Origin of the sequence: Pseudoduganella dura (assembly GCF_009727155.1) — a bacterium.
Lineage (GTDB): Bacteria > Pseudomonadota > Gammaproteobacteria > Burkholderiales > Burkholderiaceae_D > Rugamonas > Rugamonas dura.
Window position 1 is genome coordinate 690,141 of sequence record NZ_WNWM01000002.1, and the last position, 57,671, is coordinate 747,811.

Genomic DNA, 57,671 nt, shown 5'->3' on the forward strand with positions numbered 1-57,671 from the left:
GAGCGTGCCGAACAGATGCTGCGCCGCGAGGGTCTCAGCGAGACCGTCATCACCAGGGTACTGGCACCTCACGGCGAAGGACGACGCAGCGCGTGAGCTGCACCCCGGTCGAGGCAATCGGAGGAAATACCCACTTCAGCAATACCGATATGCCAGGTCACGCGGCCTTTTAAACGGATATGCAAGCGCTCGAAGGCATGTGTGCTAAAGCGATCATGTTGGCCACAATTCGATGTACTGCATGTGCTTTGCATACAACGAACAGGAATTGAACCGCTAAAAGAAAACCCATCTATTGCCGCAGGGATTCACGACAACCATAATTTCCGCTCGTCAATTTAATTAAGATCAAACCATGACAACTGCGCGCGGCATGCGGATCGGACATAAGCTGGCACTGGGCTTCGGAACACTCGTTGCGCTGATGATCGTGCTGGCGACATTTTCCCTGTTGCGCCTCAACGCCCTGGAGCGGGCGGTCACCGCACAGAACCAGGTGATGGATCGCAAGCTTCGGCCGCTCTACGATGCGCGCGAAGCACTTGCGCAAACCGGCCTTGCGGCGCGCAACGCCTATATCTTCACGGCGCAGGCCGATGCCATGCGCGAGCTGGACATTCTCGATCGCGAAAAGAACCTGTATCTCGAAGCGTTGACGCTGATGACACCGTCATTCGGCAGCGACGAGCGCTTCGTCAAGGTGCGCGCCGGCCTGCTTGCCATGGCCGACGAACTCAAGCGGCCACGCCAGTACCGCGCCGGCGGACAGATGGCGGAATACGGCCAGTTCCTCGTGAACGAATGCAGTCCGCTACGCCGGCGCATCGTCGCCGACATCGATGTGCTCGTGAAAGCGGTGCAAGCGGAATCCGACAATGCCAGCGCCGCCGCGTCGAGCGTCTATCGCAGCGCATTCATCAACATCGTTCTGCAGGCGGCGTTCACCCTGGCCGTATGCGTGGCCATCGCGGTCTTCATCACGCGCAGCCTGCTGCGCCAGCTGGGCGGCGAACCCGGCTACGCCGTGGTCGTGGCCGGCCGCATTGCCAGCGGCCAGCTGGCGGTGGACGTAAAGACGCGCGGGCCGGACGGCAGCCTGCTGCATGCCATCAGGGCGATGCGTGACAGCCTTGCAGGCATTGTCAGCAAGGTGCGCGCGGGAACCGACCATATCGCCAGTGCTTCGGTCCAGATCGCCATCGGCAACAGCGAGTTGTCCGAACGCACCGAGCGTCAGTCCGCATCCTTGCGAAAGGTAGCGGCAGCCATGGACGATCTGACCGAAGCGGTGCGCCATAACGCGGACAACGCGCAGCGCGCCGATGCACTCGCCCTGGAGGCCACAGAGGTATCGGAACAGGGTGGCCAGGTGGTCGCGCGGGTGGTGCAGACGATGGATACGATCCGTGCATCCTCGGCCAAGATCACGGACATCATTGGCGTCATCGACGGCATCGCCTTCCAGACCAATATTCTGGCGCTGAACGCCGCGGTGGAAGCGGCGCGCGCGGGCGAACAGGGCCGCGGCTTCGCTGTCGTCGCATCGGAAGTGCGCACGCTGGCGCAGCGCAGCGCATCGGCGGCAAAAGAGATCAAGGCACTGATCGACACATCGTCGGGCACGGTCGAAGCCGGCGCCGCGCTGGTCGGGGAAGCAGGGCATACGATGCAGCAGGTAATCGCCAGCGTCAATCGCGTCCAGCAGATCATGACGGAAATCAGTACGGCCAGTGGCGCGCAGCGCGCCGGTATCGAGGAAGTGAACCGGTCCATCGTCGACATCGACAACACCACGCAGCAAAACACCGCCCTGGTCGAGGAAGCAGCCGCCGCTGCCCAGGCACTGCAGGACGAGGCTGCGGCCCTTGCCGCCGTGGTCAGCATCTTCGGGCTGGCTTCGACTGACCGGCGGTAACGGCCCGCCACGCGCAAAATCGGCAAGGCAAGTCCTGCTCCACCCGGATCGCGTTGCGTGCCGGGCGGAAGATCACCAACGGACAGCCGGCATCACGTGCGCGGCCGCACGAGATGCCGGGCTTTCAGTGAGCAGGCATGGTATCCGGAAGACCACGTGTCCAGCCTCCGTGAAAGGATCGACTCGGACTTCAATTATTCAGCGGCATGCATCGACCGCGGCGCCTGGCGTTTTTCTACACATGCTGAACGACACCCGCCAGTGGCTGGCGGGACTTGCGCGGCCAGTGAGTCACATGAATCACTGCATCTTCATGCAGCGGCGGCCGGGACTGTCGCTTGAAACGCTGCGCATCAATGCATTGCCGATGCCGGCGCCGATTGCCCTGTTTGTCGTATCGGCGGTCATGTCTACAGCCATACCACTAAACCCTGCTAAATACCGCGTCACATCTGCCCCGACATTGCCACGTATCACGCTTCCTCGTACATTGGGTCGTGCCGCATTTTCCAACACCATGCAAAGCGTTCTGGCAACCGTCCGGGCACTGTCCCCGGAGTACTGGGGTGATACATGATATTTCGTACCGCACTGCGCACCCGATGCTTCGCATTGGCAGTATTGGCGATATCGTCGCCGACGGCATCTGCCGGCACTCCGCCAGGCGCCGGCGCCATGCCACAGTCCTGCACCGTAAATGGCAAGGCGTGGCCAATATGCGCCCATGCCGATAGCTGGGGTTTCGAGCAGGGTCGATACTGCATCGCGCGCAGTTTCTGCCCGGCCAGCCGGAGCGGCCTGCCCACCGGCGCCGGACGTGCCGCGCCGGTCGATGCGCAGGCCGACCGCGCCACCCGCGCCACTTTCAGCTACCTGCGCAGCATCTGGGGCATTGCCATCCTCGCCGGACAATCCGACCTGACGTGGAAGGACGCGATCGACATGACGGAACGGGTGCATGCCGATACAGGCAAGTATCCGGCACTGATGGGCTACGATTTCATGAACTACGGGATGACCGGCAACGATGCCGACGGTTTGCGCCAGACCGACGAGGCGATCGCCTGGGCCAGGCGGGGCGGCCTGGTCGAATTCAGCTGGCACTGGCGCGATCCTGCTCTGCTCCGCACGCCACTGGTCAACAAGGCGAACTTCTACGCGCGCGAGGCCGACGCGCGCAAAAACACCCCTTTCACGATCCCAGTCTCCCAAGGGACGCTCGATAGAACGAGCCCGGCATTCCGGCAGCTCGACGACGGAATCGACCTGGTCGCGGGGGAGCTGAAAAAACTTGCCGCCGCTGGGGTGACCGTCCTGTGGCGACCATTGCACGAAGCATCCGGTAACCATGGCGACGGCTGGTTCTGGTGGGGCCGCACCCGCGCCGACGGCGTGCCCCAGGCGTACGCGAACATCATGCTGTGGCGCCACATGTTCGACCGGCTGGTCAACATGCATGGCATCCACAACCTGATCTGGGTGTGGAACGGGCAGGATCCAGCCTGGTATCCTGGCGACGACGTCGTCGACATCATCAGCTACGACATCTACGACACCAGCGACGACAAGACGTACGGATCGCAGGTGAAGACGTACCTGAAAGCGCGTGTGACCACGGCCGATCACAAGCCCGTAGCGCTCAGCGAAAACAGCTACATTCCCGATCCCGACAGGATCGCGGCCGACGGCGCATGGTGGCTGTGGTTCATGACATGGAACGACCGCGACACGCCCGCCGGTGTCACCGCCCCGGAAAATTTCTGGACCGGCGAGTACTACAACACAGCTGCGCACAAGCGAAAGGTCTACCACCATCCTCGGGTAATCACGCTGGATCGCGTGCCGCGACTGAACGCGCCCCGTTGAGCGGGGCCGTCCCCCGACACGGTGAGCGTCGCGCCAGCGCATGCTTGAATGGATCGCGAATGATTGCGAACAGGCCCGTTTCGAAGGCGCTGGCACGGCTGGGGCAAGATCAGGTCACGCCCGTTAAACAGTCAGAATCTTGAGTAAGATTATCGAGGATGAGCAGCATAATCCTTTTAATGCAACACTCTTCACATTGGCAAACACGGCGACCACAGGGCACTTCATCGCGGAACAGAAGCGATGCCTTGTCGATGGTTCCCATCCCACACCGCATCAAAAATCGAATCCGACCAGACCACATATGAACCGCAGTTCAGCGATCCTCGTTGCGGCCGTTTTTTCCCTCAGCGCATGCGGCCCTGTCAAGACCTCACCGACGCAACCTGCGCACGGGCAGTTCACCCCTTCCGCAATCACGGAAACCATGCGCAAGGTCGCCGATTGGCAGATTGGCAGCTGGTCGACCAATGGCTTCGCGAAACCGAAGTACAACTGGACCTACTGCGCAGCCTATACGGGCATCTTCCAGGCCGGCCTGGCGACGGGAGACGGCAAGTACCACGACTTCCTGCGCAAGGTTGGCGCCGATCTGCAATGGCGCACCGGCAAACGTCGCTACTTTGCGGACGACTACTGCGTCGGCCAGGTGTTCTCGCAGCTCTACGCGCAGGACCGCCAGCCTGAGATGATCGCACCCTGGCGCACACTCGCCGATGAAATCGTCGGCAAGCCAAACAACGAGTCGCTGTCGCTGGCCACGCACGACATCATTGAGCGCGAATGGGCCTGGTGCGATGCGCTGTTCATGGGGCCTACCTCGCTCGCTTACCTGAGTACGGTTACCGGCGATCGAAAATACCTCGACACGGCGCTCAAGCTATGGTGGAAGACCAGCGATTTCCTGTACAGCCCCGAGGAACGACTGTACTTTCGCGACGAAAGCTACTTTGACAAACGAGAGAAAAACGGCAAGAAGGTATTCTGGTCGCGCGGGAATGGCTGGGTCATGGCCGGCATGGTACGGGTACTGTCCAATATGCCCCCCGATCATCCCGACCGTGCACGGCTCCTGGCGCAATACCGCGCCATGGCGGCGCGTATTGCCGGCCTGCAGACGGCGGACGGCACATGGCACGCTTCGCTGCTCGATCCGGGCAGCTTCCCGACCAGGGAAACCAGCGGCACGGCGTTCTACACCTATGCAATCCTGTGGGGATTGAACAGCGGCATGCTGGACCGCGCCACATACTGGCCTGTCGTCGAGAGAGCCTGGCCAGCGCTGGCAAGCGCAGTGCAGCCGGACGGCAAGCTGGGCTACGTGCAGCCAGTGGGCGCCGCACCGGACAAGGTCGATGCGAACAGCACGGAAACCTATGGGCCAGGTGCATTCCTGCTGGCGGGCTCCGAGCTGCTCGAATACATCAAACGGTAAAAGTCGGTGCCGCCGACAACACCGTTGCGGCAAGTCGCACGCGGCACGCGAACGTGGCAGTGGTCGTCTCATCGACGTCCACTGCCCTGGCGTCCGCGATCGGTATTGCCTTTCTCGACCCATATCCGGGATTGCGCCTCACCTGCGCCCACTGACGGCCACGCACTGGCGTTCCGCTTGACCGGGAAGTGAGTTTCAGGTCGCCCCCTTCGTCCCCGCATTTGACACCGCTACCACGACAGGCTACCTTGTTTGCGCTAACAAAAAATGTTTGCCAATGGTAGCGAACATCAAGCGTTGAGGAGACTCCGTGATCACATGGCCAAGCCCGAAAATTAAAACTGTTGCGACCGCTTCCGAGGCGAAACGACCGCGGATCTTCAACCTTTCGCGGCTCATCCAGTGGCTTGCGGCGATCGCATGCCTCCTGACTGCGGCATCGGCCCATGCGCTGGGCACCGGGCGGTTCGTCCAACTGGAAGGGAGCGATGGCGTTGTCGTTGCGGCGGCTGGCCGCGCGGCGCCATTGCTGGTTTCGCCCGGCGATTTCCCCGGCGTGCTGCGAGCGGCACGCGATTTGCAGCGCGATATCGGCAAGGTCAGCGGCGCCACGCCGGCATGGCGCACGGATGCCGTCTCCATGGCCGGCGACGTCATCATCGCCGGCACCCTGGGCCGGCACCCGGTAATCGACCGCCTGGCCAAGGAAGGAAAAATCGATACGGCAAACCTCGCAGGGCAATGGGAAGGCTTCCTGATCCAGGCTGTGCCGGATCCGATGCCTGGTGTGAAGCGCGCGCTGGTCATCGCGGGCAGCGACAAACGCGGCACGATCTATGGGCTGTACACGCTGTCCGAGCAGATCGGCGTCTCGCCATGGCACTGGTGGGCCGACGTGCCGATTCCCCGCCACCGTTCGCTGACAGTTCCCCTCGCCACGCGCGTGACGGAAAAACCCGTCGTGCAGTACCGCGGCATTTTCCTGAACGACGAGGCACCCGCGCTTACCAACTGGGCGAAGGAACGCTTCGGCGGCTTCAACCGGCAGTTCTACGAGAAACTGTTCGAGCTGATGCTGCGCATGCGGGCGAATTACCTCTGGCCCGCGATGTGGTATTCATCGTTCAATGACGACGACAAGGGCAACGGCGAACTGGCGGACATGATGGGCATCGTCATGGGCACGTCGCACCACGAGCCGATGATGCGCGCACAGCAGGAGTGGCACCGTTATGGCAAAGGCCCCTGGGACTACCAGCGCAATGGCGATACGCTGCGCGAATTCTGGGCCGGCGGCCTGCGCAATACGCGCAACTACGAAAGCGTCATTACGATGGCCATGCGCGGCGACGGCGACGAACCGATGTCCGAAAGCGCGAACGTGGGACTGCTCGAACGCATCGTCTCGGACCAGCGCGACCTGATCCGGAAAGAATGGCAGCGCGAGCCGGAAACGGTACCCCAACTGTGGGCGCTGTACAAGGAAGTACAGGACTATTACGAGAAAGGCATGCGCGTCCCCGACGACATGCTGCTGCTCTGGTGCGACGACAACTGGGGCAATATCCGCCGGCTGCCGACGGCCGAGGAGCGCAAGCGCCGCGGCGGCGCCGGCGTCTACTATCACTTCGACTACGTCGGCGTGCCCCGTTCCTACAAGTGGCTGAACGTGACGCAAATCGGCAAGGTGTGGGAGCAGATGAACCTGGCCAACGAATATGGCGCCAACCGGATGTGGATCGTCAACGTGGGCGACCTGAAGCCGATGGAAGTGCCGACCGAGTTCTTCCTTGCCTACGCATGGGATCCGGCGTCCTGGCCTGCCGAACGCCTTCCCGACTACCTCCGACAGTGGGCCGCCCGCGAATTCGGCGAACGCCACGCACACGAAATAGCCGCCATCGTCGACAAATACACCCGCTACAACGCCCGCCGCCGGCCTGAACAGCTGGCGCCGGATACCTACAGCCTGGTCAACTACGACGAGGCCGAACGCGTGGTTGCCGACTACACCGCGCTGGCAGACGAAGCGCAGCGCATCGGAATGACACTGCCCAAGGCCATGCGCGACGCCTATTTCCAGCTCGTCGAGTATCCGGTGCGGGCCTCGGCCAATGCCGTGGACCTGTACGTATCCGCCGGCCGCAACCAGCTCTACGCGCGCCAGGGACGGGTCAGCACGAACGACATGGCGGCGCGGGTACGCCGGCTGTTCGGGCACGATGCCGAACTGGCACGCCAGTACCATGGCATCAGCAACGGCAAGTGGAATCATATGATGTCGCAGACGCGTTTCGGCTACACGAACTGGGACCAGCCCTACCGCGACGTGATGCCGGCGGTGTCCGAGCTGCGCATTCCCGGGCCGGGCCAGCTGGCCGCGCCAAACGGCATCCACCCCTCAGACCGGATGGGTGTCGCGGTCGACGGCAACCCGGTCGCATGGCCCGTCTTCCCGATCCGCCAGCTGATCCTGCCGGCGCTAGACCGGTACGAACGCAAGCCCCGCCACATCGACCTGTTCAACCGGAGCAGCGCGCCGTTCGACTACACGATCACCGCCAGCCAGCCGTGGCTGAAGATCAGTCACTCGGCCGGCCGGGTGGCCAGGGACCGGCGCGTTGCCATCGATGTGGACTGGAACGCGGTGCCGGTCGGCATAACGGAGACCGAGCTTACGGTACACGGCCCGGACAAGGCCAAAGTCGTCGTCAAGGTGCCGGTGCATGCGCGTACGGATACCGTGGAGGGGCACGTCGAAACCGGCGGCGTGATCGCCATCGAGGCCGAGCACTATACCCGCGCCCTGGCACCGGCCGGCAGACGGTGGCAGACGATCCCCGGCTACGGCCGGACGCTGTCCGGCGTCACGACGATGCCCGGCGCGGCACCGGCCCTCACTGTGCAGGATGGCATGCGGCTCGAGTACGACGTGCACCTGTTCAGCGCAGGCGAGGTGAAACTGCATGCGGTCCTGTCGCCGACGCTGAAGTTCCAGCCCGGTAGCGGGTTCCGTTACGCGGTGTCGATCGACGACGGTCCGCCACAGGAAGTGAACGTGCATGCCGACGGGTCGGAAGACTACTGGCGCCGCATCGTTTCGGACGGCGTGGCGAAGTTCGTCACGACGCACAGGATCGACCAGCCCGGCAAGCACACGCTGAAGTTCTGGGCGCTCGATCCCGGCCTGGTATTGCAGCGGCTCGTCGTCGACGCAGGAGGAATGCAGCCGAGTTACCTGGGGCCGCCGGAAAGTCCGCGGATCGTTCGCCGCCCGGAATGATGTCGGCACTGGTGACGCCCGGCGCTGCGGAGTGGCTATCGCGCCCAGCCCTGGTCCTGATGAAGAATACCCATCAATGAATCTCGTGAAGATCGGACCGGACGTCCCGCGTCACGTGGCGGCATCCACCAGGCCTGCTTCGCCCGTCGTCGTGCCCGGCCGCCCCCATGCGCTGGCGAAGTCATGGCGTTGCCCGCCGCAGCGTGACCGGCCCGAGCAATCCGGAGGGCAGCAGCGTATCCCCGGCACTGTACGGATTGAACGTTGCCCATGACACGCGTTCCTCCGGCGCGAGCCCGGCATCGGCGATCAGCCGATTCGCCCACAGGTTCGTGACGCGGATTTCCAGCCGATTGGTGCCGCGCTGCAGATGGCGGGCAACGTCGCAGGCGTAGGGAGGACGCCACAGCGTGGCGGCAAGCGTGCCGTTGACGAGCACCGTTGCCGCCACTTCGACCTGGCCCAGGTCGAGCCATACCGGGCCCTCCGGCAACCGCGGCAGCGTGATCTGCTTGTGGTAGCTTGCCGTGCCCGAATAATGCCGTGCACCATGCGATGCCAGCGCGGTCCAGGAGACAAGGGCAGGCAGGAGCAGTCGTGCGGGGCCGCCCCATGCCGGGTCGAAGCGCAGTTGCCACGGCCCGGCAAGCGTGCGCCATATGCCGAGGTCGCTGACCAGGGGCATTGGCCCGCCCGCCGCGGTGGGACTCGCGCCGAAGACGACGAATGCGGAACCATGCCGCTCCAGCCGCAGGGCTACCAGCGTGCCGGGTCCTGCAGGCCGTGCGTCCGGCAGCGTCCACCGGCGTCCCGTGTCGGGATCCCAGACCTGTGCCACCGATCCGCCATGCCGGAACAGCGCGTCGAAGGCGAGCGGCCGGTCGAGGTGGTTGGCGACGAAGTAGATATGCATGTCGCCCGCATGGCGGTGAATGTGCAGCACATCGCGCCGCTCCAGGCCGACGGCTTCGAAATCCTTGCCGATGCCGAATGCCGCCAGGATGGCGTCCGGTTGATCGCCCCATGCCACCACGCCCGCGCCCACGCTGCGCATACCGTGCCTGGACTGTGGGCCGGGTCCCCACAGTTCATCGGCGATCGCGGCCAGATCGGCCTGCAACGGGTGCTCCGCGAAACCGGGCGTTCGCCGCCACCGGACCGGTGCAATGATGCGGACGCCCTGCCGCACCAGGCCCAGCACGTGCCGCGCCACGGCCAGCGTTACCGCATCGCCACCAGCGAGCACCAGGACCGGATAGCGCATTCCACCCGGCGTGGCCAGTTCGCCACGGTCGGCGCGGGCGCGCAGCAACTCCTCGTCGCCGCACACGTCATAGTCGTAGCCGGACGGCGGAGCCGGCCGCATGCGCGCGGTGGCGATCTTCAGTGGCGTATCGCTGCCCAGGTGGTACAGCAGGTCGACGACGGGACGGCCCTGGCGCAGCATGAACGACGCGCGGCCCAGCATGTGCCAGAATCCCGCGCCCTGTTCCCACCAGGTGTTGTGGCGCTGGTACGGCAGGAAGAACTTGTCTTCCGTAACACCCGGCTTGCGGCGGTCGTCGTAGGGCTGGTGATTCCCTGCCAGGACCACGATGCGGTTCACGCCGTTGACGAAGGCCGCATCGGCGAAGGGCTTCAGCATCGCGGGATGGACGTGCGCCGGGCTGCCCGTGAAAGCTTCGGCGGCGACGATGTTCCTGCCATACAGGTGCGCTGCGCTGGCCGCCTCGCGGCAATCCATCGTGCCTTCGGGCTGGCCTTCGCCGCCGAACCGGTTGACCCAGAACTCGCCCATCGGCACGTCGACCCGCCCCTTGGCCTGGATGTTATCGCTTGGCATGCAGGTGGCGATGCCGGGCGCCTGCGCCGTCACCGCCATGCCGTTGGCATTGGCAAGCGCCGTGAAGGCGCCGAAATGTTCGTCGCTCAGCAGGTCGGCGATCGTACGCCGGATGTCGAACAATACCCGGTCGCTCAGGTCGGCGCTGCCGATCGGAATGCCGGCCATCAGCGGCAGCCAGCACCGCAGGTCGTAGCCTCGCCGCTTCGCGAACTGGGCGAGGAAATCCGGCGTCCAGTTCTGCGAGCCGTATTCCGCGCTGTCGATGCCGATGCCCTCGACGCGTGCCCCCGGGACCTGGCGAACTGCGGCCAGGATCGGTGCCACATAATGATCGAACTGCACCCGTGCCGCCTGCGCGCTCAATTTGTCGCATTCGAGTCCCGCCGGGCCGGGCGCGGCGTGCTTGACGCGCACGCCCGTGGGTGTGTGCCCCAGCCGCAGGATGATCCACCGGCCGGGCGGCGGCGTCCACGCCAGCGAGCGATCGGTGCCAAGCCGCCCCGTCAGGTCGACAATCGCGCCTGGGTCCACGACCTCGCCCGGGCCATAGGGCGGCGTGCGATCGGGATCGGCAAAATCGGCGAAGTTGCCCGACTTGCTTTCCCAGCGGTCGATCCGCGCCGATCCGCGCAAGGTCACGCTGCCAATCAACAGGTCGCCGTCGCTGCCGGCGAGCGCACGCGGCCACCCGTGGAGCGTCAGGCGGAAATACCGCGCAGTTACGGCCGCGAACGACACGGTGAGCGTGTCCCAGCGGTCGTGCTGGTATCCCATGGCCCGCAGTTCGACCACGTCGCGCCAGTCGGCACCGTCGTCGCTGGCCTGCAGAGTGCCGAGGGACGGGAGCGGGCGCATGCCTTGCCCCAGCGCGTCCGGCCCCCATCGGCCCGGCACCTGCGTCGCGATCACCGGGGCCTTCAGCACCTTGCGCTGTGCATAGCTCAGGCTGCGCACCGTGACCTGTGTGCCATAGTCGAGCTCGACGAGCACGGGGGCGTTGTCCGGCTGCGGCGCGATGCGCACCTTGCGACGGCCCGCATCCTGCGCGAACAGCAGGTCGAGGTCGATGCCGGGGCTGTTGGACGTGCGGATGGGAATCGGCAACGGGTCGGTTCCGGCCGGGGCCGGGTAAGCCAGGCAGGCCACATCACGGTAGTAATCGAGCACCGTCTCCGGCTGCGCCAGCCGGTGCGACGTGCCGCTCGTCACCAACGTTTCGGAGAACACCAGCCGCTGCATGCCGAGATCGGGCGTGATCCACGGACCGCCGGCGACGTAGCCATTGCCGACATTGATTTCCAGCGCGAGTCCGAGGCGGGCGCATTCGGCGGCCGCATGGCGCACCCGTGCCAGCCATTGCGGCGTCAGGCTCGCCAGTGAGTCGGCAGCAGCCCTGAACACTTGCTCGTAGAGGACGACGCCACCAAAGCCGACGCGGCGATATGATTCGAGATCGCGGGTGATGCCCTCATCCGTCGTGGTTGATTCGCCCCAGAACCACCAAATGCGTGGACGGGCGTCCATCGGCGCTTCGGCAAAACCTGGCGAAATGGTGTCATGGGAATGGTCCGCCTGGCGGCCCGATGGACGCGGTCCAACGGCGCATGCCGGTACGAAGGCGAGTGCCACGGAGGCGCCGCTACCGGCAAGGAAGTCACGGCGTGTCACTAATCTGCGCAAGTCCATACGCACCATCTCCTCGTTCGTCAGGCACTGAACCGCTCAATATACCCGGCGAGCTCGACAGCGATCCGACCACGATACAGATTCTCAGTGCTTTGATTGTCTCATCAGCTGAATTGAGTTGCTCCAGCTCTCAAGGGGACCCAAGTAGCGTGAGCCAGCCGAACTGGCTTGACTGCCCTTGGTTGATAGCAGGAATCATCATATAAGGATCATGTCGATTTGATCCGACAGTACGGCCGTCAATATGCAGCTGGGCACCGCGACTGGGTGGCAGGAACCTGTTGCAAGATTCAGCGGCGGGTAACGGCAGTATTGGTTGGCAAAATGCCGAAGACGTTGGTATCGTTTTTATCTCGATATTGATCGTTCATGCAAGCGGGAAATCCTACCCGCCTTTCTACCCACCTTTCATGCGTGAGTAATGGCGGAGTCAGCCGGACAATGCTGGACAGTGGATCGAGCCTTTTCCGTAGGACAGACGAAAAAAAGCCCACACTGTGGGACCTTTCTTCTGCATGCTTGGCGGAGGCAACGCTGGCGCTGACGCGTCAGCAAACGGGCGATTCGGAGAGTTCCCGCGCCTGCAGGCGCGTTGGCTTCGAATCCCACCGCCGATTCGTCCAGACAAAAAAAAATGACATCCCGCTGGGGAAGTCATTTTCTCTTGTTCTGGCGGAGGCGGCGTCTGCTCATCCAGGATCTACCGAAAGCTCTGAGCGTCTCCGAACGGTGCGGTCTCCTATGAAAACGCCGATTGATTGTAGATGAGGCGTCTCCGGACGAATCCGGAAATACACTAGAAGCTCGCATGCATTGGGGGGCAAATTGGGGGCGAGAAATGGACAGGCAGCGCAGGCTGGCCTTAACAGCGTTGAGCATCAACGCCGAGAAAATTCCTGGCTATTATGCCGACGGCGACGGGCTCTATTTGCGCGTAGCACCGGGTGGCAGCAAGTCCTGGGCGTTTTTCTTCAGGATGCACGGGCGATCACGTGAAATGGGGCTTGGTTCAGTGCTGGACAGGCCACTTGCGCTGGCACGTGAAGAGACGCGCCGGTGTCGCCAGCTGCTCCTCCATGGCATCGATCCGATCGTACACCGGGATGCGCAACGTCTGCAGGCTGCGGATGCTGTTCGCAAGACCCGCACCTTCCGCGAGTGCGCCATTGAATACCACGCGACGCATAGCACGGGATGGCGCAATCCGAAGCATGGAAAACAGTGGATTGATTCTCTGACGGCGCATGCCTTTCCGGTGCTCGGCGACATGGACGTCAACGATGTCGACAAGGCCGATATCCTGGCGGTTCTGGAACCAATCTGGCTCATCCGCCACGAGACTGCTTCCCGGATTCGCCAACGCATCAAGGCGATCCCCGACTGGGCGTCCGCGCGGGATGTTCGCACCACTCAGGATCCCCACCTGTGGAACCAGATTACGCTTTCCCTGCCTCGCACCAAGGATGTGTGAAAGCCGAAGCGTTTTGCACCGTGCCCATATGAGCAGGTCGGCACGGTCATTCAAACCATCCGGGCGTGCGGCGCGTCAAGCTGCGTCAAGCTGGCCATGGAATTTACAATCCTGACTGCGTCAAGAACCGGCATGGTCCGGAGAACGATCTGGCAGGAATTTGACCTGGAAAAAGGCAGGTGGACAATTCCGGCGTCACGCATGAAGGCCAAGGTGGAACATCGGATTCCCCTTTCAGTTCGGGCACTGGAGATTCTGCGCGAGCGCGCAGCAAACCGCTTGCAAAAAGATGCTCGACCAACCAATCTGGTATTCCCTACCCCATCCGCGAAAGCGCACAGCGATATGGTTTTTACGATGCAACTGCGGCGGCTCGGCATGGAATTCACGATGCATGGCTTCCGTTCCACATTTCGGGATTGGGCTGCCGAGCAGACAAGCTTTCCGGCAGAGGTATGCGAGGCAGCATTGGCACATCTGCTCAAAGATGCGATCGAAGTGGCATATTTTCGCAGTGATCTTTTTGATAAACGCCGTGAGCTGATGTTCGCATGGGCTGAGTACTGCCAATTGTGAACATTGAGCTCGGGATGAATTCGGATACTAAAGGAGTTTGACAGCATCCGTATGCATATCGGCGCGTGGCTCGACAGCCAGACGTTAAGGCGGCGCAGGTTACAGGGGCCCAGCTAGCAGTGCTGGAACTGCATTGGGTGCGCCAGTTGTCTGTCAAAACCCGTACGGCTAAGCGCAACGAACAGGCGGCCTGCTGGCCGAATACGGTGAGATGTTTCGAGTGGGACGCACCGCTTTCAACTCAGGCATTGGAACGATTGCCTGAGCGCTTCGACATACCCGTCAAACGTGTCCTTGCCAACAAGGTAGGGGGCATCGAGCGGATGTACATCGTGTCGATCGCCAAGCCCAGCATGATGATCACGACGTCTTTGGTAATTGCGAACGCAACGATCACGCCATCGAACGAGAACGAGGCACCCAGCACCACCAAGTACATGAAGTCGTTGATGCAGCCGCGCTTGAAAATATCGCCCATCTTGCCACCGGATTCCGCCGCTCCCATTTATAGGGCATTTTCCTCGCGCCGGACACTCATTCTGACGCCCGGACAACCTCGAATTGGTTCAATAGGCCATCGTATCAGGAGGAGCGTCTGCGTCCTGAGGGCCCGCAGAAATCACCCTAGCTTCGAACTCGCTGCCTTGGCTTTGCGACCACGCATGGATGGCTTTTCCGGCACGCTTTGGCCGTATTCGCTCCACCAGGCAGTGAGCGCCTCCATCGTCGGCCCAAGCCCACGGGCCTTCTGTGTGATTTCGTATTCGACTCGCGGTGGCACTTCCGCGAAGACCGTACGCAATACCAGACCATCAGCCTCCAGTTCCCGAAGCTGAGCCGTCAACATATGCTGGGTGATTCCTGGAATCTCTTTGCGTAGCTCCCCGAACCGGTATAGACGCTGGTTAAGCAGCCACATGATCTCAAGTTTCCATTTACCTGAGAGCAGGGAAAAAGCCCGGCGCATCTCCTCATGCATATTGACCTGAACTTCCGCATTAGTCTTCTTTTCCATACTAAGCCCCATTTTTTCATCCTACTTGTAAGTATTCATGTTAGTCGATAACCTCGCTGCATATCGAACCAAAACACTTGACTGGAAAAATTTTATGGTCGCCACATACACGTATTGGATCAGTACCATGCTGCTGTCGCTGCTCTACTTGGCATCGGCCTTTATGTACATTACCAAGCGCGCATTTGTCCGAAAAGTGCAAGCGGAGTTGGGCTACTCCGCCTCCAACCTTGTGCCCTTCATGATCGTAGTAAAGATCCTTGGTCCTGCGGCGATTCTGTTGCATTTCAATGTGGCGCTCAGTGATCTCGCATATGCCGGCATGTTCTATCACCTGATCCTGTCAGGGCTAGCGCACCTAGGTGTTCGCAAGGCTGAAGGCGCGACTCCAGCAGCTATTGGACTCTTCCTGTTGGTCCTCTCATTCGCAACGCAAAACGTGGCTCGCGAACTCCCGTCGCCCTATGCATCGGGCCTGACAAACATCCAAGCATCCCTTAACTGAAGGAAGAATTTATGACACGACTTAATGGAAAAGTAGCAATCGTCGTCGGCGCCGGCCGCGGTATCGGCCGCGCAACAGCGAAGCTTTTCGCCACCGAAGGAGCGAAGGTAGCGGTACTTTCGTTGACGCAGGTGAATATCGATGCGGTCGTGGCCGACATTGAGGCAGCTGGCGGGACGGCCATCGGCGTGCGCTGCAACATAGGCGATGCAGACCAAATAAAAAGCGCTGTGGACAGGGTGGCGAATACCTGGGGTCACATCGATATTCTCGTAAACAATGCTTTCGATCCGTCCGCTGTCTCGTCGTCGATTCTCGATCTATCGGTCGAGCAACTGCAACGCAATTTTGAGATGGGCCCGATTGCTTACCTAAGGACGATGCAGGCTTGCTACCCCCACCTCAAGGCCAGCGGCGAAGGCCGCGTCATTAACTTTGCCTCGCTGGCGGGAATTCTTGGCATGGTTGACTATGGCCCATACAACATGGCGAAAGAAGCTGTGCGTGCACTGACCCGGTCTGCAGCGCGCGAGTGGGGGCCAGACAAGATCACCGTGAACAACGTTCTACCGGTTGCCGACACATGGGGCGCAGCGGGCATGCCTCCGCCGGCCAACGCACTTTCCCGCTATGGATCGCCGGAGGAGGATGTAGCACCAGTCGTCCTGTTCCTCGCGACCAAGGATGCTCAGTTCATCACGGGCTACAGCCTCACACCCGATGGTGGAATGGTCATTGACGCCGCGCGCTGAGCAAGGGCCACAGATACCGCTAAGTAATGGAAAAAATATGATACACAATGCAACCAGCTCATCCGAGCGCCCTTTCGCCACCAAGAAATATCTCGATATTCATGCTCACAAAATGGCATATATCGATGAGGGAGAAGGCCAAACAATCCTGTTCCAGCATGGTAACCCAACCTCGTCCTATCTTTGGCGCAACGTCATGCCACATCTCAAAGGACCCAACCAGACCGAAGTAACAGTCGAGGGCGGCCATTACATCCAGGAGACAGCGCCCGATGAGGTCGGCGCTGCTATCGCTGATTTCGTTCGACGTCTTCGCAGCTGAGCCTGTCGCCTGATAATCGCGAAGGGCCACTGGCGCGTCACCACATCAGCGGAATCTTCGAACCGGCAGACCCACTGTGGGCCTCGGTCCGTGCCATAGGCAAAGGGCAGTTGCCAGCATGGCGAACAGTTCGATAACGCGCCATCCGCAGTGGCCCAGTTGCGGTTCCCAACCATTACCGATACCCACGCGATTAAAGCTTTCCTGCTTATCGTTCGGAGACAGGCACCAACTCGGCAGTCCCGACGCTGTTTGTGTTCAGCATGTAGCCGACCATGGCACCACTCGATTCGCTATTTATCGGTACTCGTTCGACCTTGAGGGCCCAGACTTTAAAATGATAGTGATGAGTTTTATCGCCAGCCGGCGGACATGGCCCCCCGTAGCCCGGTCTGCCAAAATCGGTACGCCCCTGTAGTGCGCCCGAGGGGACGTTCGCGCCGCTCTTGTTGCCGGCATCTCGTGCCAGGCTGTGAACATTCCGAGGTATATTGACAACTGTCCAGTGCCACCAGCCGCTACCTGTTGGCGCATCCGAATCGAACATGGTGACAGCAAAGCTCTTTGTTGACTCTGGCTCTCCAGACCATGAAAGCTTCGGTGACACATCCTTTCCTGAGCAGCCGGATCCATTCAAAACATAAGCATCCTTCACCTGCTTACCATGTTGTATATCGGCGCTGTTCAGTCGGAATTCTTGCGCATGGGTGGACAAGGAGAAAACCGACAAGGCAAAGCTAAAAATCAATCTCGTCATAAGATTTGGCTCGCTGAAAGTAAAAATGCACGGCTATGAATTGTGGACAAGTTTGTGGTGACCACACGACAATGCGGTCTCTCGTCCTATGCTGAGACTGAATGCGACTCCGTCAGCGTTGACATGTCGATCACGAAACGGTAACGCACGTCCGAACGCTCTAGCCGCTCAAAGGCTTCGTTAATTTGGTCGATCCGAATCATCTCGACCTCCGGCAGAACATTCATACGGGCGCAAAAATCCAGCATCTCCTGTGTCTGCGCAATGCCCGCGATAGCCGAGCCGGCGATCCGGCGGCGTCCCAACAAAAGTGGCAGGCTATTAAGCTCGTCTAATGGACCGATCTGCCCGACCACGCACAAGGTTCCATCCACATCGAGTAGTGGCAGATAGGGCGTGAGATCGTGCTTGGTCGGCACCGTATCGATGATGAGATCAAACGAGGAGGCGGCTTTCTCCATAGCGGGAACATCCCCCGAGATAAGGAAATGATCAGCGCCAAGTTCACTGGCATCGCTTTGCTTACTGGCCGACCGGCTCAGTACGGTGACACGCGCGCCCAGCGCAACTGCGAGCTTGATGGCCATGTGACCAAGGCCTCCCATGCCAATGACACCCACGCGGCTGCCGGGACCGACGTTCCAGGTCCGCATTGGCGAATAGGTGGTCGCGCCCGCACATAGCAGCGGACCCGCTTTGGCGAGATCGAGTCCGGCTGGCACATGTAGCACGAATTCTTCGCGTACCACGATGTGCTTCGCGTACCCCCCCATCGTCGGCTCGCCAGTGATCCGGTCAGCGCCGGCAAAGGTCTGGGTATTGCCGTCACGACAAAGCTGTTCTTCACCCTTGTGGCATTGATCGCAGTGTTGGCAACTATCGACCATGGTTCCCACGGCGACATGGTCGCCGACCTTGTGGCGCGTGACGTCAGGTCCCACCGAGATCACCTTGCCGACGATTTCGTGCCCGACTACGATCGGGTAGTTAGTCCATGACCAGTCGTTGCGGGCAGTATGCAAGTCCGAGTGACAAACACCGCAGTATAGGATTTCGATCGCCACGTCGTTGCCGCGTAATGAGCGGCGCTCGAAAGAGAACGGTGTCAGTGGTTTGTCAGCCGCAGTTGCGGCATACGCGTAAGTTTCCATGATGATCCTTGAAAATTGGTCCCGCTATGGTTAGCGGGGCGGACGGCAATTACTTCAGATTAGTCTTGAAGAACTCAGTTAGCTTACCGAACGGAATCAGGTTCACGCGATCATAGAGATCGACGTGGCCCGCACCTGGCACGATGAATAATTCTTTAGGTTGCCCGGCCCGCTTATAAGCATCTTCGCTAAACTCGCGGGAATGCGCTTCCGACCCAGTGATAAACAACATCGGGCGCGGCGAGATCGTTTCGATGTCGTCGAATGGGTAGAAGTTCACAAACTTCGCTTCGCTTGAGATTGGACGGTTCTGCGTCAGCTCCAGGGTGCGGCCTTCAGGAATCGCCTGACCACGTGGTGTGCGGTAGTAATCGTAAAACTCACGGCGAATTGCGTCTGCATCGGCCGGCAACTGTAGCGGCAGGTAGTTGACCCACCTGGTAGCGCCGCCGCTGAACTCCACGTAACGCTGTTCGGCCGCTGCGGCCAGCATGGCTTTGCGCTGCTCAAGCGATTGCCCCTTGCCCAGACCGCTGCGGGTAACCGTGCCCATGTCATACATACTGACCGTAGCGATGGCCTTCAGCCGCGGATCTACCTTGGCGGCGCTGATGGCGAAGCTACCGCTGCCGCAGATGCCCAGCACACCGATTCGCCCGCGGTCAACGAATGAACGTGTGCCCAGAAAATCGACTGCCGCATTGAAGGATTCCGTGTACATTTCAGGTGCAACGGCATTGCGCGGCAGGCCTTCGCTCTCGCCCCAAAACGATAGATCGATCGCTAGTGTCACAAAGCCCTGCTCGGCAAGCTTCTGTGCATAAAGGTTAGCACTCTGCTCCTTCACTGCCCCCATTGGGTGACCAACGATGATCGCTGGGTTCCTTGCTTTGGTATCAACGTTTTGGGGAACAAAGAGGTTGCCCACGACATTCATTTGATATTGGTTCTTGAAGGTGACCTTTTGAGTAGTTACCTTGTCGCTCGTGTAAAAATTATCTGCGCCGTTTGACATATTGGCTCCTGTGGCAGTGAGTGATGCAATCAAAAGCCCGAAGGCCAGCATTAGTTTTTTCATCAGAAAATCCTTTGGAGAGAACGAATAACAGGTGAATTTTCCCGCCTTCCCATGCTTTAATGTGCAGCATTTCGCTGCCTTTCTTGCCTAATCCGATGAATATGCTCCAGCGCTGTAGTCAAGCGCCTCGCAGGAGATTAGAGTCATGATCGGAAAGGCAAAGATAAATATGACTGTACTTACTCCTCTTGAAATTGATGGAGCTGCGACTCTCTTGGCGAGGTTAGCAAGAGTGATCGACACCCACACTGACGGACCGGGCGATTTCGCCACCGCGATAGACGGGCTCACATTCTTTCGACGCGAAGCGCCCGCATCTCCGACGATTTGCATGGTTGAGCCCAGCATTGTGCTGGTAGCACAAGGCGCCAAGCAGCTATGGCTTGGTGGACAGGCTTATCTCTATGACACGTCACGGTTTCTCATCACCTCGTTGGAGCTACCGGCGGATTCGGAAGTCGTCATGGCCAGCGCTAAGGCGCCATGCGTCGGACTCACGCTCAAGCTAGACCTGCGAATTGTGACTGACCTGATTTCGCAAGGAAATTACCTACCCCGGCGTGATCGCGCTTCGGGTGCAAGCATTGGCATCGGCGACGCGACGCCAACCATCCTGCGGCCGTTCGATAGGCTGCTATCACTGCTCGACGAGCCAGAGGCAATTTCAACGCTTGCACCACTTATTCAGCGAGAAATCCATTATCGGGTTCTGACCAGCGACCAGGCGCCCAAGCTGCATCAAATCGCATCCGTCGGTGGGCAAGGCTATCGCATCGCAAAGGCAATTGACTGGCTCAAGCTGAACTACGCTTTGCCACTTCGTGTCGAGGAACTTGCTACCCACGTGCAAATGAGCATGCCGACTTTCAACCAGCACTTTCGACAACTAACAGCGATGAGTCCCTTGCAGTATCAGAAGTGGCTACGGCTAACCCAGGCGAGACGTTTGATGCTGAATGAGCACTTGGACGTGTCGCGGGCGGCGTTCAAAGTTGGCTATGAAAGCCCATCGCAGTTCAGCCGAGAATACAACCGTTTATTTGGCATACCACCCAAACGGGACATTGCAGCGCTTAGGGGTATGCACGAACAGAGTGAAAAGAAATGATATCCCGGCGCAATGCAATTTTGATTAGATGAAGCAAGAAGCTTGCTGAACGCGTGATGACGAGCCATTACGCTGCTGGCCGAACTAGGTCTGGAGCTGGGATATCAAGTGATGTACGTCCAGCCAGCGTAGCTCGCCCGCACGGACATGCAACGCGGTCAAGCACGTTGGCAGCACAGCGTGCCGCTGCAAGGGGCGTCGCGTAAGCCAAACTACTCAACTGGATCAGTGGATCGCTTACCGTTATCGAAGTTCTCCCAGAGCTTGTCTAGCATTGGCTTGCGATGATTGATGGCACGGAACAAACGGATTTCCAGCCGCATGGTCCACTGCTCGCCACCGGAGCGAACCAGCTTGCCTTCTCCTAGCTCGCTGGCAATGCAACTCTCAGGCAGCCAGGCCAAGCCGCGTCCTGCCAATGCCATGGTTTTTAATAGTTCTGCAAGATCGCTTTCATAGCAAGTTTCAAGGCAGGCAGGTTGCGCCGCGCGAGATTGAATTCGCTGGACGACGCGACCGAAAAACGACGTTGCTGTGTACGTTAGATGCGGTATGGGCCTCGCTTTGCTACCTGGCAGAGCGAACGTAGGCGACCCTGCCCGGTTTGGCACAGTGACGGGCATTACGGTTTCCACACCCAATACAAGGTACTCAAAGCGTTTTGCATCGAGTTCAACTGGTAGCTCTGCATGGTGATAACACAACAGCAAGTCACAGTTGCCTTCCACCAGAGACAGCACTGAATCGTGAACGTTGGTCGGAAGGATGCGCGCGCGCAGAGGCCCGTACCAAGACTGCACTGAACCTAGCCAGTCGGGGAAAAAGTTGAGCGACAGAGCATGGCCGGCTGACACCCGTAAGATATGATCGTCCGTCTCCTGCCCCCGTAACATCGCTCGTGTGTCGTTTAGCAGGCGCATTGCTTCACTTGCTGAAGCACTAAATAGCTTGCCCGCGGGCGTCAAGGCCAACGGATACGTGCTGCGATCGACAAGATCAGCGCCTACCCAAGCCTCTAGAGCCTGAATGCGGCGACTCAGTGCAGATTGGGTAACACTGCGCTCCTGTGCTGAGCGCGAAAAATTTCGTGTTTGTACCAGACTCAGGAAGTCTTCCAGCCATTTGATGTCCATTGCTCAGCCCTCGTTACGTCCTTAAGTATAAGGCGTTCGACTAAAGCCAGTATTCCCAAAAGGCATACTGCCATCGCTGAAATGCATAACTCTTGGCTTAAGATGGATTATCTTGTGTTGAACGAAAAATGATTTGAAGCGCCATGACACAGAATACTTATCCACGCCACCTTGCCGTCATCGGTGGGCTTGGCCGACTCGCTAGTGCGGATCTCTACAACAAGCTTGTCAAAGCCCTCGCGATCCGAGGAGAGACCGACCGGTATCGCCTTACGCTGGAGCAGCAACAGTTTGTTCGGCCCCTGGGAAGCAATCTTGAGCCAGCCGATGCCGGCCAGCGGGCATTGTATCTTTACGATACGATTAATCTTCTTGCCCAGTGTCAGGCCGAAGCAGTAATGCTTCCATGCTATATCAGTCACACTTTCATGGACGAGTTGCAGGCTGAGATGCGGGTTCCTATCTTGAACATGATGACAGCTTTGGTGCAGCATGTTGAAAGGATCGGCAATCCGCAACGTCTCGGCATCCTTTGCACGAGCTATGTTCGTGAAAAGGCTCTGTTTGAGCGCTATTTTCCAGGCAAGACGCTGCACTTCGTCCCGAGGAAAACCCATCAAGACTGGGTTGTCCCGGCAATTTACGGAACGCACGGCCTGCTGACAGAACAGAACAACGACGCCATAGGCCAACTCCACCTGGCCTGCAATGAACTCATTGAGCACGGAGCACAGGTCATCATTCCGGGCATTAGTGAGATTGCGGCCGTTGCGTCTACGTTGGCAGAGCGTGGACTACCGATCATCGACGCGCACCAAGTCTACGTCGATTTTTCATTGGCCCATCGGAACCTCTACCGGGCGCCAAAATTCAAGCTCGGCATCGTGGGTGGCATTGGCCCGGCCGCTACTGTTGACTTCATGAAAAAAATCGTGCGCAGTACTTGCGCCGAGCGAGACCAGGATCATCTTTGTCTTATCGTCGATCATAATCCACAAATACCCGACCGCACAGCTAATCTCATTGGCGACGGCGCAGACCCGACCTTGGCGTTATATTCTGCATGCAAGCGACTCGAGGCAAATGGTGCAAGTGCAGTTGCAATGCCCTGTAATACTGCCCATGCGTATATTGCGCGCATACAACCCAGCCTGTCGATCCCTATTGTTAACATGTTGTCGGAAACCGTTCGCCATATTTCCAATCATTATGCGGGGCATAAGAAAATAGGTTTGTTGGCGACATCGGGTACTATAACAAGCGGTGTATACCACGACGCTGCGCATGGAAGCGCGTTTGAGCTCATTGTGCCAGACAGCGAGCATCAAGCAATGGTAATGGAAGCGATCTATGCGATTGATGGTGTCAAGGCTGGGTGCACCGAAGGAAGGTGTAGGCAGTTATTAGTCAATGCGCTTGAGTATCTTGTTGAGCGGGGCGCCACCGTGGTTATCCTCGGATGCACAGAACTGCCCTTAATCCTGCCGGAACAACTGAATTTTGAGGTTGCTGGCAAGCCGGTAGTCCTAATGGACCCAACAGCGATTCTGGCAAAGCACTGTGTTGCTCTCGGCTCACAAGGAGTAGATCAGCAGAGCGGGCCAGTGAGCCTGTCAGATTTTCTGTGTGAAACGGGGTCATGAAATAATGCCGAAAGAACTATTCCATGACCGAAGTGATGACCACCAAAAAGCCGAAGAAACAGAAAGCAGCATATCCATTCCCCGTCGAGTTGATCGGCCAGTTGCTTGCTCAGGTTGAGAACAAGGACGCTGAGTCGATCCTTGGCGAAAACGGCTTGGCCGGGCAGCTCAAGAAGATGCTGGCCGAGCGCATGCTGTCTGCCGAGTTGAGCCATCATCTGGCAAGCAAGGTCGAAAGCAGCAAAAACCACCGAAACGGCAGTAGCCCGAAAAAGGTGCTTACGCCCGGCGGCGAGCTCAATCTGGACATCCCGCGCGATCGCCTGTCGAGCTTCGAGCCAAAGCTGGTGGCCAAGCATCAGCGCCGCATGCCGGGCTTTGACGATCACGTCATCAGCATGTAAGCGCGCGGCATGAGCGTGCGGGAGATCCAGGCACATCTACTCGAGTTGTACGGCACCGAGGTTTCTCACGATCTGATTTCTACCATCACCGACGAAGTGCTTGAGGAGGCCACGCAGTGGCAGCAGCGGCCGCTCGAAGCGATGTACCCAATTGTCTACTTCGACGCCTTGCGTTTGAAAATTCGTGACGAAGGCACGGTAAAGAACAAAGCCGTGTATCTGGCACTGGGCATTTGCGCCGACGGCCGCAAGGAAGTTTTGGGCCTGTGGATCGAGCAAACCGAAGGTGCCAAGTTCTGGCTGAAGGTCTTTAACGAATTGAAAAATCGTTGCCTGAAAGACATCCTGATCGCCGTCGTCGACGGCTTGCGCGGCTTTCCCGAGGCCATCGAGGCCGTGTATCCGCAAGCGCAGATTCAGACATGCATCGTGCATCTGATCCGCAACTCGACGACCCTTGCCAGCTGGAAGGGCCGCAAAGAGCTTGCAGCGTCTCTTAAGCCTGTCTACCAGGCAGTCAACGCCGAGGCGGCCGAAGCTGCGCTGGACGCGTTTGCGGCCGGTCCATGGGGCATCAAATTCCCCACTGTGGCAGCTATGTGGCGACGCCAGTGGCAGCAGGTGATCCCGTTCTTCGCATACCCGCCAGAGGTGCGCAAAATCATCTACGCCACAAATGTCATTGAGAGCCTACATATGCGCCTTCGGAAGATCGTCAAGAACCGCGGTCATTTTCCGAGCGATGACGCTGCAACCAAACTGCTATTCCTGGCCTTGCGCAATATTGAGAAAGACTGAAGATGGCGCCGCGTACCTGGAAGCTCGCTGCCAATCAGTTCGCCATCATGTTCGGCGAGCGATTCACCAACGCGATTACCTAACTACGAAATCTGGCACCGCACACATAATTCCTGACAGGTCCTCCAATGCGGACTAAACCGTTGCCTCAATGAGGCATGTGGCCATATTCATTAAACAATCACAACTTTGAGTATCATGGCCGACGGCGGGCCGCATAATCCATCCATGCACGGATCTTCCTGCATCAAGCGAACGCGATGCTCTTCGGCGGCATCTGCTCCATGACAAACCGATCCCTCATTCCAAGACTTGCACCTGACACGCTGATCGACATCAATCCGACCTACAGACAACCCATGAACCGACGTTTCGCGCTTCTTGCCGTCACAGTCTCCATCCTCAGTGCTTGCGGTCCCGTCGCAACCGTACCGACGCCACTCGTACAAGGCCAGTTCACGCCAGCCGCGATCACGGGCACCATGCGCCAGGTCGCGGATTGGCAGATCAATAGCTGGTCGACCAATGGTTTTGCCAAACCGAAGTACAACTGGACCTACTGCGCGGCCTATACGGGCATCTTCCAGGCCGGGCTGGCGACGGGAGACGGCAAGTACCACGATTTCCTGCGCAAGGTCAGCGACGACCTGCAATGGCGCACCGGCACTCGCCGCTACTTCGCTGACGACTACTGCGTTGGCCAGGTGTTCTCGCAGCTGTATGCCCAGGACCGCCAGCCGAAAATGATCGGGCCATGGCGCGCACTGGCCGATGAAATCGTCAACAAGCCGAACAACGAATCGCTTTCGCTGGCAACGCGCGACATCATGGAGCGCGAATGGGCGTGGTGCGACGCACTGTTCATGGGCCCCACTTCCCTGGCTTACCTGAGCAAGGCAACGGGCGAGCGGACATACCTCGATACGGCCCTCAAGCTGTGGTGGAAGACCAGCGACTTCCTGTACAGCCCCGAGGAACGGCTGTACTTCCGCGACGAAAGCTATTTCGACAAGCGCGAAAAAAAACGGCAGGAAGGTGTTCTGGTCGCGCGGGAATGGCTGGGTCATGGCGGGCATGGTTCGGGTACTGTCCAACATGCCATCGGACCATCCCGACCGCGCGCGGCTCCTTGCGCAGTACCGCGACATGGCAGCCCGGATCGCCAGCCTGCAGACGGCGGACGGCACGTGGCATGCTTCGCTGCTTGATCCCGAGAGCTTCCCAGTCAAGGAAACCAGCGGCACGGGGTTCTACACATACGCCATCCTGTGGGGCTTGAACAATGGCGTGCTGGATCGCGCCACGTACTGGCCCGTGGTCGAAAAAGCCTGGCCGGCGCTGGTGGGGGCGGTGCAGCCGGACGGCAAGCTGGGGTACGTGCAGCCGGTCGGCGCCGCCCCGGACAAGGTCGATGCGAACAGCACGGAAACCTATGGGCCTGGCGCCTTCCTGCTGGCTGGCTCCGAGCTGCTCAAATACGTGAAACGTTAGGCGCCAGCTGTCACTAACGCCATTCCGGCACGTCGCAGGCAGGCGCGAACGTGGCGGCGGTCAATGTAACCATGGCCCACAGCCTGTGCATCGGCCATCAAGTTCTTGAGGGAGTCGTTGGATGAACGATGAACGTCGCGGGTTCCTGTTGAATGGGACCGTGCTGCTGGGAGGCACAGCCCTGCCTGTTCACAGGGCTGCCGCCAGCCCGGTTGAATTTACGCCGATCGATATCCAGCCGTTGGTCGACGCGGCACTGATGGCGGTCGAACAAGCGCGGGTATCTCCCGGACAGTACAGCCGCTTCCTAGGCAAGCAGCAGCGCAGTCGCGCCGGCGGTGACAAGCCGAGCGGATATGGATCGGCTGCCGCAGCCTGTATCCTGTACACCGCGTCCCGGCTTCCCGGCCATACACCGGAGCGCTATGCCTTCGTATCCTTTTTACGGGCTGGACAATCACAGCGCTCCGGGATGTTCTCCGATCAGTATCACAACACGACACACGCGACCGCTTATTTGCTGGCAGCTCTTGACCTGTTCGACGCAGGGCCGGTCTATCCACTGCATGAACTGCAACAACTGGCCTCCCCCGGCGGTATCGAAGGGCTGCTTGCTGGTTTGGACTGGCGCAAGCCCTGGGGGGCATCGCATTATGGTGCCGGTGCATTCGCTGCCCTGTTCTTGGCGGGACAGGCACCACTGCCGTTCCAGAACCGGTATTTCGGCTGGCTCGCGGAACACCAGGATACCGTCACCGGACTATGGCGAAAGGGCTCACTCAAGTCCGCCGACATGCCGGAAGGCGCGCCGCTGTTCGATGCGCTGGCCGCAGCCTTCCATTACCTGTTCAATCATGAAGCGGCGCGGCGCCCGATTCCACGGCCCGCCGCACTGATCGATTCCGCGCTGAGAGTGCGCAGGGAAAACCTCTACCCAACGCTGGGCAAGTCTGTTGGATTTGCCGAACTCGACTGGCTGTATTGCCTGACACGCAGTTTGCGCCACTCCGGGCACCGACGCGAAGAGGTGCTCGTCGAGCTGGCACAGTTCGCATCCACTTATGTGCATCATCTGCTGGCGCATGTCCAGCAGAACGCGACTCCTTTCGAAGACCTGCATGCGTTGAACGGCACCATCTCCGCACTGGCCGAATTGCAGCAGGCCTTGCCCGGCCTGCTGTTGACAGCACGCCCGCTGCGACTGGCCCTCGACCGCCGGCCGTTCATCTGATTGCTTGATGACGTGCACGACCCGGGACCGCTCCTGGTGAGCCACGGTCTCCCGAAAGCGCAGGCTGCTAGGCCAACGTAAAACCCTTCGCGGCCAGCGGCAGCTTGCGCACAGGCGTGCCCGTAGCTGCCGCAATCGCATTGCACAGCGCCGGCGCCACCGATGGCACCGCGGGTTCGCCGGCACCGGCCGGCGCTTCGTTGCTGTCGATCACGATCAGCTCCAGCGGTGGCAACTGATGCATGCGCAGCACTTCGTAGTCGGCGAAATTCTGTTGCTCCACGGCGCCATCCTTGAAGGTGATCTCGCCAGTCAGCGCAGCAGACAGTCCCCAAACCAAGCTGCCTTCGATCTGGGCGCGGAAGCCCGACGGGTCGACGACCACGCCGCAGTCGGTGACGCATACAACGCGGTGGATCTTCACCGCGCCCTTGACGACGCTGACTTCGAAAGCGTGCGCGGTATAGGCATGCGTGTGCGTGTACACGCAGCATGCTATGCCACGATGGCGTCCCTTCCCTGCAGGCCGATCCCAGCCGATCGCTTTCCCGCATCGGGCAAGCACGGCTGCCATGCGCGCGCGATGGCTTGATTGACTATCCTCGCCACCCCGGCGCAGCAGCTGCAAACGGAACCGCAGAGGATCGATCTTCTGCTGGCGCGCCAGTTCGTCGATGAACGACTCCACCACGAACACGTTCTGGCTGTACGAGATGGCGCGCCAGGAGCCTACCGGCAGTGGCGATATGACCGGATACACCGCGGTCTGGTAATCGCCGACAGGATAGATCAGGTCGTTCGACAGGCCGCCGGACAGATGTTGCGGGCTCATGATGGCTTTGGCAGGAAAACTCGTGACGGCCGCCTGGTGACGCCATGCGTCGATACCGCCCTTGCCGGCGCGCGCCGCCAGCCGGTGCACGGTGGCAGGCCGGTAAAAACTGTTGGCCATGTCATCCGGGCGCGAGAACAGCAGCTTGACCGGCTTGCCCAACGCCTTGGCCAGCTGCATTGCCTCGGCGGCATTGTCGACCTTCTCCTTGCGGCCGAAGCCGCCGCCCATCGGCAGCAGGTGCACGAACACCGCGGAGCGGTCCACTTCGAATGCCTTGGCCAGCGTACTGGCAAAATATGAAGGCGCCTGAAATCCGCCCCATACCTCGTACTTGCCATCTTGCCAGTGCGCTACGCAGTTCGGTGTTTCCATCGTGGCCTGATGCAGGTAAGGCAGCTCGTATTCGGCCGTCAGCAGGTCGCCGACCGCCATGTCGAATCCCTTGCTCTTGCCGCTCCCATCGTACGTCGCGGCTGGCTTGTCCAGGGTAATGGCCTGACGCAGGCCCCGCATGAGTGCTGCATTGTCGTCATGGGCCAGTTCGCCCGGCTCCCATTCCACCTTCAGGAGGCTTTGTCCGCGCAGCGCCATCCAGGTGCCGGTGGCAACGATCGCCACGCCGTTGCGGTTGTCGCAGCCCGGCATCTGTTTTACTTCCCGCACCGCCACGATGCCGGGCCCCAGCGCGCGCACGGCGCTGTCGTCGAACGATCTGACCTTGCCATGGATAGTGGGCGAACGGACGACCATGGCCACCAGCATGTCCGGCAGCATGACGTCGATGCCGAACGTTTCGGCGCCGGTGATCTTCTCGTGCACGCGCTGGCGTGGAACGGCTTTGCCGATCAACCGGTACTCGGCAGCGTTCTTGTATTGCACTTCCAGCGGGACCGGCAGGCGGCTGGCCGCGGCGGCCAATGCGCCATACGGCAACGTGGCATTCGTGTCGAGATTGATCGCCACGCCGCTGGCCGTGCCAACGCGCTGCACGGGAATCCCCCACTGCTGCGCTGCCGTTTCAACGAGCATCGCGCGTGCCGCTGCGCCAGCCTTGCGCAGGCTGGTCCAGGCGCCGCGCACGCTGGCACTGGCCCACGTATTGAACTGGCCTGCGGTCTCGGCATCATAAGGCAGCGCCTCGATGCGCACCGCATTGAAATCCACGTCCAGTTCCTCGGCAAGCAGCACCGGCAAAGCGGTGCGCACGCCCTGCCCCATGTCCTGCTTCTGCACATACAGCGTGACGAGGCCATCTCCATCGATGCGGATCAGCGGTGATGGCCGGAACGATGCTGCTGACTCCGGCGGCTGCGCCAACGAAGCGGGGATGGCTTCATACAGTAGCCATGCACCGGCGGAAAAGCTCGACAGACGGAGGAAACTGCGGCGGTCCATGGCACTCCGGTTCGACAATAAAGTAAAAATCGATTATGCCGGGATCGTCCCCTCTCCTTACTCAAGTACGTGATTTTTTCCGGTACTGGCGTATTTGTTACCGCTGCTTGCCTACCATGGTGCGAAATACATTACCGGGAGCTTGCATGGCCACCACGACACGCCGACGTTCCACCCTTCTTGCACTTCTGCTGGCGGCCGGCCCGCTGACAGGACAAACATCCAGACTTCCCGGCAAGGGCCTGGCGCAATATGACTTCCTGTATGCGGGCGAGGCGATGACGCGCGATGTGTACATTGTTCGCAGTGGAAAGGTCGCGTGGGAATTCCACGATGACGCCGCAAAGGGCGAGATCAGCGATATCCAGATGGCCTCGAGCGGTAATGTCGTGATCGCCCACCAGTTCGGCGTGAAAGTTGTAACGCCCGACAAGAAGACGTTGTGGTCCCACCCCGCCGATGAAAAGCATGAGATCCACACTGCGCAGTTCATCGGCCGGGATCGCGTTATTTTCGTGCAGAGCGGCATGCGGCCGCGGATCATCGTGGCGAATATCGCCTCCAACACGATCGAACGCACGATTCCGATCGGCGCCGCGAACCTCGCCAATACGCACGGTCAACTGCGTCACGCCCGCCTCACCCCGCAGGGAACCTATCTGTTGGCGCAAATGGACCTCAAGCGCGCAGTGGAAATTGACGAGCAAGGGCGGGAGGTGTGGCAACTGGCCGCGCCGGGTATCTGGTCGGCCACGCGGCTGGCCAATGGCCATACCCTCGTGACCGGAAAAAATGGCGTGACCGAATACAGTCCCGCGGGCGACGCTGTGTGGACGCTGAAACCCGAGGATGTGAAGGATTGGCGCTACGGTAGCTTCCAGGTGTCCTACCGCCTGTCGAACGGCAATACACTGGTCAACCACTGGGTGAACCAGTGGAGCGCGCCGGACAACAAGATTGATGGCAGGAACGCGCCGCCGCAATGGCTGGAAGTGACGTCCGACAAGCGCGTGGTATGGGCATTGCACCAGTGGGACCAGCCGAACCTGGGTCCATCGACGATCCTGCAGCTGCTTGATCGATCCGCGCGGCCGGAAGAGGTCCGCTTCGGTGCCATTCACTGAAATAGCCTCGCCCCAATGACGTCGGATACCTGTGGCAGGTATCGCGTCCGAGGACCGGCGCAGGCGGGGTACCGTGGGAGATTTGGAGGGCTTGGCGCTGGCAAGCGAGTTCCAATAGCGATCGCGATCAACGCTCCTCAACGCTCGCGCTCGGACCGGTAGCGCCCCGACCGCGTGGTCATGCGTTACTTGCCGCACTTTGAAGTCGGACGAACTCAGCTAAGCTTTTGATTTGCAGTTTCGGATCAGCGAGCAAATGAGAACTCGAACAGACGTGCTTACCGCACAACACCTGCAAGTCGCACTCGTGTTTAAGAAAATGCTTGGGCCCAAGGAAGCAGAGGCATACTTGCGGTCTGCCCGAATCGAACCACATCTCATCGAGCGCGTGCTTTATAGCGATGATCATCGACACTTGCCATCTCCGCCATCAGCTGATACTGGCAATAACGTCCGTCCTGGTTAGCGTGGCGGTGCAAGCAGGCGCCCGTTTCCTGGTCATCGACTTCTACGCAAGCATCACCGATAATTAGCGGAGCCCGGCGATTGCCTGCTCTATCGCATCGACAGCGACGGGCTTGACCAAATGTTCATCGAATCCGACGTCCAGGGCACGCTTCCTGTCTCCAGGTTGGCCATATCCTGTCACGGCAATTTTCATGGATTTTTGGCCGAACGGAGATCCGCCTAGCTGCTTTACCAATGCATACCCGTCCATGTCTGGCAAGCCAATATCAATCAACATGACATCGGGCTTGAACAGGTCAATGCTGGCCAGTGCTTCACGGGCAGTATGCACGGCCATGAGGACATGCCCTTGCATTTTCAGCAATGCGACAAGACTATCCGCAGCATCGACATTGTCATCGACAATGAGGATGCGCCGAGGCATCAGCTCACCCACTACAGGCTTCTCTACAGCTGCCGATGGCTTGGCGATACGGGGAAGTCGAATCTGGAAGCTGGAGCCCAGCCCCTCGCCCCTGCTGAACGCCTGCACATGACCGCCATGCATGTCGATCAGCCGCTTGACGACAGCGAGCCCCACCCCCAGCCCCCCCTGGGAGCGATCAAGCGTACGATGGCTCTGCACGAAGAGCTCGAAAACCCGGGGTAGCAACTCAGGGGAAATTCCACTGCCCGAATCGGTGACTTCAATGTGAACAACTTTACCCTCATCGCGAACGTCAACGGCAATCTGGCCCTGTGAATCAGTGTACTTGATGGCGTTTGAAAGAAGGTTTCCAACGCACTGCACAAGGCGTGCCCTGTCCCCGTCTACGTAAAGGGGGACGCTCTTGTCGATCGACATGGTGAGGCGCTGCTGTTTCGCCTGGAGCTGGGGCTCGCAAGTTTCAAACGCTTGCGCCACCACGTCGACAATGTCGACGCTGGTTTTTTGAAGCTGAATCCGTCCCTGCGTGACACGCGCGACATCGAGCAGGTCATCGATCAGCCGGGTCATGTGGCTGGCCTGGCGGCGGATGACGGCAGCCGCAGCGGCTATCGGTGCATCGGACGTTGGCACGCGTGCGAGGATTTCGCCTGCAGTAGTGATCGGGGCCAGAGGGTTCCGAAGTTCGTGGGCCAGCATCGCCAGGAACTCGTCTTTCCGTTTGTCGGCATTTTTCAAGGCTTCGATCATTTCGTGCCTGTCCGTCACATTGCGGAAGAGCACGGCAACGTTGTTCCCGACTTTGAATGCGCGCACCTCCAGCCACACTGCACGGCCGGCGGCGAGGCGGTAATGATGTTCGAGCGACCTGGACTGTCCGTCCAACTGCACCAGCCGATACATTTCGCCAAGGTCGGAATCGTATGTTCCAGGGAACTTCTGCCAGTGGTTGGCGCCAATGAACTCAAAGCGTGTCAATCCAATGAGTTCGCAGGCCGCGTCGTTCACCTCGATGATGTTGAAATCCGGATCGAACAGTGCGAACGCATCGCCCATGTTGGCCAGCACCCCGCGGTGACGCGCTTCACTTTCAGCCAGCCGTTGCTCGCCCAGCTTTTGAACCGTCACATCGACGGTGATCCCATCGAAGTGGATTGGGCTACCGTCGCTTGCGTAATCTGTTCCGCCAAGCGCGCGAATCCACTTCACCTCACCCGAACCTGGATGCCTGGTTCGATAGACGATGTCGTACACCTGACGTCCGTCAATCGACGTTGCAATCGCCGCTCGCGTCAGTTCACGATCTTCCGGATGGATCCGGTCATAGAAATCCTCAATGGTAACGCGGGCCGATGGCTCGAGAAAAAAATGTTCCTTCACCTGGTCATCCCATTCGAGTACGTCGAACGGCAAATCGCAGTACCAAAAGCCTACATTCGAGAGACGGCTTGCGTACTCGAGGCGAGCGCGATTGAACGCCAGCGCACGGTCGACTTCTTCGCGGGCAATGCGCTCCTGAGAAAGTTCTCGGCCGAAAAAGTCCACCGATTCGGCAATCGCCTGATCGACCGCCTCGTTAAAGCGTATGATGTCGTCCGCTGCCGTCGCCGCACGCAAATTGCCATTCGCATGCTTCCAAAGCCGTAACACGCTGGCTCGCAACGCACGGTATTCACTGACAAGTTGCGATATCGAAAACCCGTCTTGTGACCGCAACGCGCCATGCACCTCAGCTGCCGTGTGCGGTGCATCCAAAGCAACAACTGCCAGGCCACGCGACTTGGCTGCTTGTTCATCCCCACTCTGCGACTGACGAAGATCTTCGGCAATCGCGTGAAGAATTTGCGGCGCATGATCTCGCAATGCAATGGCATCCATCTTTGCGGCTGATGGCAATCGCGTCACAGCGAAGGCCTCCCACTCTGCAAGAATATCTTCCGTGTATAAGTCAATGAACTCCGCAAGCCGCATATTCAGGGGTGTCCTTGGTAATACCAACTAACAATGAACGCTCAGCGCACGCGCTAACCTGTGCGATGGCGCTGATATTGTACGATTGAGCAACTGGATTTACTGACTTTATCAGGAGCGCGCGAGCAATGCCTTGACTTGTCAGTTTGACACTACATTGAATACTTGGAGTTCTGATGCAACTCTAAAAAATACTGGATACCCGTCCAGTATAACAGCGAGTTTCACTTGCTCTACTTCCTGCCTGCACGGCTCTCTACCGTGATTAACTGATCGGGGACCCAGCCCCTTGAGAATCGCTTCTCATACACCACTCCTGGGGACACAATCGTACGACGCGCCGGCTACCTTTGCGCCTGTCCATCTGGCGAACATAACTCGTTCCTGCAACTTGCGAGAATCTCATCGGCCAGGGACGAATCGTCCGGACAAGCGCGCGACATGATGATGGCGCCTACCATTTGTGCCAGGATGACAAGGGAACGCGCTCGCGCCCGCTCTGCATCCATACCATTCATCGACGTATCTGCAGCACTCAGTGCAGCTGACAGGCGCTCGATCCCCTCCGCGAATGTTGCCCGAACGACAGTTGGCTGCCGTGCCGCGTCTCCACCCAACGCAGCCATCGTGCACCCGGCTGCGCGTGCATCGCGGTGCTCGCGCGATAAATACAGCCTCACGACTTCAGCAATATCGACATCAGCGAGCAGCGCCGCCGTCTGTAAAGTGCCGCAGGCTGCCGATTCCGCCATCAAATCGACCTTCGAGCCAAAATGTTTGTAGAAGCCGCCATGGGTAAAGCCTGCGGCGGCCATCAGATCAGCCACGCCCACCCCATCGAACCCCTTCTCCCTGAATAACGTGGAAGCCGTTTCGACAATGTGCGTCCGATTGGCTTGCGCCTGTGCCTTGGTGACTTTCATTTTTCTCTCGCCGTGAGTGGTGACCGCATGAATCGCCAGTATACATTGATGTCATCCATAATCAAAACCTTGACAACAATGATTATGATCGTCATCATTGATGCCTGTCATCTACAAACGGGAACCAACATGACCAGTACATCGCTGTTCGCACCTTACGTCTTGGGCAACCTAACGCTTGCCAACCGCATCGTCATGGCACCGTTAACCCGCAACCGAGCTGGTGCCGGCCTGGTGCCGAGTGAATTTTCAGCGACCTATTACGCGCAGCGCGCCTCGGCCGGCCTGATCATCACTGAAGCCACCCAGGTGTCGGTGCAGGCCCAGGGCTACCAGGACACGCCGGGCCTTTATACGCCGGAGCAAATTGCCGAATGGCGCAAGGTCACCGACGCGGTACACGCCAAAGGCGGACGTATCTTCGTCCAGCTGTGGCACGTGGGCCGCATCTCGCACGTCGACCTCCAACCGGGCGGCGCTGCGCCGGTGGCACCTTCTGCCATTCGCGCTGAAACCAAGACCTTCGTCAACAATGGATTTGCCGATGTGTCGACGCCACGCGCGCTCGACCTTGGTGAGCTGCCGGGCATCGTCGACGACTTCCGCCACGCGGCGGCCAACGCCATTGCAGCCGGCTTCGATGGTGTTGAAATCCACGGCGCTAATGGTTATCTGCTGGAACAGTTCATCAAGGATGGGGCCAACCAGCGCAATGACGCTTACGGTGGCTCGATCGAGAACCGTGCGCGCCTGCTGCTGGAAGTTACCGCCGCGGTAGCTGAAGAAATTGGCCCGGACCATACCGGCGTGCGTATCTCGCCTGTCTCGCCAGCAAACGCGATCTCGGGCAGCGCCCCGCAGCCACAGTACGAATACATTGTCGAGCAGCTTAGCGCACTGGGCATTGTTTACCTCCACGTGGTCGAGGGTGCGACTGGTGGCCCGCGCGATGCAGCCCCCTTCAACTATGACGCGCTGCGCAGCCGTTTCAAGCAGACCTACCTGGCCAACAATGGCTACGACCTGGATCTCGCCACTGCCCATCTAATCGAAGGCAAGGCAGACCTGGTTGCCTTCGGCCGCGCGTTCATCAGCAATCCCGACCTGGTTGAGCGCCTGCAGGCTGGCGCTCCGCTGTCACCCCTTGATCCCGCTACCCTGTACGGTGGCGGTGCAGCGGGCTACATCGACTACCCTGCCATTTCCGGCTGAGGCTCTCGCCCATGACACGACTTCCAACCGTTTTTATCACCGGCGCTTCCAGCGGTATTGGCGCTACGTATGCAGAGCGTTTCGCGCGCCGCGGCCACAACCTGGTGCTGGTCGCGCGTGACCAGGCGCGCCTCGAGACCCTGGCGGCGCGTTTGCGTGCCGACAATGGCGTGACCGTCGATGTGCTGCCAGCCGACCTGACACATCCCGCCGACCTGATTGCCATCGAAACGCGTTTGCGTGACGACGACCGCATCGGCATCCTGGTCAACAACGCCGGGCTGTCCCAGTCGGGCGGCTTCGCGCAGCAGAGTGCGGGCGCAATCGACGGCCTGGTCTCGCTCAATATTACGGCGCTGACGCGGCTGGCGGCGGCGGTCACTCCGCGGTTCGTACAGTCCGGTACCGGCGCGATCGTCAATATCGGTTCCGTAGTCGGCTTCTTGCCCGAGTTCGGCATGGCGATCTACGGCGCTACCAAGGCTTTCGTGCTCTTCCTGTCCCAGGGCCTGCACTTGGAGCTCTCCCCCCATGGCGTCTACGTGCAGGCTGTACTGCCGGCGGCGACGCGCACCGAGATCTGGGAGCGCGCCGGGATAGACGCCAGCACGATGCCCGACATGATGGAGGTCGGTGAACTGGTCGATGCCGCACTGGTCGGCTTCGACCGCCGTGAAACGGTCACGATCCCGGCACTGCATGTGGCCGAACGCTGGGATGCCCTTGAGGGCGCGCGGCAAGGGCTGCTGTCGGATCTGAAACAGCTGCATGCGGCCGAGCGCTATCTGCGCCAGGGTTGATTAACCATATGACTGACAGCCATCTCACTACGCCCACTCGTTTCGCACAGGTCGACGGCACGCAAATCGCCTATCGCCGCTGGGGCAACAGCAATTGCTCGCAGCCGCCTGTTTTGCTCTTGCAGCATTTTCGCGGCGGCATGAATCACTGGGACCCGCTGCTGACGGATGGCTTGGCCGAGGGGCGCGAAGTCATTCTTTATAACGGCCGCGGCGTTGCTTCATCCAGCGGCACACCGCGCACCCGCATCGAGCACATGGCCGATGACGCCGCGGCCTTTGTGCGTGTGCTGGGACTGGCGCAAATCGACCTGCTCTGTTTCTCGCTGGGTGGTTTCCAGGCGCTGGACCTGACCTGGCGCCATCCCGAACTGGTGCGCAAGCTGATGCTGCTGGGCACTGGCCCGCGCGGTGGCGATCCGGAAATGGAGCCGCCGGTGCTGGTTGCCGCGCCACGCCCGGTACCGACTTTCGAGGATTTCCTGTACCTGTTCTTCGGCCGGTCGGCGCAAGCCGAGCAGGCAGCGCGGGCATTCTGGCAACGTCGCCACCAGCGCATTGACCAGGACCCGCCTTCGTCGCAGGAGGTCACCAAGGCTCAGATCGAGGCAAATATGTTCTACCTGTCGAGACTGTCGGAAGATGACCCGTTCGCCTACCTGCGCAGTATCCGGCAGCCAGTCTTCATCCTCAACGGCGTGCACGATGTGATGATCCCGACGGTGAACTCCTTCTATATGGTCCGGAACTTGCCGAATGCGCAGTTATTTATTTACCCGGACGCTGGTCACGCCGCGCAGTTCCAGTACCCGGCGCGGTTCCTGCAGCATGCCGTGCAATTTCTGAGCGAGTGAGGCCATTGCCATGATTAAATTCAAATTCCTGCTGTGGGCGTTCGCACAGCTCCTGAAGCGACAGGTCAAAAACAATCCTGCCTGTGCGCAGTATGTCCGGGGCAAGCACATGCTGTTCCAGATCCGTACCGCTTCCGGCGTAGGGCGCAACTACACCGTCCACCAAGGCAGGATCTCGTCAGCGGCAGGACTGGCGGCAAACCCGGCGTTCACCCTGAGTTTCAGGAGTGCCAGGGCTGGATACAAAATCCTGTCGGCCAAGGACAGCCAGGCAGCTTTCCTGCGCGGATTGGGCAGTGCTGACTTGGCCATCAGCGGTGACTTCCAGGAAGTCATGTGGTTCCAGGGCCTGACTGCATTTCTGCAACCTCCAAGAGTGGTGGCACCTTACGACCGTACTGCATTTCAGGTTCCAGTAACATCAGTCGTGGAGCAAGACAAATGAAAGCCTTCATCATTGAACGCTATGGCAAAAAGGAAATCGGCCGGATTGCCGATATGCCGGAGCCAGTGCTGGAGGAAGATGATGTCCTGGTCGACATTCACGCAGCCGCCGTCAACGTTCTCGACCTTAAGATCAGGAGCGGCGAATTCAAGCTCATCCTGCCGTATCGCATGCCGGCGATACTGGGCCACGACGTCGCCGGCAAGGTGATCCGGGTCGGCTCCCACGTTCAGCGCTTCAAGCCGGGCGACGCCGTCTATGCGCGGGCCGATGATTTACGGATCGGCACGTTCGCAGAAAAAATCGCAGTCAAGGAAAGCTCGTTGGCGCATAAACCAGCGAACCTGACCATGGAAGAAGCCGCCTCGCTACCACTCGTTGCTTTGACTGCCTGGCAGGTCCTGGTCGAGATCGCCAAACTGGAAAGGGGCCAAAAAGTTTTTATTCAGGCAGGTTCGGGCGGAGTGGGCGCCATCGCCATCCAGCTGGCAAAACATCTTGGCGCTTTTGTCGCCACAACCACAAGCACCGACAATATCGCCTGGGTCAAGGCTCTGGGCGCCGATCTGGTCATTGATTACAAAAAGCAGGACTTCGAGTCCGTGCTGCAGGATTACGATCTGGTGCTCAACAGCCAAGGAAATAACGAGCTGAAAAATTCGTTACGGATACTAAGGCGCGGTGGTCATCTGGTATCCATTTCCGGCCCACCGACGCCAGAGTTCGCTGTGAAGCAGGGGTTGGCCTGGCCATTGAAACAGGTGCTACGCCTGTTGAGTTCTGGCGTCAGGCGCAAGGCCAAGCAGCTTGGTATTACCTACACGTTTCTATTCATGCGCGCTGATGGCGCCCAGCTGCAAAATATTACATCGTTGATCGAATCAGGCGCGATGAGGCCAATCGTTGATCGTGTATTTCCTTTTGCGGCAACCGCAGACGCATTGGCGTATGTAGCTACTGGCCGGACCAAGGGAAAGGTCGTCATCAAAGTCCGGTGATGTGCCCTTAGCGCGATTGTTTTATTGTCATGCCAAATCGTGGCGATTGACTGTGCCAGACCAGGTATCGCTCCATTACGTCGATCGCCTTCGGATGCGTCCAATAGATGCAGCGCTGCCGGCAGCCTTGTGATTGCGACACGCAGGCTCACATCTTCGCGCAAGGCACCAGAAGGAAGCAAGGCGTCCTCCACCTCGATCCGGGGAGCTCAGTGATACGCGTGCCGGCGGTGATTCCGAGAAGTACCACGGGACATCGCGCTCAGGATAGCGGCTGGTTGCCACGGTCACGCGGATAAGATGACGAACCTGGCCTGGTCTGAGTGCAGCGACTTGGGCATTGCAAACTTCTAACAGGATGAATGAACGACGAATTCAGAGGGAGAACCGATTAGGCTCTTTTTCGACCATAACATGGCATGTTTCCAGCGGTCTTCGGAAAACTGCGCGCAAGCATGGCGATATATGAACGATGCTAGGCCGCGGCGAAGCAGCGGCAAATGGGGGATTCGGAGAGCCTGGCGCCTGCAGGCGCGTGGTCTTCGAATCCCACCGCCGATCCGTCCGTCCCTCCATCCTCGACGAAAGACGACGCATGCGCCGCGCGCCCCCGGCGCGCGAGCCTGGCGCGAAGCGCCAGCAAACGGGCGATTCGGAGAGCCCCCGCCCCTGCAGGCGCGTGGTCTTCGAATCCCACCGCCGATCCGTCCGTCCCGCCATCCTCGACGAAAGACGACGCATGCGCCGCGCGCCCCCGGCGCGCGAGGCTGGCGCGAAGCGCCAGCAAACGGGCGATTCGGAGAGCCCCCGCGCTGGTAAGCGCGTGGTCTTCGAATCCCACCGCCGATCCGTCCGGAATAAACAAAAAAGGCCTCCCGCAGGGGAGGCCTTCCTTGTTTATTCTGGCGGAGGCGGTGGGATTCGAACCCACGATACAGGTATAAGCCGTATGCATCCTTAGCAGGGATGTGCCTTCGGCCACTCGGCCACGCCTCCTAGATGATTACTCACCTATCATCTTTTCCTCAGCATTTCTGCGTCAGATCAGATGACCGCCATAGTAATTGCCACGACCTGTTTGGTCAAGGAAATCGGCGGTTTTTTTCTGAAATGTTTACTCTTTTTCAAGCTCGAAGGCCTTGTGCAGCGCGCGCACGGCCAGCTCCATGTACTTCTCGTCGATCAGCACGGAAATCTTGATCTCGGAAGTGGAGATCATCATGATGTTGATGCTTTCGTCGGCCAGCGTGCGGAACATCTGCGAGGCCACGCCCACGTGGCTGCGCATGCCCACGCCGACGACGGAGATCTTGGAGACCTTGGCATCGCCGACCAGCGACGCGAAGCCCAGCTCGTCCTTCTGGCCGTTCAGCACTTCCAGCGCCTTGTTGTAGTCGTTGCGGGACACGGTGAACGTGAAGTCGGTCTTGCCTTCGACGGACTGGTTCTGGATGATCATGTCCACTTCGATGTTGGCGTCGGCTACCGGGCCCAGGATGTGGTAAGCCACGCCCGGACGGTCAGGCACGCCCATCACGGTGATTTTGGCTTCATCGCGGTTGAAGGCGATGCCGGAGATTACTGCTTGTTCCATGTTGTCTTCCTCAAACGAAATCAGGGTACCGGACTTGGCTTCCTCGGCCAGGTCCATCAGCGGGTCGGTCAGCGACGACAGCACGCGGGTCGGCACGCGGTAGTTGCCGGCGAATTCCACCGAGCGCGTCTGCAGCACTTTCGAGCCCAGCGATGCCATTTCCAGCATCTCCTCGAACGTGATGTTCTTCAGGCGGCGCGCTTCCGACACCACGCGGGGATCGGTCGTGTAGACGCCGTCCACGTCGGTGTAGATCAGGCACTCGTCCGCCTTCAGCGCGGCGGCGATCGCCACGGCCGACGTGTCGGAACCGCCACGGCCCAGGGTCGCGATGTTGCTGTTCTCGTCCACGCCCTGGAAGCCGGTGATGATCACGATGCGGTTCTGGTCGAGATCGGCGCGCACGCGCTTGTCGTCGATCGACTGGATGCGGGCCTTGGTGAACGCGGAGTCGGTCTTGATGCCGACCTGCCAGCCGGCGTAGGACACGGCGGCCTTGCCGATCGCCTGCAGCGCCATGGACAGCAGGGCAACCGATACCTGCTCGCCCGTGGAGGCGATCATGTCCAGTTCGCGCGGGTCGGGCGGGTTCTGGATTTCCTTGGCCAGCGCGATCAGGCGGTTGGTCTCGCCGGACATTGCCGACGGCACCACCACTACCTGGTGTCCCGCATCGTGCCACTTGGCGACACGCCGCGCGACGTTCTTGATACGGTCCGTCGATCCCATCGACGTCCCGCCGTATTTATGAACGATTAAAGCCATTGCGTTTTTCAATCGGTTGAAGTAAGGGAGCCCTTTACTCTACCTGCTGAAATGCAAAAGAACAAGTCAAAAAAGTAATGAAGTCATACACTTAGGGCATAAGCTCATAAGAAACCGGCCCGGTGGCCGAATATTATTCGGCCTGCCACCGTAGTGCTACGCGGAAATTCGAATCCGTGGCAACATAATGGCAATCCATGCCGATGCCGGCCGCATACAACAGCCGGCCGGGGATCGCGACCACTGGCAGCCGCGAACGCTGCCATGCCGGCGTGTCGAAGGCCTGGTGATGCTGCTTCAGGTTGCGCGTGGGGCGGTTCGGCGCCAGCTTCAGCCGTTCGCCGCCGCGCCGGAACGAAATCGCCAGCGATTGCTGCTGCAGCCACTCGGCCGCGACGCCCTCCGCCGCCCGGTCGAAATGCAGCGTGCCGCCATAGTCGGGGAACGCGATCGACGTTTCGCCGGTCCAGCGGAAGTGCTGGACGGGGCGCTCGTCGTATTCGTCCTCCTCGGCGCCGGCCAGCTCCTTCGGCTTCGGTACCAGGTACACGCGGCCGCGGTGGCGGCGCACTTCGCAGTCGGGGTGCACGACAAGCAGCTCGGCACCGTCGCGTGCTTCCAGCAGTTGCGCGATCATTTCGGCCAGCCAGGCCGCGGCGGGGATGCGGATGCCGCGCACGCCGAACCAGTGGCGCAGCAGGTTGTTGCGGCGGTCTTCGCCCAGGGCGCGCAGGTGCTCGACGGCGATGCTGTCGTCCGCCAGGCCGGCCTGCAGGTCCTGCTCGGCCAGCTCGGTGAGCAGCCGCTGGGCCGACCGGGCGTGCGCGGCACTGCGGGCGAAGCGCTCCTGGTAGCCGGGGAAAGCCACGGCAAGGGCCGGCATCACGGTGTGACGCAGCGCGTTGCGGGCGTAGCGGGTGTCGCTGTTCGATTCGTCGTCGATATGGGCGATCGCATGTTCGGCCTGGTGCGCCTCGAGCTGGGCGCGCGAGGCTTGCAGCAGCGGGCGGGACAGCAGGATCTCCGCGCTTCCCAGCAGGCCGGGCGCCGCGTTGAACGCATCCATGCCGGACAGGCCGGCCGGGCCGGCGCCGCGCGCCAGCTGCAGCAGGATCGTCTCGGCCTGGTCGTCGAGGTGGTGGGCCGTCAGCAGCAGCGTCACGCCATGCTCGCGGCACAGCTCGCCCAGCGCCTTGTAGCGCGCCTGGCGGGCCGAGGCTTCGGTGCCGGCCTTGCGGTCGCCCAGCATCACGCGGCGCGCCGCGAAGGCGATGCCGAGCTTCGCGCATTCGGCCGCGCAGTGGGCTTCCCATGCGTCGGCGTTGGGGCTCAGGCCATGGTGGATGTGGAAGGCGAACAGCGGCGCACCGTTTGCTTCGGCGTGCGCCAGGTGCAGCAGCACCGAGGAATCGAGGCCGCCGCTGTAGGCGATGGCGAGCGGCTGGCCGGCTTGGCGCGGCAGCGCGGACAAGGCCGTAGAAAAGAGCGGGGCGAGAGTGGAATGAGGCGTTTTCATGCGGGAGAATGACAATGGGGACAGGCCTCGTTTTTCAAGAAGTTCCTGAAAAACAGGGTCTGTCCCCGATTTTGAATGTTGGCGCAAGAAAACCGGTGTCTGACACCATTTTCCGGGAAAGTCATCCGGAAAATAGTGTCAGACACCTGATATTCGGCGTCCGGTGAAGAATTACTCCGGCGACGTGGTTTCCTTGAACTTGCCGTAGCTCAGCAGCTTCTGGTGGCGCTGGTCCAGCAGGTCCTTCGTCTTGATGCCCTGGAACTGGCGCAGCGAGTCGGCCAGCGCGCGCTTGAGCAGGCGGGCCATTTCCTTCGGATCGCGGTGGGCGCCGCCCAGCGGTTCGGAAACGATCTTGTCGACCAGGCCCATCGCCTTCAGGCGGTGCGCGGTCAGGCCCAGGGCCTCGGCGGCGTCGGCGGCGCGTTCGGCCGTCTTCCACAGGATCGAGGCGCAGCCTTCGGGAGAGATCACGGAATACGTGGCGTATTGCAGCATCAGCACGTTGTCGCCCACGGCGATGGCCAGCGCGCCGCCGGAGCCGCCCTCGCCGATGATCGTGGCGATCAGCGGCACTTTCAGTTCGGCCATCACGTAGAGATTGTGGCCGATCGCTTCGGACTGGCCGCGCTCTTCGGCATCGATGCCGGGGAAGGCGCCGGGCGTGTCGACGAACGTGAAGATCGGCAGGTTGAACTTCTCGGCCACCTTCATCAGGCGCATCGCCTTGCGGTAGCCTTCCGGTTTCGGCATGCCGAAGTTGCGCAGTGCGCGCTCCTTCGTGTCGCGGCCCTTCTGGTGGCCGATCACCATGCATGGCTGGCCGTTGAAACGGGCCAGGCCGCCCACGATCGACTGGTCGTCGGCATAGGTGCGGTCGCCGTGCAGCTCGTGGAAATCCGTGAAGATCTCGTTCACGTAATCCATCGTGTAAGGGCGCTGCGGGTGGCGGGCGATCTGCGACACCTGCCAGGGCGTCAGCTTGGCGTAGATATCCTTGGTGAGCTGCTGGCTTTTCTTGGCCAGGCGGTCGATTTCTTCCGAGATGTCGACGGCCGAATCGTCCTGCACGAAGCGCAGTTCTTCGATCTTGGAATCCAGCTCCGCGATGGGCTGTTCAAAATTGAGGAAAGTAGTTTTGGTCATTGGTCCTCCTAGAGTATGAACCCAGGGCGCGCCCGCGCGCACGCAAGCGGCGAGGCTTCAAAATTTTTGGCTATTCTACCGGAACAGGATCGAGGCTACGCCACAAATACCAGGTCGCAACGGTCCGATACGGCTCCCAGTTTGCCGCCACTTCGCGCGCATCGCTGCGCGAAACGGGCTCGCCGGAAAAATAGTTGTGGCTGATGCCCGCGATCAGGCGCGGGTCGTCCAGCGGCAGCACATTGGGCCGCAGCAGGTTAAAGATCAGGAACATTTCCGCGGTCCAGCGCGTGATGCCGCGAATCTGCACCAGCTCGGCAATCACCGCTTCATCCTCCATCTGGTGCCACTCGCCGGCATGCACTTTCTTTGCCTTGAAGTTGTCGGCCAGGTCGAGGATGTACTCCGTCTTGCGCTTGGACAAGCCGCATGCGGACAGCTCGTCGGCGCCCGCCTTCATCACGAGCGCGGGCGTGAACTTGGGCAGCGCCACCAGCAGCTTCTGCCATGCCGCGTTGGCGGCCTTGGGCGTGACCTGCTGGTTCACGATCGAGCGCGCCAGGGTGGTGAACGGGTCGTCGTGCCCCACCAGGTGCAGGTCGCCGAACTGGGGGATGAGCTTGTTCATGATGCGGTCGCGCCGCATCAGTTCCACCTTGGCTTCTTCCCAGTATGGCGGCAAGGCCACCTGGCGGCCTTCGCCGCCCGATTTATCCCTGGACTGGAGAACCATTATGCGCGGCGCCAGTTCGTGGTGCCGTCGGGCTTGTCTTCGAGGACGACGCCGGCAGCCAGCAGGTCGGCCCGGATCTTGTCGGCCTGCGCGAAATCGCGCGCCTTCTTGGCCGCGGCACGGGCCGCGATCGCTTCGCCGATGGCCACTTCACCGAACGCATCGGCCACGCCGGCCTGCAGGAATTCCTGCGGGCTGCGTTCGAGCAGGCCCAGCACGCCGGCCAGGCCTTTCAGCTGGCGCACCGCTTCGGGCGACTTCGACCGGTTGATCTCGGAGGCCAGGTCGAACAGCACGGCGACCGCGATCGGCGTGTTGAAATCGTCGTCCATCGCTTCGACGAAGCGTTTGGCGTGGGCTTCGTTCCAGTCCAGTTCCGCGCCGTCGCCTTCCACGCCGTCGAGGGCGTTGTACAGGCGGGTCAACGCGCCGCGCGCATCGTCGATGTGCACGTCGGAGTAATTCAGCGGACTGCGGTAGTGGGCGCGCAGGATGAAGAAGCGCACCACTTCGGCATCGAACTTTTGCAGCACCTCGCGGATCGTGAAGAAATTGCCGAGCGACTTCGACATTTTCTCGTTGTCGACGCGCACGAAGCCGTTGTGGATCCAGTAGTTCGCCAGCGGCTTGCCGAACGCGCCTTCCGACTGCGCGATTTCGTTTTCATGGTGGGGGAACTGCAGATCCTGGCCGCCGCCGTGGATGTCGAACTGTTCGCCGAGCAGCGCGCACGCCATCGCCGAGCATTCGATATGCCAGCCCGGACGGCCCTTGCCCCACTTCGAATCCCATTTCACTTCGGCCGGCTCGGTTTCCTTCGACGCCTTCCACAGCACGAAGTCGAGCGGGTCGCGCTTGCCGGTATTGACGTCCACGCGTTCGCCGGCGCGCAGGTCGTCCAGCGACTTGCCGGACAGCTTGCCGTAGCCATCGAAACCGCGCACGACGTAGTTGACGTCGCCGTCGTCGCCGCGATAGGCCAGGCCCTTCTCTTCCAGTTTTTCGATGATCGACAACATCTGCGGCACGTACTCGGTGGCGTGGGGCACATCCGTGGGCGGCAGGATGCCGAGAGCGGTCGTGTCCTCGTCCATGTAGCGCTCGAAGCGCGACGTAAGAGCGTGGATCGACTCGTTGTTCTCGACGGCGCGGCGGATGATCTTGTCGTCGATATCGGTCACGTTGCGCACGTACTGCACGTCGTAGCCCGATGCCTTCAGCCAGCGGTAGATCACGTCGAACGCCATCATCATGCGGGCATGGCCCACGTGGCAGTAATCGTAGACCGTCATGCCGCAGACGTACATCCGGACCTTGCCCGATTCCATCGGTTCAAACGTCTGCTTGTCGCGCGCCAGCGTGTTGTAGATCTTTAAGTTGCTCATCGGACTCTTGTTTTCTTCGGCGCCCGGGCCCAACGCACAAAGAGAAAACCGGGCGCCGGCATCGCACGTGCCGCACCGGGTTTTCTCGATTGCCTGGGGAGTCGGACAGACCCTAGCAGTTGGTTCTCTGTTCTATCTTGTTCTTTGTTCTCATGTCCGGTTCCACTCGTGACGGTCTAGAATGGAAGCCGTCGCCAAGTATAGCATTGTTAAAATGCCCTGGGCTCAATATCCACCCCGCAACAGAAAGACAGGACATGCACAGGAATATCCACTATCGGACAATGATTGCCGGGCTGCTGCTGAGCGGTTCCGTGTTCGCGGCCAACCCGCAGGTCTCCCTGAAAACCACCGCCGGCGAGATCGTGCTGGAACTGAACCAGGAGAAGGCGCCGAAGTCCACGGCGAACTTCCTGGCATATGTGAAAAGCGGTTTTTACAAGGATACGATCTTCCACCGCGTGATCGACGGCTTCATGATCCAGGCTGGCGGCTACACGAAAGACCTGAAGGGCAAGCCGACCCGCCCGGCCATTCCCAGCGAATCGAAGAACGGCCTGAACAACGCCATGTACTCGGTGGCGATGGCGCGGATGGACAATCCGAACTCGGCCACTTCGCAGTTCTTCATCAACGTGGCCGACAACATGGCGCTCGACTATCCGAACTTCGACGGCGTGGGCTACACGGTGTTCGGCCGCGTGATCTCGGGCTACGAGGTGGTGGACAAGATCAAGGGCGTGCTGGTGGACGACAAGAGCTTCGTGTTCCAGAACGTGCCCGTCACGCCGATCGTGATCAAGTCAGCCACGCTGCTGAAGAAGCCAATCGCGCCGAAGCCGGCGCCGGGACAGGCGGCGCAGGCGCAGGCCGCGGCACAGCAGGATCCACAGCCGGATTCGCAACCAGACCCGCAACCGGCACCCCAGTCCGCACCCCAGCCCGAAGCGGCTCCCGCGCCGGCACAGTAAAATAGCGTTTTGCCATCGGCTGCGGTAATATCGCGGCCCTCTTCTGAACCAACGGGAAAAGCACAATGACCACCATTACCATCACCACGAACAAGGGCAAGATCGTTGCCGAGCTGGACGCTGAAAAAGCACCGAAGACCGTCGAGAATTTCCTGGCCTACGCCAAGGCCGGCCACTACGACAACACCATCTTCCACCGCGTGATCGATGGCTTCATGATCCAGGGCGGCGGTTTCGAGCCGGGCATGAAGCAGAAGCCTGCCGACCAGACCGTGGAAAACGAAGCCAAGAACGGCTTGAAGAACGAGCCGTACACGCTGGCCATGGCCCGCACGTCGGCACCGCACTCCGCTTCCGCGCAGTTCTTCATCAACGTGAAAAGCAATACCTTCCTCGACTACCCGGGCCAGGACGGCTGGGGCTATGCCGTGTTCGGCGTGGTCACCGAGGGCAAGGAAGTGGTCGACGAGATCCGCAAGGTAAAAACCACGCGCAGCGGCATGTTCGCCGACGTGCCGGTGGAAGACGTGATCATCGAGAAAGTCGAAGCCGCGTAAGTCTTTCGGCCTTGATACTGTTCATCTCCGACCTGCACCTGCAGGTCGACCGGCCCGCGCTGACCGAAGCGTTTTTACGCTTCGTCGACGAGCGGGCCCGGTCCGCCCGCCAGCTTTACCTGCTGGGCGACCTGTTCGAATACTGGGCCGGCGACGACGACCTGGGCGACGCATTCCATGCCCGGATCGCGGCGGCGCTGCGCGCCCTGGCCGATCGCGGCATCGACGTATTCTGGATTGCCGGCAACCGCGACTTCCTCGTCGGCGAACGCTTCGCCTCGACAGCGGGCCTTGCCCTTCTCCCCGAAACCTGGGTCATCGAAGACCATGACCGCCGCATCGTGCTCGTGCACGGCGACGCGCAATGCACCGACGACACGAAGTACATGGCGTTCCGCGCGCAGGTGCGCGAACCCGCCTGGCAACGGCAGTTCCTGCAAATGCCGCTGGCGCAGCGCAAGGCGATCATCGCCGGCCTGCGCGAGAACAGCCGCCAGGACCAGGGTGAAAAATCATACGAAATCATGGACGTGACGCCGCAGGCGATCGACGCCGTGTTCGCGCAGACCGGCGCGGACGTGATGATCCACGGCCACACGCACCGCCCCGCCCTGCACACCGCCGGCGGCAAGCTGCGCTACGTGCTGCCCGACTGGGAGCCCGAAGCCTCCCCGCCGCGTGGCGGCTGGATCGCGATCGGCGACGATGGCGTGATCACGCGGCACGCGCTGGATGGCAGCGTGCTCTGAAAGCCGGCAAAAGGCACTCGTACTGGCTTGATTGACGGCTCGCGATGCCGGAGCAGCCATGTGATCTGGTGTCGGACACCGGTTTTCAGTGAATTTCACCAGATTTTCATACAGAACCTGTTTCCGGCACCGGTAGCTCGAACGCTGCCAACAAAGGTCGAGGGCATTTATTTGAACGGCATCGGTAACGAGCCGCGGCTCAGCCCCGGAGCCTGTCACCGTTTTTTCGCCGGCCACACCTGTTCTTCCGTCCAGCCCAGTTCGGCAAAATCCTGCGCCCGCAGGTCGGCCTCGCCCGACGAATAGAACTCGTCGAGCTGCGGCGGCTCCACCGGCGTGCCGGCCAGCATCGCGTGCACCTGCCCGCGGTGGTGGATCTGGTGCTGGAACAGGTGCGCCAGCAGCCGCTGGCGGGTATCGCGCTGCACCTTGTCGCCGCGATCGATGGCAACGAGCGTATCGAGCATATCGTCCGTGAGGCCGGCGCAGTAGGCGATCAACGAATCGTCGCTCTCGCGCTGCGCCTGCCACAGCGTGGCGCAATCGGCATACGGCTCTTCCGGCTCGAAGAATGTTCCGTAATCCGGGTGCGGTGGCTCGCCGCGCCAGTCGCGCCACAATGCATCCAGGTAAAAGCGCTGCGTGGTGAGATTGTGGTTCAGCGTGTAGCGGATGCTGGGAAAGAAGCTGGTGCGGGTCGCATCCTCGAATGCGGCCTGCGACAGCGCGCCGCAGGCGCGCAGCAGCCGGTGGTCGGCCCATGCATTGTTGTAGGCCTCGCTCAACAGGTAACGGGACAATGGCTGGGTCGGCATGTTGCAATCCTTCGGAAAAGATAGCGAGGTTACTTGAAATCTTCGCACGGCGAAATAAGCTGAACGATGGAATTCGAATAACGATCCTGGGGGTGTCATGCTGAACGGAGAAACCTTGCGGCGGGTATTCCCCGACTGCAGCGATGCGGATGACTGGGCCACCGTGCTCGACGGTGCGTGCAGCCGCTTCCACATCACCACGCGCGACCGCCTGTGCGCCTTCCTGGCGCAGGCCAGCCACGAATCGGCCCACTTCAACCGGCTCGAGGAATCGCTGTTCTACCGTACCCCGGGCCGCCTGATGGCCGTGTGGCCGAAGCGCTTCACCACCGAGGCCAGCGCGCTGCCGTTCGTGGAAAACCCCGAGCGTCTGGCGAACTTCGTCTATGCGCGCCGCATGGGCAACGGCGACGAAGCCAGCGGCGACGGATTCCGCTTTCGCGGCCGCGGGTTGATCCAGCTGACCGGGCGCAGCAATTACCAGCAGGCCGGCGAGGCGCTCGGCCTCGACCTGCTGGCGGCACCGGAGCGGTTGACGTCGAAGGAAGTGGCAGCCCTGTCCGCCGCATGGTTCTGGGACAGCCGCGGACTCAACGCCCTTGCCGACCACGACAAGCCGGATGACGACCTGGAAGATTTCGTCACCATCACGCGCCGCATCAACGGCGGCACAGTGGGACTGAAGGAACGGCTGGCGGCCTACAAGCTGCTGCGCAGCAACCTCGCCTGACGCGTCACTGACAGGGGCAACTGTCGGGCGGCCACTGCCGCTTCCTGCGCTCGGCTTCTAGCCCCCAGGCTTGCATTACTACTTTTGCGTTACTACTTTTGCGTTACTACTTTTGCGTTACTACTTTTGCGTTACTACTTTTGCGTTACTACTTCTCGCGTTACTACTTCATCCAATACGTAATACCGGTCTGGCCGACGGCCTAGTTCTGGCGCGGCACGCCGGCAAACGCCGCCTCGAGGCGGCGCACCAGCGGCAGGTTCATCGTGTGCGTCTGGCGGCTCCAGCGGTCCATCGTCGACTGCAGCTCGTTCTGCAGCCGGTGCGCCAGCTGGAATTCGCGGGCACCCGCCGCCCAGATCGCGAATTCGGCTTTGGCTTCGAAACTGCCGTGGCGGCCGACGGCGGCTTCGAATTCGGCACGGGCCTCGTCGTTGCGGCCGGCGCCGGCCAGCGCACGCGCCATCAGCAGGCTGGTCTGCTCCGGGCGGAAATTGGGGCTGGCACGGCGCAGCTGCTCGAGGTGAGCCAGCGCTTCGGCATGCCGGCCGCAGGCAAAGCCGGCGCGCGCGGCACCGAAGCGGATCTCCGGATCGGCGGCGAACGCGCCATGCAGGCATTCTTCATAGGTGGCGGCGGCGGCCTCGGGATTGCCCGCTTCGAGCTGGGCGTTGGCCAGCCGCATCTGGTTCTGCGCGGTGGGGGTGAAGGCGAAGGCTTCATGCGCCTCGCGCAGTTCGCGGGTGGGGTCCAGCACTTTCGCGACACCGGCGGCCATCTTGCGGGCGCCGTGTTCGAGCCGCGAGTCGGGCAGGTAGATGCCGAAGAAATACACTACGCTGCCCAGCAATGGAAACATGAACAGGATCATCAGCCAGTACATCTGCTGCCGGCTGCGAATCGCGTGCACGGCAAAAAAGATCGCCACCAGCACATGCAGCCCTATTCCCAGAATCGCCATGGCACTCTCCACTGTTCAACGAGCGCTCATTGTAGGGATTTCGATTCCTTCGTACAACTTAGCCGATGCAAGCCGGTATGGCTGGGGCAATCCCGTTATTTCGCCGGCTCGAAGCGCACGCTGAGGCCGTTGCGGGTCGTGTGGATCGTGGTCGGCACGTATTGCACGCCGAGATAACGCAGCTCGTCGGGCCGGAAATGGTACACGGGCACGTCACGCACGATGCGTTCGACGACAACGTTGGCGGCAGCCGTCAATTGGCCTTGCGTGCCGGCATCGGTGCCGCCCACCGTGAAGCGCTCGATGCGGGCATCGCTCAGCACCACGGCGTTACGCACGTTGTCCACCAGCAGCCGGCCCGACAGGGACACGCTGCCCTGCAACGCCTGCCGCAGCAGCGGCGACGTGACGGCGACATCGGCGGCAAGCGCCAGCCGGTCGTTGTCGCGCAGGATCGCGACCTGCGGCCGCGACAATTGCAGCTCGAACACGCCGAGCGCGCGCTGCTGCAGCGGGAAGCGCTCGTTCAAGCCGCGTTGCAGGCGCTCCAGCGGCACCTCCACTTCGCGCGGTCCGGTCAGGCTCGCGCAACCTGCCAGCATGGCCGCGGCGGCAAGGGGCAGGATCAGCAGTCTTCTGCGTGCGTTCGATTCGATCGGCATACATCCTCTCATGGCAAGAGTGCGGATGATAGCCGATCGGTGCGCCGATGTGCGCAAGCGTACGGTCGCGCGCGCGCAGCCGGCGTACCGTTGGGGCATGCAACCGCTCTCCGCTCATATCGGTACCGCCGGCTGGAGCCTGCCGCGCGAGACCTGGGGCGCCTTCCCGCCCGAAGGCAGCCACCTCGAACGCTACGGCGCCGTGTTCAACGCCGCCGAGATCAATACCAGCTTCTACCGGCCGCACCAGCCCAAGACCTACGAACGCTGGGCCGCCGCCACGCCGCCCCACTTCCGCTTTTCGGTGAAATTGCCCAAGTCAATCACGCACGAAGCAAAGCTTCACGGCGTCGATGAGCTGTTGGCCCGCTTTGCCGGAGAAGCCGGTGCGCTGGGCAACAAGCTCGGTGCGGTGCTGGTCCAGTTGCCGCCCAGCCTGGCGCTGGATGCGGCGGCCGCCGACGCACTGTTCGCCGCGCTGCGGGAACGCTTCACCTGCATGCTCGCGTGCGAGGCGCGCCATGCCACCTGGTTCACGCCCGATGCAACGGCGCTGCTGCGCGAGGCCGGCGTGACGCGGGTGCTGGCCGACCCGGTGGTCGGTTACGCGGGCGCGTTCGAGGCCACGGCCGCGCCGGCATATGTGCGGCTACACGGCAACCCGCGCATCTATTACTCGCGCTATACGCCCGAGCGGATGGACGAGGTGCGCGCCTGGCTGGCGCGGCACCCCGGCTCCTGGTGCATCCTCGACAACACCGCGAGCGGTGCCGCCACGTCGAATGCGCTGGAGCTGATCGGCCTGGCCGATCAAGCCGCCAGCCCGGCCTTGTCCGAACGGTAGCGGTCGAACTGGTCCGGCGTCACCAGTTCGCCGAACTCCACGGTACGGGTGGCGATGTCGTGGTACGCGCCGACCAGCCCCATCTCGCCGCGCTCGATGCAATGACGCAGGTATTCGCTGCCGGCAACGATCTCGGCCAGCGAATTCTCGATGTTCTGGCGCGTCACCAGCTCTAGCAGTTCCTTGCCGGCCGGTATGTGGGTGCCATGCGTGGCGCACTGGCACTGCCAGATCGAGCTCTGGATCTTGCCGGTGATCGTGCCGATGCTGTGGGCGTGCTCGTTCTTCAGCGCCAGGCCGATCGCGCCGCAGCTGGAGTGGCCCTTCACGACGATCAGCTTGGCGCCAAGCTTGTGCGCGATCTCCAGGCTGCCGATGATCTCGTCGCTGATCACGTTGCCGGCGATGCGGATCGTCAGCAGGTCGCCCAGTCCGGCGTCGAAGATGATTTCCGGCGACGTGCGCGAATCGATGCAATTGACCACCACCGCCATCGGATGCTGGCCGCCGGCCGTGGCATCGACCTGGTGCAGGTAATACTTCTTGATCCAGCGGCCGGCCTGGAAGCGCTCGTTGCCGTCCTTGAGCAGCTGCAGCACTTCCTCGGGCCGCAGCCGCGTCTGCGTTTCCTTGTCCAGCGCCGGCACGAACTGGATCGGGTCGGCCAGGCTGTACTCGTCGCGCAGGCCGATCACGTTCAGCTGCACGTCGCGCCCGGCCGCCGCCACGCGGTAGTCGTCGATCGTTTCCAGCACGTCGCTGTCGATGTAGTCGGCATTGGTGGCGTCGATCAGCACCTTCGAGCCGGGCGGCACGTCCCACAGCGCGGTCTTGATCGTGGCCTTGTTCAGGAACGACACCTGGTTGGGCAATTCCATCTTGATCACTTCGCCGATATGCAGGCGGTACTGCTCGATCGAGAACGGGTTGCGGAAATTGCTGCGCAGCAGATAGAACAGGCTGGCGGCCAGGCCGATCAGCACACCCATCAGCAGGTCCGTGAACACGATGGCGGCCACCGTGATCGCGAACGGCACGAACTGCGACGCGCCGCGGGCGAACATGTCGCGGAACAGCGTGACCTTGGCCAGCTTGTAGCCCGTCATGATCAGGATCGCCGCCAGCGCGGCCAGCGGAATCTGGTTCAGCACCGGGCTGAACACCAGCACGGCGAGCAGCAGCAGCAGCCCGTGCAGCACGGCCGAAGCCTTGGTTGCGTTACCAGTCTGGATATTGACCGAGCTGCGCACGATGACCGACGTTACCGGCAGGCCGCCCAGCAGGCCGGCGAAGATGTTGCCGACGCCTTGCGCCACCAGTTCGCGGTTCGGCGGCGATTCGCGCTTGCGCGGATCGAGCTTGTCCACCGCCTCGACGTTGAGGAGCGTTTCCAGCGACGCCACGATGGCGATCGTGGCGCCGACGAACCACACGTCCGGATTGGCGAAATGACGCAACTCCGGGAAGTTCAGGTAAGCGCCCAGGTTGCCCACGTCGAGCGGCGGAATCTCGACCAGGTGCGACTTCTCCAGGCCCATGCCCGGCGCATACCGGCTGAACAGCATGTGCAGCGTCACGCCCAGCACCACGACGAACAGCGGCGCCGGCAGCAGCTTGACGTTTTTCAAAGGCGTGCGATCCCAGTACAGCAGCACCAGCATCGACAGTGCCGCGATCACGACCGCACCGGGCGTGATGCTGCCGAGCGCGCTGCCCAGCGCGGAAAGCGTGGTCTCGCCGTTGGCCTGGAAGAACGAGTACTCGTCGGCGTTGTTGGCATCGTAGCCGAGCGCATGGGGGATCTGCTTCAGGATCAGCAGGATGCCGATCGCGGCCAGCAGGCCCTTGATGACGTTGGACGGCACGTAATTGGCGATGAAACCGGCACGCAGGATGCCCATTGCCAGTTGCAGGAAGCCGGCGATCACGATCGATGCCAGCAGGATTTCAAATGCGCCGAGTTTGGTAATCGACGCCAGCACCACCGCCGCGAGGCCGGCGGCCGGCCCGCTGACGCTGGTATGGGAACCGCTGATCAACCCGACCACTATACCGCCGATAATGCCGGAGATAATCCCCGAGAATAAAGGCGCGCCGGAGGCAAGTGCAATCCCCAGGCATAACGGCAAGGCGACGAGAAATACGACGATCCCCGCGGGGATATCTTGTTTCAATTGATGGATATTCATGGCGACACGCGTTCGATTCATGATCAGTCGTACGCACCAGCCCCTCATTCCACGAATCTTTTATAAGAATCGATGATTACCGAATATCGTGGACGGCAGCACTCCCGACTGGAGAGTGCCACACCGGCAATGAATAACGAAGCACCGCGATCACTCTCTGATAGAAACCGGAAGTGTAAAGGGCGCCCCATCTGCCGAAACAATATAACACGCGTTTTTTGCGGTGCGCAATTGAATGCCTGGCGAATAGCGATGAAATAAAAGTTTCGTCAAGGTTATTTTTATCTCAGGATATTTTTATTAGTATCCTGTAAATTCAAATGCGTGCAAACATGCGGGTCTCGAAGTGAAATAATTACGACGCATGATCGATATATATGCGATGAATATAGGAGAAAAAAGAAATAAAGATTGATCGGCAGTTGTCCGTCTCCTCCGGGAGCACAGGTCTGCACCGGAAGTAACTCCCTGGCGTGACACGGAAAGTTTCCGAAAACCGGGGTCAGACCCCGGTTTCCGGAAACTTTTCGCACGACGCGGGTGCGGGTGCGGAGGCGGCGAGAAACATGTTGCGATGCAACGCAGCAAGAACTTCTTGCATCGTCAAAAAATGGTGTTATAGTTCACTACAACACCACTTCATTAACTCACCGATTCCGGAGGACCCATGTATGTGGAATGACAATGCGCCGATCTACCGCCAGCTGAAGGAGCGGGTGGTCGGCATGATGCTCGATGGCTTGCTCAAGCCCGGCGATGCCCTGCCCTCGGTGCGGCAGGTGGCGGCCGATTTCCAGCTCAACCCGATCACCGTGTCGCGGGCTTACCAGGAGCTGGTCGATGAAACCTTGGTGGAAAAACGAAGGGGGTTGGGTATGTATGTGACCGATGGCGCCGTGGAAAAACTGCTGGCAACGGAACGGGAGCGCTTCCTGCGCGAGGAATGGCCGGCGATGGTCGAACGCATCCGCCGCCTCGGCCTGGACATGGACCAGCTGCTGCGCACCGCGCAGCCGGGGAGCGCGGCATGAGCGCCGTCATTACCGCCCGCAACCTGACCAAGCGCTATGGCAGGCAGGCCGCTCTCGACGGCGTGAGTTTCGAAGTGCAGCCGGGCCGCATCGTGGGCCTGATCGGGCCGAACGGCTCCGGCAAGACCACCACGCTGAAGGCCGCGCTGGGACTGTGCCGCTTCGACGGCGAGCTGTCGGTGCTGGGCCTGGACCCGCGCACGCAGCGCGACGCGCTGATGAACGATGTGTGCTTCATCGCCGACGTGGCGATCCTGCCCCGCTGGCTGAAGGTGAAGGAGGCCATCGATTTCGTGGCCGGCATCCACCCGCGCTTCGACCGCGCCAAGGCCGAACGCTACATCGCCGGCACGAAGCTGGCGCCAAACATGCGCGTCAAGGCCATGTCGAAAGGCATGATCGTGCAGCTGCACCTGGCGCTGGTGATGGCGATCGACGCGAAGCTGCTGGTGCTGGACGAACCCACGCTGGGCCTGGACATCCTGTACCGCAAGCAGTTCTACCAGAACCTGCTGGAAGACTACTTCGACGAGCACAAGACGATCGTCATCACCACGCACCAGATCGAGGAAGTGGAGCACATCCTTACGGACGTACTGTTCATCCGCGAAGGCCGCATCGCGCTGGCCGCCTCGATGGAAGAGATCGGCGAACGGTACACGGAAGTGATGGTGCATCCGCAGCACACCGCCGCCGCCGCCGCCCTGCAGCCGCTGACGCAGCGCACCGTGTTCGGCAAGAGCGTGATGCTGTTCGACGGCGTGCCGCGGCAGCAGCTTGAAAACCTCGGCGAACTGCGCACGCCCAGCGTGGCGGACCTGTTCGTCGCCAGCATGAAGGGGAGCTACGAATGAACACGATGCGCAACACGATGCCGGACACGGTGCAAGAACCCCTGCACGAAACCCCGCCGAGTTTGCCCCTGCGCAAGCCGATGTCGCAAACGCTGGGGTGGCTGATCCGGCGTGAAATCTGGGAGCACAAGGGCATGCTGACCTGGGTGCCGCTGGCGATCGCGGCACTGATGATCGTGCTGGTGCTGGCCCTGGCGGTTACCGGGCACAACAGCACGATCGAAGTCGATGGCGTGACCACCTCGATGGAAGGCATGAAAGTGCAGCTGGGCGAGCGCCAGCAACAGCAGCTGGCCGCCGGGCTGGTGGCGGCTGCGCCCGTCAGCGCGCTGCCGCTGTACCTGTCGCTGGCGTTCATGGTGTTCTTCTACAGCCTGGGCGCGCTGTACGACGAACGGCGCGACCGCAGCATCCTGTTCTGGAAATCGCTGCCCGTATCGGATACCGCGACGGTGCTGTCGAAGGCGGCCGTGGCGCTGCTGGGCATTCCGCTGCTGATCATCGTGGTGGAGCTCGCGACGTCGCTGATCCTGATGGCGATCGGCATGACGGCGCTCGCCCTCAAGGGCGTCAACATGTTCCCGCCGGTGCTGTCGCACCCGCAGTTCTGGCTCGGGCCGCTGAAGATGTTCTCGCTGCTGCCGGTGTATGCGCTCTGGGCGCTGCCGACTGTGGGCTGGCTGCTGCTGGTTTCCGCCTGGGCCCGTTCGAAGGCATTCCTGTGGGCGGTAGGCGTGCCGGCCATTGCGATGATCCTTTGCGCCTGGGCCGAGAAGGGCTTGCGGCAAGCCGTCGACACCGGATGGCTGATCGAAAAATTCATCAGCCGCCTGCTGATCGGCGTGATGCCGGGTACCTGGCTGATGGCCGGCGGCGTCCGGGAGCGGGCGCGCGACATGGATATCGCCGCCAACACCCAGGGGCCGGCGGCGGCATTCGACCTGATCTATCAATCGTCATGGGCTGCCGTGGCAACGCCGGAAATGATCGTCGGCGTGGCCGCGGGCGTCGCGATGATCGCCGGCGCCATCTGGCTGCGCAGCCGCCGCGAAGAGGGTTGAACACAGGGACTGCGATCCGATTGCCGGGCGGCGACAAAAACAGCAGCGCGGGGGCTCACTGCTCAGCTGTAAGCCCTGTCTTACAGCGCTACCAGACCCGCACCGATGCCGCCCGGCCCTCCCCATTGAGATAATGCAACCATTCCACCAGCGCCAGACCTTCCGGTCTCGCGTTGGTTGTTGTTTTTGA

At 60.9% G+C, this 57,671-nt stretch carries 46 protein-coding genes, 1 tRNA gene and 3 pseudogenes (1 of these 50 only partly in view); 30 read left to right on the top strand and 20 right to left on the bottom strand.

Features of this window, described 5'->3' with window-relative positions; translation table 11 throughout:
- From GJV26_RS03195 to GJV26_RS03220, 6 genes are all read left to right on the top strand, one after another.
- On the top strand, positions 1-96 hold the end of the coding sequence (locus GJV26_RS03195) for a hypothetical protein (RefSeq protein WP_155707565.1). Its footprint begins 255 nt before the window's first position; only the last 96 of its 351 coding nucleotides appear in the window; its start codon lies off the left edge, out of view; the stop codon is at positions 94-96.
- 259 nt (positions 97-355) lie between these two features.
- On the top strand, positions 356-1,915 hold the full coding sequence (locus GJV26_RS03200; RefSeq protein ID WP_155707566.1) for a methyl-accepting chemotaxis protein: 1,560 nt from the start codon (positions 356-358) through the stop codon (positions 1,913-1,915).
- A gap of 241 nt (positions 1,916-2,156) precedes the next feature.
- Positions 2,157-2,492 carry a hypothetical protein gene (locus tag GJV26_RS03205; RefSeq protein WP_155707567.1) on the top strand — a complete coding sequence of 112 codons (336 nt, stop codon included), beginning with the start codon at positions 2,157-2,159 and terminating at the stop codon, positions 2,490-2,492.
- The gene (locus GJV26_RS03210) at positions 2,489-3,781 is read left to right on the top strand and encodes a glycosyl hydrolase (RefSeq protein WP_155707568.1); all 1,293 of its coding nucleotides are present in this window, start codon (positions 2,489-2,491) and stop codon (positions 3,779-3,781) included. Before GJV26_RS03205 ends, GJV26_RS03210 begins: the two co-directional genes overlap by 4 nt.
- A gap of 139 nt (positions 3,782-3,920) precedes the next feature.
- The gene (locus GJV26_RS03215; RefSeq protein WP_216643105.1) at positions 3,921-5,216 is read left to right on the top strand and encodes a glycoside hydrolase family 88/105 protein; all 1,296 of its coding nucleotides are present in this window, start codon (positions 3,921-3,923) and stop codon (positions 5,214-5,216) included.
- A 526-nt stretch (positions 5,217-5,742) separates the two neighbouring features.
- Positions 5,743-8,499: a glycosyl hydrolase 115 family protein gene (locus tag GJV26_RS03220; protein WP_229419154.1), complete on the top strand. Its 2,757-nt coding sequence runs from the start codon at positions 5,743-5,745 to the stop codon at positions 8,497-8,499.
- Positions 8,500-8,680: 181 nt separating this feature from the next.
- Here the strand turns inward: GJV26_RS03220 and GJV26_RS03225 are convergent, their stop codons facing one another.
- A complete protein-coding gene (locus GJV26_RS03225) occupies positions 8,681-11,869 on the bottom strand; it encodes a glycosyl hydrolase (protein WP_173346127.1) in 3,189 nt (1,062 codons plus the stop codon).
- A gap of 1,000 nt (positions 11,870-12,869) precedes the next feature.
- Between GJV26_RS03225 and GJV26_RS03230 the strand changes: the two genes are divergently transcribed.
- Positions 12,870-13,502 (top strand): tyrosine-type recombinase/integrase, encoded by a 633-nt coding sequence (locus GJV26_RS03230; protein WP_173346128.1) that lies wholly within the window; start codon positions 12,870-12,872, stop codon positions 13,500-13,502.
- 57 nt (positions 13,503-13,559) lie between these two features.
- Positions 13,560-14,078 carry a tyrosine-type recombinase/integrase gene (locus GJV26_RS03235; RefSeq protein ID WP_260117446.1) on the top strand — a complete coding sequence of 173 codons (519 nt, stop codon included), beginning with the start codon at positions 13,560-13,562 and terminating at the stop codon, positions 14,076-14,078.
- Between the two features lie 241 nt (positions 14,079-14,319).
- Here GJV26_RS03235 and GJV26_RS30050 read toward each other — a convergent pair whose 3' ends face one another.
- Both GJV26_RS30050 and GJV26_RS03245 read right to left on the bottom strand, forming a co-directional pair.
- On the bottom strand, positions 14,320-14,583 hold the full coding sequence (locus GJV26_RS30050; protein ID WP_155707572.1) for a DUF475 domain-containing protein: 264 nt from the start codon (positions 14,581-14,583) through the stop codon (positions 14,320-14,322).
- A gap of 114 nt (positions 14,584-14,697) precedes the next feature.
- Positions 14,698-15,093, bottom strand: coding sequence for a winged helix-turn-helix transcriptional regulator (locus GJV26_RS03245; RefSeq protein ID WP_155707573.1), 396 nt, complete (start codon positions 15,091-15,093; stop codon positions 14,698-14,700).
- Between the two features lie 127 nt (positions 15,094-15,220).
- Here GJV26_RS03245 and GJV26_RS03250 point away from each other — a divergent pair, with 127 nt between their 5' ends.
- From GJV26_RS03250 to GJV26_RS29855, 3 genes are read left to right on the top strand one after another with little or no spacing between them, the layout of a single operon-like run.
- Complete coding sequence (locus GJV26_RS03250) at positions 15,221-15,598, top strand: DoxX family protein (RefSeq protein WP_229419155.1); 378 nt, start codon at positions 15,221-15,223, stop codon at positions 15,596-15,598.
- Between the two features lie 11 nt (positions 15,599-15,609).
- Positions 15,610-16,350: an SDR family NAD(P)-dependent oxidoreductase gene (locus GJV26_RS03255; RefSeq protein ID WP_155707574.1), complete on the top strand. Its 741-nt coding sequence runs from the start codon at positions 15,610-15,612 to the stop codon at positions 16,348-16,350.
- A gap of 37 nt (positions 16,351-16,387) precedes the next feature.
- Entirely contained in the window at positions 16,388-16,672 is a 285-nt protein-coding gene (locus tag GJV26_RS29855) for a hypothetical protein (protein WP_216643106.1), read from the top strand.
- A 208-nt stretch (positions 16,673-16,880) separates the two neighbouring features.
- Here the strand turns inward: GJV26_RS29855 and GJV26_RS03265 are convergent, their stop codons facing one another.
- From GJV26_RS03265 to GJV26_RS03275, 3 genes are all read right to left on the bottom strand, one after another.
- Positions 16,881-17,429, bottom strand: a complete 549-nt coding sequence (locus tag GJV26_RS03265) for a YbhB/YbcL family Raf kinase inhibitor-like protein (RefSeq protein WP_155707575.1) — start codon at positions 17,427-17,429, stop codon at positions 16,881-16,883.
- An 86-nt stretch (positions 17,430-17,515) separates the two neighbouring features.
- A complete protein-coding gene (locus GJV26_RS03270) occupies positions 17,516-18,580 on the bottom strand; it encodes an NAD(P)-dependent alcohol dehydrogenase (protein ID WP_155707576.1) in 1,065 nt (354 codons plus the stop codon).
- Positions 18,581-18,629: 49 nt separating this feature from the next.
- On the bottom strand, positions 18,630-19,658 hold the full coding sequence (locus GJV26_RS03275; RefSeq protein WP_155707577.1) for an alpha/beta hydrolase: 1,029 nt from the start codon (positions 19,656-19,658) through the stop codon (positions 18,630-18,632).
- A 169-nt stretch (positions 19,659-19,827) separates the two neighbouring features.
- Here GJV26_RS03275 and GJV26_RS03280 point away from each other — a divergent pair, with 169 nt between their 5' ends.
- The gene (locus tag GJV26_RS03280; RefSeq protein ID WP_155712221.1) at positions 19,828-20,766 is read left to right on the top strand and encodes an AraC family transcriptional regulator; all 939 of its coding nucleotides are present in this window, start codon (positions 19,828-19,830) and stop codon (positions 20,764-20,766) included.
- A 212-nt stretch (positions 20,767-20,978) separates the two neighbouring features.
- Here GJV26_RS03280 and GJV26_RS03285 read toward each other — a convergent pair whose 3' ends face one another.
- On the bottom strand, positions 20,979-21,899 hold the full coding sequence (locus GJV26_RS03285; RefSeq protein WP_155707578.1) for a LysR family transcriptional regulator: 921 nt from the start codon (positions 21,897-21,899) through the stop codon (positions 20,979-20,981).
- 143 nt (positions 21,900-22,042) lie between these two features.
- On the opposite strand from GJV26_RS03285, the gene cuyB reads away from it, so the two are divergent.
- From cuyB to GJV26_RS03310, 4 genes and pseudogenes are all read left to right on the top strand, one after another.
- Positions 22,043-23,542: a cysteate racemase gene (gene cuyB, locus GJV26_RS03290; protein WP_155707579.1), complete on the top strand. Its 1,500-nt coding sequence runs from the start codon at positions 22,043-22,045 to the stop codon at positions 23,540-23,542.
- A gap of 35 nt (positions 23,543-23,577) precedes the next feature.
- A pseudogene (locus GJV26_RS03295) lies at positions 23,578-24,827 on the top strand (IS256 family transposase).
- Positions 24,828-25,226: 399 nt separating this feature from the next.
- A pseudogene (locus GJV26_RS30055) lies at positions 25,227-26,235 on the top strand (glycoside hydrolase family 88/105 protein).
- A gap of 121 nt (positions 26,236-26,356) precedes the next feature.
- Positions 26,357-27,466 (top strand): hypothetical protein, encoded by a 1,110-nt coding sequence (locus tag GJV26_RS03310; protein ID WP_155707582.1) that lies wholly within the window; start codon positions 26,357-26,359, stop codon positions 27,464-27,466.
- Between the two features lie 67 nt (positions 27,467-27,533).
- Here GJV26_RS03310 and GJV26_RS03315 read toward each other — a convergent pair whose 3' ends face one another.
- The gene (locus GJV26_RS03315; RefSeq protein WP_155707583.1) at positions 27,534-29,696 is read right to left on the bottom strand and encodes a xanthine dehydrogenase family protein molybdopterin-binding subunit; all 2,163 of its coding nucleotides are present in this window, start codon (positions 29,694-29,696) and stop codon (positions 27,534-27,536) included.
- 146 nt (positions 29,697-29,842) lie between these two features.
- Between GJV26_RS03315 and GJV26_RS03320 the strand changes: the two genes are divergently transcribed.
- Positions 29,843-30,820: a beta-propeller domain-containing protein gene (locus GJV26_RS03320; protein WP_155707584.1), complete on the top strand. Its 978-nt coding sequence runs from the start codon at positions 29,843-29,845 to the stop codon at positions 30,818-30,820.
- A gap of 529 nt (positions 30,821-31,349) precedes the next feature.
- Here GJV26_RS03320 and GJV26_RS03325 read toward each other — a convergent pair.
- Both GJV26_RS03325 and GJV26_RS03330 read right to left on the bottom strand, forming a co-directional pair.
- A complete protein-coding gene (locus tag GJV26_RS03325) occupies positions 31,350-33,593 on the bottom strand; it encodes an ATP-binding protein (RefSeq protein WP_503826598.1) in 2,244 nt (747 codons plus the stop codon).
- A 437-nt stretch (positions 33,594-34,030) separates the two neighbouring features.
- Complete coding sequence (locus GJV26_RS03330) at positions 34,031-34,609, bottom strand: TetR/AcrR family transcriptional regulator (RefSeq protein WP_155707586.1); 579 nt, start codon at positions 34,607-34,609, stop codon at positions 34,031-34,033.
- A gap of 129 nt (positions 34,610-34,738) precedes the next feature.
- Here GJV26_RS03330 and GJV26_RS03335 point away from each other — a divergent pair, with 129 nt between their 5' ends.
- From GJV26_RS03335 to GJV26_RS03355, 5 genes are read left to right on the top strand one after another with little or no spacing between them, the layout of a single operon-like run.
- Positions 34,739-35,821 carry an alkene reductase gene (locus tag GJV26_RS03335; RefSeq protein ID WP_155712222.1) on the top strand — a complete coding sequence of 361 codons (1,083 nt, stop codon included), beginning with the start codon at positions 34,739-34,741 and terminating at the stop codon, positions 35,819-35,821.
- Positions 35,822-35,832: 11 nt separating this feature from the next.
- Positions 35,833-36,621, top strand: coding sequence for an SDR family NAD(P)-dependent oxidoreductase (locus GJV26_RS03340; RefSeq protein WP_155707587.1), 789 nt, complete (start codon positions 35,833-35,835; stop codon positions 36,619-36,621).
- A gap of 8 nt (positions 36,622-36,629) precedes the next feature.
- A complete protein-coding gene (locus GJV26_RS03345) occupies positions 36,630-37,475 on the top strand; it encodes an alpha/beta fold hydrolase (protein ID WP_155707588.1) in 846 nt (281 codons plus the stop codon).
- A 10-nt stretch (positions 37,476-37,485) separates the two neighbouring features.
- The gene (locus tag GJV26_RS03350) at positions 37,486-37,920 is read left to right on the top strand and encodes a helicase (protein ID WP_155707589.1); all 435 of its coding nucleotides are present in this window, start codon (positions 37,486-37,488) and stop codon (positions 37,918-37,920) included.
- Entirely contained in the window at positions 37,917-38,918 is a 1,002-nt protein-coding gene (locus GJV26_RS03355; RefSeq protein WP_155707590.1) for an NADP-dependent oxidoreductase, read from the top strand. The genes GJV26_RS03350 and GJV26_RS03355 overlap by 4 nt, the downstream gene beginning before the upstream one ends.
- 903 nt (positions 38,919-39,821) lie before the next feature.
- Here the strand turns inward: GJV26_RS03355 and GJV26_RS03360 are convergent.
- The 6 genes from GJV26_RS03360 to cysS all read right to left on the bottom strand — a co-directional run bounded on the left by GJV26_RS03360 (position 39,822) and on the right by cysS (position 46,057).
- Positions 39,822-39,914: transfer RNA gene (locus tag GJV26_RS03360), tRNA-Ser, on the bottom strand.
- 118 nt (positions 39,915-40,032) lie between these two features.
- The gene (locus GJV26_RS03365) at positions 40,033-41,277 is read right to left on the bottom strand and encodes an aspartate kinase (protein WP_155707591.1); all 1,245 of its coding nucleotides are present in this window, start codon (positions 41,275-41,277) and stop codon (positions 40,033-40,035) included.
- 133 nt (positions 41,278-41,410) lie between these two features.
- Positions 41,411-42,793 carry a tRNA lysidine(34) synthetase TilS gene (gene tilS, locus GJV26_RS03370; RefSeq protein WP_155707592.1) on the bottom strand — a complete coding sequence of 461 codons (1,383 nt, stop codon included), beginning with the start codon at positions 42,791-42,793 and terminating at the stop codon, positions 41,411-41,413.
- Positions 42,794-42,964: 171 nt separating this feature from the next.
- Positions 42,965-43,939 carry an acetyl-CoA carboxylase carboxyltransferase subunit alpha gene (locus tag GJV26_RS03375; protein ID WP_155707593.1) on the bottom strand — a complete coding sequence of 325 codons (975 nt, stop codon included), beginning with the start codon at positions 43,937-43,939 and terminating at the stop codon, positions 42,965-42,967.
- Positions 43,940-44,009: 70 nt separating this feature from the next.
- Positions 44,010-44,672 carry a DNA-3-methyladenine glycosylase family protein gene (locus tag GJV26_RS03380; protein WP_155707594.1) on the bottom strand — a complete coding sequence of 221 codons (663 nt, stop codon included), beginning with the start codon at positions 44,670-44,672 and terminating at the stop codon, positions 44,010-44,012.
- Entirely contained in the window at positions 44,672-46,057 is a 1,386-nt protein-coding gene (cysS, locus tag GJV26_RS03385; RefSeq protein ID WP_155707595.1) for a cysteine--tRNA ligase, read from the bottom strand. Before cysS ends, GJV26_RS03380 begins: the two co-directional genes overlap by 1 nt.
- A gap of 257 nt (positions 46,058-46,314) precedes the next feature.
- Here cysS and GJV26_RS03390 point away from each other — a divergent pair.
- From GJV26_RS03390 to GJV26_RS03400, 3 genes and pseudogenes are all read left to right on the top strand, one after another.
- Positions 46,315-46,878, top strand: a pseudogene (locus GJV26_RS03390) (peptidylprolyl isomerase); the annotation flags it as partial.
- Positions 46,879-47,093: 215 nt separating this feature from the next.
- Positions 47,094-47,585 (top strand): peptidylprolyl isomerase, encoded by a 492-nt coding sequence (locus GJV26_RS03395; RefSeq protein WP_155707597.1) that lies wholly within the window; start codon positions 47,094-47,096, stop codon positions 47,583-47,585.
- Positions 47,586-47,596: 11 nt separating this feature from the next.
- Positions 47,597-48,334, top strand: coding sequence for a UDP-2,3-diacylglucosamine diphosphatase (locus tag GJV26_RS03400; RefSeq protein WP_155707598.1), 738 nt, complete (start codon positions 47,597-47,599; stop codon positions 48,332-48,334).
- 215 nt (positions 48,335-48,549) lie between these two features.
- On the opposite strand, the gene GJV26_RS03405 is transcribed toward GJV26_RS03400, so the two are convergent.
- The gene (locus GJV26_RS03405) at positions 48,550-49,149 is read right to left on the bottom strand and encodes a DinB family protein (RefSeq protein ID WP_155707599.1); all 600 of its coding nucleotides are present in this window, start codon (positions 49,147-49,149) and stop codon (positions 48,550-48,552) included.
- A 97-nt stretch (positions 49,150-49,246) separates the two neighbouring features.
- Here GJV26_RS03405 and GJV26_RS03410 point away from each other — a divergent pair, with 97 nt between their 5' ends.
- Positions 49,247-49,879: a glycoside hydrolase family 19 protein gene (locus tag GJV26_RS03410; protein ID WP_155707600.1), complete on the top strand. Its 633-nt coding sequence runs from the start codon at positions 49,247-49,249 to the stop codon at positions 49,877-49,879.
- A 202-nt stretch (positions 49,880-50,081) separates the two neighbouring features.
- Here the strand turns inward: GJV26_RS03410 and GJV26_RS03415 are convergent, their stop codons facing one another.
- Both GJV26_RS03415 and GJV26_RS03420 read right to left on the bottom strand, forming a co-directional pair.
- Positions 50,082-50,840, bottom strand: coding sequence for a tetratricopeptide repeat protein (locus GJV26_RS03415; protein ID WP_155707601.1), 759 nt, complete (start codon positions 50,838-50,840; stop codon positions 50,082-50,084).
- A gap of 95 nt (positions 50,841-50,935) precedes the next feature.
- The gene (locus GJV26_RS03420; protein WP_155707602.1) at positions 50,936-51,502 is read right to left on the bottom strand and encodes a DUF1439 domain-containing protein; all 567 of its coding nucleotides are present in this window, start codon (positions 51,500-51,502) and stop codon (positions 50,936-50,938) included.
- 25 nt (positions 51,503-51,527) lie between these two features.
- Here GJV26_RS03420 and GJV26_RS03425 point away from each other — a divergent pair, with 25 nt between their 5' ends.
- On the top strand, positions 51,528-52,346 hold the full coding sequence (locus tag GJV26_RS03425) for a DUF72 domain-containing protein (protein WP_308807615.1): 819 nt from the start codon (positions 51,528-51,530) through the stop codon (positions 52,344-52,346).
- Here the strand turns inward: GJV26_RS03425 and GJV26_RS03430 are convergent.
- Positions 52,313-54,583, bottom strand: coding sequence for a bifunctional SulP family inorganic anion transporter/carbonic anhydrase (locus GJV26_RS03430; RefSeq protein ID WP_308807616.1), 2,271 nt, complete (start codon positions 54,581-54,583; stop codon positions 52,313-52,315). The two genes, GJV26_RS03425 and GJV26_RS03430, sit on opposite strands and share 34 nt — an antisense overlap.
- 623 nt (positions 54,584-55,206) lie before the next feature.
- Between GJV26_RS03430 and GJV26_RS03435 the strand changes: the two genes are divergently transcribed.
- From GJV26_RS03435 to GJV26_RS03445, 3 genes are read left to right on the top strand one after another with little or no spacing between them, the layout of a single operon-like run.
- Positions 55,207-55,566, top strand: a complete 360-nt coding sequence (locus GJV26_RS03435) for a GntR family transcriptional regulator (protein WP_155707604.1) — start codon at positions 55,207-55,209, stop codon at positions 55,564-55,566.
- Positions 55,563-56,420 (top strand): ABC transporter ATP-binding protein, encoded by an 858-nt coding sequence (locus tag GJV26_RS03440; RefSeq protein WP_155707605.1) that lies wholly within the window; start codon positions 55,563-55,565, stop codon positions 56,418-56,420. The genes GJV26_RS03435 and GJV26_RS03440 overlap by 4 nt, the downstream gene beginning before the upstream one ends.
- Positions 56,417-57,481, top strand: coding sequence for a hypothetical protein (locus GJV26_RS03445; RefSeq protein ID WP_155707606.1), 1,065 nt, complete (start codon positions 56,417-56,419; stop codon positions 57,479-57,481). The genes GJV26_RS03440 and GJV26_RS03445 overlap by 4 nt, the downstream gene beginning before the upstream one ends.
- The last annotated feature ends 190 nt before the right edge of the window (positions 57,482-57,671 follow it).

Bases quoted from the DNA above. Each gene is read 5' to 3' on its own strand.
- GJV26_RS03200 (WP_155707566.1), top strand. From the start codon at position 356: ATGACAACTGCGCGCGGCATGCGGATCGGACATAAGCTGGCACTGGGC.
- GJV26_RS03205 (WP_155707567.1), top strand. From the start codon at position 2,157: ATGCTGAACGACACCCGCCAGTGGCTGGCGGGACTTGCGCGGCCAGTG.
- GJV26_RS03210 (WP_155707568.1), top strand. From the start codon at position 2,489: ATGATATTTCGTACCGCACTGCGCACCCGATGCTTCGCATTGGCAGTA.
- GJV26_RS03225 (WP_173346127.1), bottom strand. From the start codon at position 11,869: ATGGACGCCCGTCCACGCATTTGGTGGTTCTGGGGCGAATCAACCACG.
- GJV26_RS03230 (WP_173346128.1), top strand. From the start codon at position 12,870: ATGGACAGGCAGCGCAGGCTGGCCTTAACAGCGTTGAGCATCAACGCC.
- GJV26_RS30050 (WP_155707572.1), bottom strand. From the start codon at position 14,583: ATGGGAGCGGCGGAATCCGGTGGCAAGATGGGCGATATTTTCAAGCGC.
- GJV26_RS03245 (WP_155707573.1), bottom strand. From the start codon at position 15,093: ATGGAAAAGAAGACTAATGCGGAAGTTCAGGTCAATATGCATGAGGAG.
- GJV26_RS03250 (WP_229419155.1), top strand. From the start codon at position 15,221: ATGCTGCTGTCGCTGCTCTACTTGGCATCGGCCTTTATGTACATTACC.
- GJV26_RS03255 (WP_155707574.1), top strand. From the start codon at position 15,610: ATGACACGACTTAATGGAAAAGTAGCAATCGTCGTCGGCGCCGGCCGC.
- GJV26_RS29855 (WP_216643106.1), top strand. From the start codon at position 16,388: ATGATACACAATGCAACCAGCTCATCCGAGCGCCCTTTCGCCACCAAG.
- GJV26_RS03265 (WP_155707575.1), bottom strand. From the start codon at position 17,429: ATGACGAGATTGATTTTTAGCTTTGCCTTGTCGGTTTTCTCCTTGTCC.
- GJV26_RS03270 (WP_155707576.1), bottom strand. From the start codon at position 18,580: ATGGAAACTTACGCGTATGCCGCAACTGCGGCTGACAAACCACTGACA.
- GJV26_RS03275 (WP_155707577.1), bottom strand. From the start codon at position 19,658: ATGAAAAAACTAATGCTGGCCTTCGGGCTTTTGATTGCATCACTCACT.
- GJV26_RS03280 (WP_155712221.1), top strand. From the start codon at position 19,828: ATGACTGTACTTACTCCTCTTGAAATTGATGGAGCTGCGACTCTCTTG.
- GJV26_RS03285 (WP_155707578.1), bottom strand. From the start codon at position 21,899: ATGGACATCAAATGGCTGGAAGACTTCCTGAGTCTGGTACAAACACGA.
- cuyB (WP_155707579.1), top strand. From the start codon at position 22,043: ATGACACAGAATACTTATCCACGCCACCTTGCCGTCATCGGTGGGCTT.
- GJV26_RS03310 (WP_155707582.1), top strand. From the start codon at position 26,357: ATGAACGATGAACGTCGCGGGTTCCTGTTGAATGGGACCGTGCTGCTG.
- GJV26_RS03315 (WP_155707583.1), bottom strand. From the start codon at position 29,696: ATGGACCGCCGCAGTTTCCTCCGTCTGTCGAGCTTTTCCGCCGGTGCA.
- GJV26_RS03320 (WP_155707584.1), top strand. From the start codon at position 29,843: ATGGCCACCACGACACGCCGACGTTCCACCCTTCTTGCACTTCTGCTG.
- GJV26_RS03325 (WP_503826598.1), bottom strand. From the start codon at position 33,593: ATGGATGCCATTGCATTGCGAGATCATGCGCCGCAAATTCTTCACGCG.
- GJV26_RS03330 (WP_155707586.1), bottom strand. From the start codon at position 34,609: ATGAAAGTCACCAAGGCACAGGCGCAAGCCAATCGGACGCACATTGTC.
- GJV26_RS03335 (WP_155712222.1), top strand. From the start codon at position 34,739: ATGACCAGTACATCGCTGTTCGCACCTTACGTCTTGGGCAACCTAACG.
- GJV26_RS03340 (WP_155707587.1), top strand. From the start codon at position 35,833: ATGACACGACTTCCAACCGTTTTTATCACCGGCGCTTCCAGCGGTATT.
- GJV26_RS03345 (WP_155707588.1), top strand. From the start codon at position 36,630: ATGACTGACAGCCATCTCACTACGCCCACTCGTTTCGCACAGGTCGAC.
- GJV26_RS03350 (WP_155707589.1), top strand. From the start codon at position 37,486: ATGATTAAATTCAAATTCCTGCTGTGGGCGTTCGCACAGCTCCTGAAG.
- GJV26_RS03355 (WP_155707590.1), top strand. From the start codon at position 37,917: ATGAAAGCCTTCATCATTGAACGCTATGGCAAAAAGGAAATCGGCCGG.
- GJV26_RS03365 (WP_155707591.1), bottom strand. From the start codon at position 41,277: ATGGCTTTAATCGTTCATAAATACGGCGGGACGTCGATGGGATCGACG.
- tilS (WP_155707592.1), bottom strand. From the start codon at position 42,793: ATGAAAACGCCTCATTCCACTCTCGCCCCGCTCTTTTCTACGGCCTTG.
- GJV26_RS03375 (WP_155707593.1), bottom strand. From the start codon at position 43,939: ATGACCAAAACTACTTTCCTCAATTTTGAACAGCCCATCGCGGAGCTG.
- GJV26_RS03380 (WP_155707594.1), bottom strand. From the start codon at position 44,672: ATGGTTCTCCAGTCCAGGGATAAATCGGGCGGCGAAGGCCGCCAGGTG.
- cysS (WP_155707595.1), bottom strand. From the start codon at position 46,057: ATGAGCAACTTAAAGATCTACAACACGCTGGCGCGCGACAAGCAGACG.
- GJV26_RS03395 (WP_155707597.1), top strand. From the start codon at position 47,094: ATGACCACCATTACCATCACCACGAACAAGGGCAAGATCGTTGCCGAG.
- GJV26_RS03405 (WP_155707599.1), bottom strand. From the start codon at position 49,149: ATGCCGACCCAGCCATTGTCCCGTTACCTGTTGAGCGAGGCCTACAAC.
- GJV26_RS03410 (WP_155707600.1), top strand. From the start codon at position 49,247: ATGCTGAACGGAGAAACCTTGCGGCGGGTATTCCCCGACTGCAGCGAT.
- GJV26_RS03415 (WP_155707601.1), bottom strand. From the start codon at position 50,840: ATGGCGATTCTGGGAATAGGGCTGCATGTGCTGGTGGCGATCTTTTTT.
- GJV26_RS03420 (WP_155707602.1), bottom strand. From the start codon at position 51,502: ATGCCGATCGAATCGAACGCACGCAGAAGACTGCTGATCCTGCCCCTT.
- GJV26_RS03425 (WP_308807615.1), top strand. From the start codon at position 51,528: ATGATAGCCGATCGGTGCGCCGATGTGCGCAAGCGTACGGTCGCGCGC.
- GJV26_RS03430 (WP_308807616.1), bottom strand. From the start codon at position 54,583: ATGAGGGGCTGGTGCGTACGACTGATCATGAATCGAACGCGTGTCGCC.
- GJV26_RS03435 (WP_155707604.1), top strand. From the start codon at position 55,207: ATGTGGAATGACAATGCGCCGATCTACCGCCAGCTGAAGGAGCGGGTG.
- GJV26_RS03440 (WP_155707605.1), top strand. From the start codon at position 55,563: ATGAGCGCCGTCATTACCGCCCGCAACCTGACCAAGCGCTATGGCAGG.
- GJV26_RS03445 (WP_155707606.1), top strand. From the start codon at position 56,417: ATGAACACGATGCGCAACACGATGCCGGACACGGTGCAAGAACCCCTG.